The sequence below is a fragment of the Bacillus sp. AFS077874 genome, from assembly GCF_002566505.1.
In the GTDB taxonomy this organism is placed as follows: Bacteria; Bacillota; Bacilli; order Bacillales; family Bacillaceae_G; genus Gottfriedia.
Window position 1 is genome coordinate 1 of record NZ_NUYF01000060.1, and the last position, 41,053, is coordinate 41,053.

General features: G+C 31.4%; 39 protein-coding genes and 1 other annotated feature. Of the genes, 11 read left to right on the forward strand and 28 right to left on the reverse strand.

Annotated features, from left to right (window positions below):
• Positions 1–455 precede the first annotated feature (455 nt).
• The 4 genes from COJ46_RS23595 to COJ46_RS23610 form a co-directional block, all read right to left on the reverse strand.
• Positions 456–983, reverse strand: a complete 528-nt coding sequence (locus tag COJ46_RS23595; protein ID WP_097978643.1) for a hypothetical protein — start codon at positions 981–983, stop codon at positions 456–458.
• Positions 984–1,273: 290 nt separating this feature from the next.
• Positions 1,274–1,963 carry a response regulator transcription factor gene (locus COJ46_RS23600; protein WP_097978642.1) on the reverse strand — a complete coding sequence of 230 codons (690 nt, stop codon included), beginning with the start codon at positions 1,961–1,963 and terminating at the stop codon, positions 1,274–1,276.
• 11 nt (positions 1,964–1,974) lie between these two features.
• Positions 1,975–3,066 carry a sensor histidine kinase gene (locus COJ46_RS23605; RefSeq protein ID WP_176527983.1) on the reverse strand — a complete coding sequence of 364 codons (1,092 nt, stop codon included), beginning with the start codon at positions 3,064–3,066 and terminating at the stop codon, positions 1,975–1,977.
• Positions 3,067–3,283: 217 nt separating this feature from the next.
• Entirely contained in the window at positions 3,284–4,327 is a 1,044-nt protein-coding gene (locus tag COJ46_RS23610; RefSeq protein WP_097978641.1) for an ATP synthase beta subunit C-terminal domain-containing protein, read from the reverse strand.
• 375 nt (positions 4,328–4,702) lie between these two features.
• On the opposite strand from COJ46_RS23610, the gene COJ46_RS23615 reads away from it, so the two are divergent.
• A complete protein-coding gene (locus tag COJ46_RS23615; protein ID WP_097978640.1) occupies positions 4,703–5,083 on the forward strand; it encodes a transporter in 381 nt (126 codons plus the stop codon).
• A gap of 289 nt (positions 5,084–5,372) precedes the next feature.
• Here the strand turns inward: COJ46_RS23615 and COJ46_RS23620 are convergent, their stop codons facing one another.
• Positions 5,373–5,909, reverse strand: a complete 537-nt coding sequence (locus tag COJ46_RS23620; protein ID WP_097978639.1) for a GNAT family N-acetyltransferase — start codon at positions 5,907–5,909, stop codon at positions 5,373–5,375.
• A 110-nt stretch (positions 5,910–6,019) separates the two neighbouring features.
• Positions 6,020–6,910, reverse strand: a complete 891-nt coding sequence (locus tag COJ46_RS23625) for a DMT family transporter (RefSeq protein ID WP_097978638.1) — start codon at positions 6,908–6,910, stop codon at positions 6,020–6,022.
• A 154-nt stretch (positions 6,911–7,064) separates the two neighbouring features.
• Between COJ46_RS23625 and COJ46_RS23630 the strand changes: the two genes are divergently transcribed.
• Entirely contained in the window at positions 7,065–8,039 is a 975-nt protein-coding gene (locus COJ46_RS23630) for a ring-cleaving dioxygenase (protein WP_097978637.1), read from the forward strand.
• 203 nt (positions 8,040–8,242) lie between these two features.
• Positions 8,243–8,386: an IS3 family transposase gene (locus tag COJ46_RS25315; RefSeq protein WP_097978636.1), complete on the forward strand. Its 144-nt coding sequence runs from the start codon at positions 8,243–8,245 to the stop codon at positions 8,384–8,386.
• A gap of 560 nt (positions 8,387–8,946) precedes the next feature.
• Here COJ46_RS25315 and COJ46_RS23645 read toward each other — a convergent pair.
• The 4 genes from COJ46_RS23645 to tsaA form a co-directional block, all read right to left on the reverse strand.
• A complete protein-coding gene (locus tag COJ46_RS23645) occupies positions 8,947–10,050 on the reverse strand; it encodes a GerAB/ArcD/ProY family transporter (protein ID WP_097978635.1) in 1,104 nt (367 codons plus the stop codon).
• Between the two features lie 311 nt (positions 10,051–10,361).
• The gene (locus COJ46_RS23650) at positions 10,362–10,655 is read right to left on the reverse strand and encodes an antibiotic biosynthesis monooxygenase family protein (RefSeq protein ID WP_097978634.1); all 294 of its coding nucleotides are present in this window, start codon (positions 10,653–10,655) and stop codon (positions 10,362–10,364) included.
• A 554-nt stretch (positions 10,656–11,209) separates the two neighbouring features.
• On the reverse strand, positions 11,210–15,310 hold the full coding sequence (locus COJ46_RS23660) for a S8 family serine peptidase (protein WP_097978632.1): 4,101 nt from the start codon (positions 15,308–15,310) through the stop codon (positions 11,210–11,212).
• 495 nt (positions 15,311–15,805) lie between these two features.
• Positions 15,806–16,264 carry a tRNA (N6-threonylcarbamoyladenosine(37)-N6)-methyltransferase TrmO gene (gene tsaA / locus COJ46_RS23665; RefSeq protein WP_097978631.1) on the reverse strand — a complete coding sequence of 153 codons (459 nt, stop codon included), beginning with the start codon at positions 16,262–16,264 and terminating at the stop codon, positions 15,806–15,808.
• Between the two features lie 421 nt (positions 16,265–16,685).
• Here tsaA and COJ46_RS23670 point away from each other — a divergent pair, with 421 nt between their 5' ends.
• The gene (locus tag COJ46_RS23670) at positions 16,686–18,281 is read left to right on the forward strand and encodes a peptide chain release factor 3 (protein WP_097978630.1); all 1,596 of its coding nucleotides are present in this window, start codon (positions 16,686–16,688) and stop codon (positions 18,279–18,281) included.
• Between the two features lie 123 nt (positions 18,282–18,404).
• On the opposite strand, the gene COJ46_RS23675 is transcribed toward COJ46_RS23670, so the two are convergent.
• From COJ46_RS23675 to COJ46_RS23695, 6 genes are all read right to left on the reverse strand, one after another.
• Entirely contained in the window at positions 18,405–18,917 is a 513-nt protein-coding gene (locus COJ46_RS23675) for a hypothetical protein (protein WP_097978629.1), read from the reverse strand.
• A gap of 3 nt (positions 18,918–18,920) precedes the next feature.
• Positions 18,921–19,091 (reverse strand): hypothetical protein, encoded by a 171-nt coding sequence (locus COJ46_RS24735; protein ID WP_176522658.1) that lies wholly within the window; start codon positions 19,089–19,091, stop codon positions 18,921–18,923.
• A gap of 149 nt (positions 19,092–19,240) precedes the next feature.
• Positions 19,241–22,324, reverse strand: a complete 3,084-nt coding sequence (locus COJ46_RS23680; protein WP_098566403.1) for an MMPL family transporter — start codon at positions 22,322–22,324, stop codon at positions 19,241–19,243.
• Positions 22,325–22,345: 21 nt separating this feature from the next.
• Complete coding sequence (locus COJ46_RS23685) at positions 22,346–22,858, reverse strand: MarR family winged helix-turn-helix transcriptional regulator (RefSeq protein ID WP_097978627.1); 513 nt, start codon at positions 22,856–22,858, stop codon at positions 22,346–22,348.
• 214 nt (positions 22,859–23,072) lie between these two features.
• Positions 23,073–23,984, reverse strand: a complete 912-nt coding sequence (locus tag COJ46_RS23690) for a DMT family transporter (RefSeq protein WP_097978626.1) — start codon at positions 23,982–23,984, stop codon at positions 23,073–23,075.
• 14 nt (positions 23,985–23,998) lie between these two features.
• Complete coding sequence (locus tag COJ46_RS23695) at positions 23,999–24,553, reverse strand: GNAT family N-acetyltransferase (RefSeq protein WP_097978625.1); 555 nt, start codon at positions 24,551–24,553, stop codon at positions 23,999–24,001.
• Between the two features lie 332 nt (positions 24,554–24,885).
• On the opposite strand from COJ46_RS23695, the gene spxA reads away from it, so the two are divergent.
• The 3 genes from spxA to COJ46_RS23710 all read left to right on the forward strand — a co-directional run bounded on the left by spxA (position 24,886) and on the right by COJ46_RS23710 (position 26,265).
• Positions 24,886–25,281 (forward strand): transcriptional regulator SpxA, encoded by a 396-nt coding sequence (spxA, locus tag COJ46_RS23700; protein ID WP_097978624.1) that lies wholly within the window; start codon positions 24,886–24,888, stop codon positions 25,279–25,281.
• 105 nt (positions 25,282–25,386) lie between these two features.
• Positions 25,387–25,800, forward strand: a complete 414-nt coding sequence (locus tag COJ46_RS23705; protein WP_097978623.1) for an RrF2 family transcriptional regulator — start codon at positions 25,387–25,389, stop codon at positions 25,798–25,800.
• A 129-nt stretch (positions 25,801–25,929) separates the two neighbouring features.
• Positions 25,930–26,265 carry an IDEAL domain-containing protein gene (locus COJ46_RS23710; RefSeq protein WP_097978622.1) on the forward strand — a complete coding sequence of 112 codons (336 nt, stop codon included), beginning with the start codon at positions 25,930–25,932 and terminating at the stop codon, positions 26,263–26,265.
• A gap of 224 nt (positions 26,266–26,489) precedes the next feature.
• Here COJ46_RS23710 and COJ46_RS23715 read toward each other — a convergent pair whose 3' ends face one another.
• From COJ46_RS23715 to COJ46_RS23735, 5 genes are all read right to left on the reverse strand, one after another.
• Positions 26,490–27,398 (reverse strand): SH3 domain-containing protein, encoded by a 909-nt coding sequence (locus COJ46_RS23715; RefSeq protein ID WP_176522657.1) that lies wholly within the window; start codon positions 27,396–27,398, stop codon positions 26,490–26,492.
• A gap of 216 nt (positions 27,399–27,614) precedes the next feature.
• The gene (locus COJ46_RS23720; RefSeq protein ID WP_097978620.1) at positions 27,615–29,090 is read right to left on the reverse strand and encodes an MDR family MFS transporter; all 1,476 of its coding nucleotides are present in this window, start codon (positions 29,088–29,090) and stop codon (positions 27,615–27,617) included.
• A gap of 365 nt (positions 29,091–29,455) precedes the next feature.
• Positions 29,456–29,704 (reverse strand): DUF3243 domain-containing protein, encoded by a 249-nt coding sequence (locus COJ46_RS23725; protein ID WP_056466188.1) that lies wholly within the window; start codon positions 29,702–29,704, stop codon positions 29,456–29,458.
• A 155-nt stretch (positions 29,705–29,859) separates the two neighbouring features.
• Positions 29,860–30,723, reverse strand: a complete 864-nt coding sequence (locus COJ46_RS23730) for a DegV family protein (protein WP_098566404.1) — start codon at positions 30,721–30,723, stop codon at positions 29,860–29,862.
• Positions 30,724–30,900: 177 nt separating this feature from the next.
• Entirely contained in the window at positions 30,901–31,569 is a 669-nt protein-coding gene (locus COJ46_RS23735) for a DUF6944 family repetitive protein (protein WP_097978618.1), read from the reverse strand.
• 107 nt (positions 31,570–31,676) lie between these two features.
• Positions 31,677–31,940: a binding site (T-box leader), on the forward strand.
• A gap of 71 nt (positions 31,941–32,011) precedes the next feature.
• Here COJ46_RS23735 and lysS point away from each other — a divergent pair.
• Entirely contained in the window at positions 32,012–33,580 is a 1,569-nt protein-coding gene (gene lysS, locus COJ46_RS23740; protein ID WP_097978617.1) for a lysine--tRNA ligase, read from the forward strand.
• Between the two features lie 64 nt (positions 33,581–33,644).
• On the opposite strand, the gene COJ46_RS24740 is transcribed toward lysS, so the two are convergent.
• A complete protein-coding gene (locus COJ46_RS24740; RefSeq protein ID WP_165347078.1) occupies positions 33,645–33,797 on the reverse strand; it encodes a hypothetical protein in 153 nt (50 codons plus the stop codon).
• Between the two features lie 150 nt (positions 33,798–33,947).
• Here COJ46_RS24740 and COJ46_RS23745 point away from each other — a divergent pair, with 150 nt between their 5' ends.
• A complete protein-coding gene (locus COJ46_RS23745; protein WP_097978616.1) occupies positions 33,948–34,457 on the forward strand; it encodes a hypothetical protein in 510 nt (169 codons plus the stop codon).
• Between the two features lie 188 nt (positions 34,458–34,645).
• Here COJ46_RS23745 and COJ46_RS23750 read toward each other — a convergent pair whose 3' ends face one another.
• The 6 genes from COJ46_RS23750 to COJ46_RS23775 form a co-directional block, all read right to left on the reverse strand.
• A complete protein-coding gene (locus COJ46_RS23750) occupies positions 34,646–35,272 on the reverse strand; it encodes a GGDEF domain-containing protein (protein WP_176522656.1) in 627 nt (208 codons plus the stop codon).
• A gap of 202 nt (positions 35,273–35,474) precedes the next feature.
• A complete protein-coding gene (locus COJ46_RS23755) occupies positions 35,475–36,092 on the reverse strand; it encodes a rhomboid family intramembrane serine protease (protein WP_097978614.1) in 618 nt (205 codons plus the stop codon).
• Positions 36,093–36,326: 234 nt separating this feature from the next.
• Positions 36,327–37,262 carry a serine hydrolase domain-containing protein gene (locus COJ46_RS23760; RefSeq protein WP_097978613.1) on the reverse strand — a complete coding sequence of 312 codons (936 nt, stop codon included), beginning with the start codon at positions 37,260–37,262 and terminating at the stop codon, positions 36,327–36,329.
• A 151-nt stretch (positions 37,263–37,413) separates the two neighbouring features.
• On the reverse strand, positions 37,414–38,031 hold the full coding sequence (locus COJ46_RS23765) for an NUDIX hydrolase (RefSeq protein WP_097978612.1): 618 nt from the start codon (positions 38,029–38,031) through the stop codon (positions 37,414–37,416).
• Between the two features lie 185 nt (positions 38,032–38,216).
• The gene (locus COJ46_RS23770; protein WP_097978611.1) at positions 38,217–38,981 is read right to left on the reverse strand and encodes an exodeoxyribonuclease III; all 765 of its coding nucleotides are present in this window, start codon (positions 38,979–38,981) and stop codon (positions 38,217–38,219) included.
• Positions 38,978–39,598, reverse strand: a complete 621-nt coding sequence (locus COJ46_RS23775) for a 3'-5' exonuclease (RefSeq protein WP_097978610.1) — start codon at positions 39,596–39,598, stop codon at positions 38,978–38,980. The genes COJ46_RS23770 and COJ46_RS23775 overlap by 4 nt, the downstream gene beginning before the upstream one ends.
• Positions 39,599–39,759: 161 nt before the next feature.
• Between COJ46_RS23775 and COJ46_RS23780 the strand changes: the two genes are divergently transcribed.
• Both COJ46_RS23780 and COJ46_RS23785 read left to right on the forward strand, forming a co-directional pair.
• Positions 39,760–40,167 (forward strand): CidA/LrgA family protein, encoded by a 408-nt coding sequence (locus COJ46_RS23780; protein WP_176522655.1) that lies wholly within the window; start codon positions 39,760–39,762, stop codon positions 40,165–40,167.
• Complete coding sequence (locus tag COJ46_RS23785) at positions 40,154–40,843, forward strand: LrgB family protein (protein ID WP_097978608.1); 690 nt, start codon at positions 40,154–40,156, stop codon at positions 40,841–40,843. The genes COJ46_RS23780 and COJ46_RS23785 overlap by 14 nt, the downstream gene beginning before the upstream one ends.
• The last annotated feature ends 210 nt before the right edge of the window (positions 40,844–41,053 follow it).

Here is a 41,053-nt window from a genome sequence, read left to right on the forward strand (position 1 = left end):
GATTCTTTCGCCTCCTCGGCTTGCCTGCGGGGTCTCAGCCTTCCCGCTTATCCCATAGGAGTCGAGCATCCCTCCATTCCAATCAACTTATTCATCAAAAAAAGTCTACAATAAAAACCTAATCAAATAGCCTTTACTTAGCGTAATCTAACAGTTGTTTCAATTATCGTACATTTATTAAACTAAGCAGTTGAAATTGTTTTTCTAAATATTAGCACATAATCTTTTTAACTTCTGTAAAAACATTACTATTGTTATTAGAACCATAAAATAGTACAAACATAGTAACATTTAAAACCATTAATAAAACATCAAAAAATAATAATTTCATAATTAATAAGTATTCATTTAATGTCCGTTTTCCCTATTGACCATTTTATATTTCAACACTCTGAAAAAGTAATACTCAAATAGTATTACTTTTTAATCAGTTAGAACTCCATAATAAGCAATTTTTATGGTGTTGCCACTTTTTTATTTTTTTTTATTTTTCCAAAAGGTTTAAAATACGTAATGAACGTCATGAATGCTAAACAACTTAAGTTAAATATTCCAGTTATAATAATCGAAAGCCAAGTTGACTCAAATTTATTTTGATTAAGTGCACTCGCACCTAATCCTTCTGCGGTTTTTACTAAATATGCGAACCAATCATTAATCAAAAAAATGCCAATCAGAATAATTAAGACAGTTAGAATAAGTTTTATAACAACCCAATAATGCTTTACTAATCCCCACTGCGTCCATACAGAAAGTAAAATCCCAGTACCTAAAGTTGCAAGTGCAGGATATTTTAGTAATTTTTCATCAATGATATGCATACTTGATAATGTATAAATAAGCTGCTCCGAGTTTTGTGCATTTTTTAAATATAAACCTAATATTATTAAACTTAATGTACCTCCAAACCAAGCACATACTGCTAAAACATGTACACTAACTAATATATTTTTTTTCGTTAAATTTAATTTCTTTTTAGCCACTACTCTGTTCCCTCCGTTTTCATTAATTTTATACTTTTCATCATAGTGGCAAGATATAAAACAGCTATTATCAATTTCTTAAATAATTCTTAAATCATTTCTAAAACTAAATTGCTTATTAATTGACGACCAGATAAAGTTACTTCCCCGCTGTTTTAACATGAAAAAATTTGTATTTTCTTTGGTGAAGTATTGAAATTAATGTATTTTCTCATTGAATATGAAAAAGAGTCATCCTATAAGCGAGTTTACTAACTCACAGGATCACTCTTTATTTATTGTATTGAAATTTAATCTTTAAACCGATATCCCGCTCCCCATATCGTCTCAATATAATCCGGATTGGACGGGTCAACTTCTATTTTTTCACGGATTTTTCGGATATGAACAGTTACAGTAGAAATATCTCCGACCGTTTCAAATCCCCAAATTCGATCAAATAATAATTCTTTACTAAATACTTTATTTGGATTTGAAGCAAGAAAGGTAAGTAAGTTAAATTCCTTCGTTGTGAATATTTTTTCTTCTCCATTAACAAGAACTTTTCTAGAATCTTTTTGAATTGTAAGTCCCCTTACTTGAAGTTCTTCTTCATTAATATGACCTTTATTTGCTAAACGTTGATACCTTGAAAGATGAGCTTTCACTCTGGCAATTAATTCACTTGGACTAAATGGTTTCACGATAAAATCATCTGCCCCTAGACCAAATCCCCTAATTTTATCAATATCTTCTGTTTTTGCTGAAACAATTAGGATTGGGATGTCTTTACTTTCTCGGATTTTCTTACATATTTCAAATCCATTTAATTCTGGTAACATTAAGTCCAGTATGATTAAATCATATTCCTTCGATAAAGCTTTTTGAAGTCCGCTTTTCCCATTTGATTCGATTTCAACTTCAAAATCATTTATTTCTAAATAATCTCTTTGTAATAAAGCGATACTTTGATCATCTTCAATAATTAAAACCTTTTTCATTTTGTCACCTTTCATAATGATTTCTTATTTAATGAAAGAAAAATGTTTGTATATTCACCAATTTGACTTTCTGCCCACACTTCTCCACCGTGCTCTTCTATGATTCTTTTTGCAATAGCCAGCCCGAGTCCCGTCCCACCTGTTGATAGATTTCTTGATGGATCGGCTCGGTAAAAACGATCAAAAATAAACGGAAGCGCCTCTTTCGAAATCCCTTTACCATTATCATGAAATTTTATTTTTATTTTTTCTTTGTCATCTATTAATTTTATCGTAATTTGTTTTTCATCTTTATCCATGTATTTCAAACTATTTTGAATGATATTTGTCATTACACGTTTGAATTGTTCCCGGTCTATTAGTACAATACTATTTTCTCGATCCACATTCTCAAGATAAGTAATACTTACATTTAACGGTTCTAAATCAAATTTCAATTCCTCAATCCGATCGACTAAATAATCATGAATATTTACTTCTTCAAAATGGAATGGTACTCGTTTTAAATCTAACTTCGAATAAAGGAATAGTTCATTAATCAATTGATCCATATATAAGGTTTTCAGATAAATTGTTTCAATATAGCTGTCCATTTTTTCTGGGGTGTTCGCCACGCCATCTTTAATTCCTTCAATATATCCCTTTATTGATGTAATTGGCGTTTTTAGATCATGTGAAATATTGGCAATTAATTCTTTACGATTTTCTTCGTATTTTTTCTGTATTTCAGCTGACTCTTTTAGATTTCTTCTCATTAATTCAAAGCTAATGGCTAACTGACCGAGTTCATCATTGTTTATTGGTTTTACTTCAAAATTTAAATTTCCTTCACTAATTTGTTTAGCAGCATTTGTAAGATTTTTTACTGGTCTTAGTATGCTTCTTGAAACAAAAAATGATAGCACTCCATTTGTAATTGCAAAAATAGGGACAATGATTCCGAAACGAAAAAAATAAAATGAATGGGGTGGATGATCATTAAATTTAGGTACAAAAACTTTATAGTAAAACACACCGAGTAAAATCTCGATGAGGATAAAAGAAATGATTGGAATAACAATCATTGCTAAATTAGATAGGATTAACCGTTTTCGAATCGACAAAATTTATTCCAACTTTCAGGTGAGAGATGAACTTTTACTTAATTTCAGTTTTGAAACTTGTTTGTGGCATAGTATAATTCAGAAAAATTAATTGCCTATTATTAAATTCTTAAATAATTCTTAAATTTTATACTACCATTCTCCAGAAAACTAAATTTAGGTAAAATATAAAAAAAGTGTGACACATTTATAAGTGTCACACTTTTCATTAACTTTTCTACAGGCTACCAATAAAATTCATTTTATCTACTTCCATTGAATCGTAAGCACCATCGATTAGTTTTCGAACATCTTGTAAAGTATTTTGCAAATTAACAGATGCTCCTTTTGTACCTGTGAATTCTTCTGCTACGAAAAATGGTTGAGTTAAATAGGCTTCTAATAATTCACCACGTTTATATGTTAATTTTTCATTTTCTGGTAATGAATCTATTCCATGTACTGCTACTAATGATCTCAACTCACGATAACGACGTAGTAATTTCTGAGCTGCTTTTTGCACTTGGTTGTGGGTTTGATCTGGTTGATTATCTTCTAAAACTGTGGATGTTGAATGAATAGGATTAATTGCAGGATATTTATGTCTGAAAGCTAAGTCTGCATCAAACTGCCATAATGTTTCTAAAGGTCCATAAGGGAAATCTTCGTCCACCGCTTCTCCTTTTAAATCAACTAAAAAAGTAGTTACCTCTTCAATACCGATATCTGCTAATTTTTGTTGGAGACGGTTTATATCACCTGTAATGACGTTTGAACGATCCGCTCCGAACGCAAACTCTACGTTTTTTCCCGCTTTTGCAATCGCTTCATACACTTCATCAATTGAATAACATACTAAGTTTACATCAGCTAAAATATCGTCAATTTCTGGATGCTCTCCTTCTGGTTTTAATAAAATCGTAAAATATGAATCATTTCTTAATTTATATAACATTTCTGCTAATACAACTAATTGACCCATACCTGGTCTTGCAACCAACCCGACTGTACCACCTTTTACTAATGGAGCAAATAAATCAAGCGTTTTTATTCCTGTTTCAATCATCTCAATCTTCTCCCCTCTGATGATCAGTTCATCCAATGTACATTCTGCTAAAGCAGCTAATGCGACTAGTGTTCTTACTTCTGAGCGACCAATTGGAATTTTCCCAGTACATAAATTGGAAACAGTTGCTGGTCGAAGTCCAACAGATTTCGCAGAAGTAGTCAAATTCGGTACTCTACGGCGTAATAATGCGACATTCAAGCGTAAATTTTCCATTTTTCTCCTCCTTTAAGTTTAATTTATTCGAATTTACAGAATTATGCAAGTGTTTTTTACTTTAAAGAGTAATTTTTTTACCCTTAAGAGTAAAAAAGTATTATTCACTAAAAGCGCTTTATGTTTTGGAAAATAATTATTTTTTTTAATCAGTAGTCTGAGTAGTATTTCTTATCTATGAATAGTAAAAAAAGAGAAGTGGATCAGTCTTCTCTTTGATGTGTTTCTATATGAATTGATCATGCTCAGGAATCTTAATAATAATGATTTTCTACTATATTACAAACATCTATATGGCTATTTAAATATCAGCCCAAACAAAAAACATTAATTTTCATAATTTAATAAGGATAAAACTAAAAAGGAGTTGATAAAATGAACTTTTTCCCTCAATATAGAACATTTCCAGGCTTTCCAGGACAACCGGGCGGTTTTCCAGGGCAACCAGGTGGATTCCCAGGCTTTCCGGGACAACCGGGTGGTGGAGGCCATGGTCAATCTCAAGGTCAACCGACTGCACCACCACCTTCATTCACACCAACAATGTCTCAAGCTACAGCATTTGCAATAGATCCAGGTGCAATCGCTGGTTGTCGATTTAGAAATACTTATGTTTGGTTGAATAATGGAGAACAATTTTGGTACTTTCCAACCTTCGTTGGCAGGCATTCAGTTGCAGGCTGGAGATGGATTGGCTGGAGATGGGTTTTCTTTGGAATTGATACACATCGAATTAGATCGTTTACGTGCTTCTAAAAACTATAGCTACTTTAAAAAGCCTTGTGATTAACGATCACAAGGCTTTTTTAACGAAAGACATTTCCAAATTATTGTTTAATCCACCTATTTATATTGAATTCGATTAAACCCAATTAAGAAAAAAGTAACAATGAAAAATTAAGAAATAAATCTTTAATCATCTTTACAACTAATCTTTCTAATTATATAAATGCTCTTATTGAATTGTAGTTCGTCTGCTAGTAAATTTAAAGCTTTATTCATTTGAGTGTCTATAATAGAGCCTTTAAACTTTTTATATTCAGTACTATTTAATAAATAAGCCCATCATTACAGTATTACAGTACTTTCCATTTATATAAGTATCTTCTTTGATTACCCCTTCAATTTCAAATCCTAAATTTTTATACAATTGAATGGCTTTAAGATTATCTTCATTCGTAACTAATTGAATTTTTCGAGTTAGATCATTTTGTTTAGCCCAATCAATTAATGATTGCATTAATAACTTCCCTAAACTTAATCCCCAATATTCTTTTTTAACTACAATGCCTAGTGTGCCTACATGCTTAGTACGTTCCTTTTGACTGGAATTGATCGAACCGATACTTATTATTTGATCATTTATTGTGACTAATAAAATAATTGAATTTTTTTCATTGAAGGTATCATCTAAAAATGTCTCATATTCTACTTCATTTCTTTTAAACTCATTTCCTCCAAATGATAAAAAGTTCGTTTCTCCACCTACGATGTTATAAAAATCTATAATTGATTTAGCATCAGTTCCTGTTGCTTGACGAACTTTTACTATTTCTCCATTTTTTAATTTTAATTCAAACATTCTATTTTACTCCTTTTTAAATTTAAAAAAGCTGCATAGTAAATAAGCAGCCACTTTAACTTTTAATAATTATTAAACTAATATTCTAAATACAGTTTATCATATACCATTTAAAAATCCATTTTATTCTCAACAATATTTCTTTTCTCACTAGTAAGAACAACTAAAAGCGCTCCACCTAGAACAATAGTCCCACCTACGATTTGAAGTAAACTCATATTTTCATGGAAAAGAATGGTTGAAAATGAGATTGTCACTACTGGCTCAACCATACTTAATACTGCCCCTTTTGTCGGACCTATTCGTTTTACACCAGCAAAAAATGTACCCATTGATATAACACTTGATATAATTGAAATACCTAAAATTGAGATCCATCCAATAAATTTAAAATGAATGTGTATCGTGTTTGTCGATACGCCAACTAGTAAAAATGAAATTGATGCAAATAAAGAAATATATGCACTTGTTACTAATGGAGGAACTTGCATTGAAATCCTCCCACCAACAATTATGTATATTGAGTAAACGATTGCTGCTGCAAATGCTAATATGATGCCAAATGGATTTATATTTTCCGCAGGAGCTCCCAACACTAGTACTATTCCAACCAACGATAGTACAATTGATATCATTATATTTTTTGTTAATTGCTCTTTATTTACTAAAAATGATAGAATTGCTACAAAAATGGGATATAAATAGAGAATTAATGCAGCTAATGAAGCAGGGATATATTTTACTGAACTGAAATAAAAACTTGATTGAAGCATATACAATACTCCACCTAGTAAAACAAACAAGACTAATTGTTTTTTCGTAATTTTAACTAATTTTTTACTAACCACTAAGTAACTAAAGAACATAATTGTCGCAAATGTAAACCTTAAAAATAATAATGTATTTACACTTACATTTTGATCATAAGCATAAAGCGCAAAAATAGGCATTAATCCAAAGGCTATTGCAGATATTAAAATTAATATATAACCGAAATACAAAGCATTTTCCCCTTCCTATACCATTTGTCTGAATATTATAATTATTAGATAACAGTTTAACATAAAACTCTACTTCAATCTCTAGCCATTTACAATGTGTACATAAAAATTATGCAAGTCATAGGTTAAATAAAAAATTAAAGGAGTGATGAAAGTGGAATTATTGGGAATTCATCATGTTTCACTACTTACAACAAAGGCTGAAAAAAATTACGAGTTTTACACTAAGGTTTTAGGGATGAGACTTGTTAAGAAAACTGTAAATCAAGATAACACTTCTAGTTATCACTTATTTTACGGTGATGCAAAAGCAAATCCCGGGACAGAAATAACATTTTTCGATATCCCTCATCTAGGAACTACATATCCAGGTCACTCGATTGTATCTTCAACTTCATTAAGAGTGGCCACAACTGAGTCACTACATTATTGGAAGAATCGCTTTAAAGAACTTAATATTTCACATGATGAAATACTTAAAAGAGCAAATCGAGATACACTCGCATTTCAAGATTATGAAGGTACAAGATTAATTTTAGTAGCAGATAATGGTGAAAAAGGTGTTTCACCGGGTACTCCTTGGAATAAATCAGATATCCCAATCGAGCATGGAATTCTTGGCTTAGGTCCAGTGACACTTACCGTAAAAGATTCGACTCCTACAAGTAAAACTTTAACGGATGTTTTAAGCTTTAGATATGTTGGTACATACCCTTCTACAGAAGGGAATTTTGCAAGTATAGAAGTTTACGAAACCGGAGCAGGTGGTGCTGGAGCAGAAGTTCACTTGGAAGTAAGACCAGACTTACAGAGAGCTAGACCAGGACGAGGTAGTGTACATCATGTAGCTTTTAGAGTACCAAACGAAGAAGAATATAATAAATGGGCCGACAAATTAAATTCACTTGGGATTACGAATTCAGGAAAAGTAGAACGCTACTATTTTAAAGCGCTCTATTTTAGAGAACCAAATCATATTTTATTCGAATTATCAACTGATACCCCTGGATTTGATGTAGACGAAAATATTGATACTTTGGGAGAACAGTTAGCATTGCCTCCATTTTTAGAGCCTAAACGTTCTGAGATCGAAGCAAGTTTACGTCCATTAGACTTTAATCAAAATTAATTTTAGACATCGGCTTAATTATTTAATAAGAGTACTTAAATTAAGGGGTTTCAACACAATGTAATAATCCCCTTATAGTAGACAGTTAAAAGAAAGAGGCTGTTCTGTCTACTATAGGGGGAATTTTTTATGGGCAAAATTAGAAAGACATATGATAATCTGGATAATGCATGCATTGTAAGTTTCTTTAGTCATTTTAAACCGTGTGTTTTTACCGCTATCAGTTTAATGATCTGAACCAGGTTGAACATGCAGTAATGCAAAATATTTGGTACTACAACAATAAAAGATTTCAAAAAAAATTTAATAACCTTACCCCTATTGAATACAGGGCTAAGGCTGCTTAAAATACCTTTTTTATTAGTGTCTACTTGACAGGGATAAGTCTATTACAGGAAAGGTCCTTTTTACTTGGAGTTTTAATGAATCATATTCAAAAAGCACTGCAACCATACTGTACCTCACATTTTATCTTATATTTATAAATTTTTTTTAGAAATTCATCTTTAACTAAAGCAACTCTTTAGTTGCATAAGGAAATATATTTTATGCTCTTTTGTTACCACAATAGCATTTACCCAATTTGAATATTCATTTACATAATAATCTTGAATTACTTTTCCATCAGGCAATTCACAACAATCTTTTCTTAAATTTCCAAAAGGAGTTTTGAATATATATTCCGAACTAAGTGTTTTCCATTTCTGCATACTAATAGTTCCCTATTATTTAGTTGATCTATACATATTTCGATTTTTTTTAGTTTTCTCCTTTGAAATCAGTTCTCTACTCTACATGTAAATGGCGGTGTTAGTTACATTAAGAAATTGTTTTATTAATAAAAATGCACCTCCAAATGTTAAACGGTGTCTAACATTTGAGGTACACTTCAAAATCCAGGGATTTTTTATAAGGTTGGGTATTTTAGTTTCCTTTTTATTAGCACTATTATTATTAAACAAATTGGGATAATAATTTGAAGAGGTATTTGTAGTAAAAATGGGACAACATTACTTGCTTCATTACGTAATGCAACATAATTCGATGTCATCCAAATTGAACAAACTAACATTATAATGGAAGTAGGATAAACTAATTGCTTACTTTCCTTAATGCCAAATAAATCTGCTGCTCCTGACACCGCACAATAGAAATATATAGTAATCTTCACGAAAAAATTACATACCGAAACCACTATTATAAAGGTATCCAATCTTTGTACAAAATCAGCAATACTAATATAACTAACAGCTGTAAGAAGTGGATATATGGTCCTTTCTATTTCAGAAACACCCATTATGGAAGCATTTAACATTGAAAATAAAGTCAATATAAGCCCAGAAAATAGAAATGATGTTATTCCTACTTTTGCTACATTCTTTTGTTTATTTAAATATGGCAAAATCATGGTAAATGTAAATATCTCACCAAAAGGATTTGCAATTAATATAGGTGTTGCCTTTAACACTGGTTTCCATCCACTTTCTAATACAGGTCTTAAATTATTAATTTTGATTAAGCCAGAAATAATTTCTAATCCAATAATTATAAATATAAACAACATTATAAATAAAAAAATAAATTCATTTGCACGTGCAAATACTTCAATTCCTTTATAACTTGCATATATGACTACAATCATCATTAATATTCCAATTGAAATATGTGATGAAGCATTGTAAAGAGTAATAATCATTAATTCCTCAAAATTACGCAAAACTCGTGCACCTATATAAATAAAATATAGTATATAGATTAGTGCTAACATTTTCCCAACATATTTACCTAAAATATATTGTATATATTTTGTAAATGGTACATCAGGAAAAAATGAATATAACTTTATATATACAAGAAATAATAGACACCCCATAGTAAGTCCTAATAATAAACTCATCCATGCATCTTGCTTAGCTAATGCATAGATTTCAATTGGTGGCGATGTACCATTAATAAACATAAAAATCATACATAATAATTGGAAACCACTTAATTTTAATTTGCGATTCATTATAGTACCTTCATTTAATACTTACTTCCTCTATTCTCTTTTTTAAAACATGTTTATTTTTACCATTTAGAATCTAAATTATGATTTATATTACAAAAATATCCAGTATCGATAATGAATACAGAAACCTTAATATACAAAAAAAATAATGCTATATACCAATACCCAAAAAATTGTGTATCGTATATACCATGAGCAGTATAGATAAAAATGAACAAACTAATGCATTGCTTTTGCCATCTATGAATCAGGAATTCACCAAAGTGAATGGAAGTTTAAAACGTACTTCCTTAATAATTCAATAATGGTTACTAAAGTTTAACCCTTTCAAAATGCTCAACAGTCGGAAAAGGGTCATAAAAATGATGTAATTGTTTTTTCCATTCTTGATACTCGTTGGATTGTCTAAATCCAACTATATGATCTTCTAATGTTTCCCATTGAACTAAGAGTAAATATTTCCCTTTTACTTCCATACAACATTGTAATTCGTGTGAAATGTACCCTTTCATAGAAGAAATTATTTTAGATGCCCTACTAAATGCTTCCTCATAGTCCTCTTCCATACCTTTCTTAACTTGTAGCATAACTGCTTCCAATATCATATAAAATCCCCCTTTTCATGAGTAATTCATTAATACTTTTTAGATTCCATTTATTAAACAACTTTGAAAACAAAACAAATGAACACCAAAATCAAAGGAATAAAGGATGCATCCATTTTGAAATTTTCACATTAAATCTACCCAAAATTCTTGTAACTAACTTATCAAATAACTGATAGAAAATTATGATCAAAAACCAGAATACCATAAACCAAAAAGAAGAAAAGTTGTAATAAATTAATTCAATTCCAACAATAATCGATGGTACAAAACTCATCTCTAACAGTAATTCGGCTAGGTCATACCTTCTAGGATTTTTTTGAAATCCAATCGGCATACTTCTTTAATATTGACATTTCCCCAACACCTAAGATGTTACGATTAGCACCCATTTCCTACATACTAAATTTAAACCATTTTTCTTGCTAATTGAATAATTCGCTAGTTACTTTTCAATCTCCTTTACCACTCTCTTGCCATTTAGTTCAACAAGAATTTCAACAATTTAACACATCCAAAATCAAAAAACCTATCCAATCGGATAGGTTCAAAATCTAATTAATTCCCAAAGACTTCTTAATCGAATCAATTGTTTTTCCATTATACTCTTTAACACCAGTAGGAGTATCTAATACATAATCATTCTCTTTTAAATAATTAGTTTCTAGTAACTTGAAATCCAATGAGTCAACTTTTCCATCATAATTAATATCGGCATTACGATTATTCGTACCCCAATTTTGTTCGAGAAGTATTACATCGTAAATATCAATTACATTGTCTTTATTAAGATCTCCTGCATTTTCTCTTACAGTAGGATAAGAAATATTTTCACCTATAAAAATATCTCGATCTTTTCGGCCAATTTCCATAGGTGTGTATGTGGTAAAATGACCTGGAACATCTATGATGACTGTATATAATTGTTCCGTAATAGGAAGTTTCCTGAATACTATATCCCCATTCTTTTGAATTTCACCATTATAGTATTGACCTTTTGAATCTTTTGCTTTTGCTTGTGCACCTATTGTTGTGTAGTCGATCGCAAAATTAAAACTGCCATTTGCACTTAATAAACCTGCAGCGTTGATTTTTGCTGTTGCAGTTGAACTAGCCGGATAACTTGGAATTAAACCAACTTGAGTATATGGACTAACTGTTTTTCCATTAAGATCTTTATAGATCGATGAATTGATATAGAAAAATATCGTACTAGGATTAACAAATTCAGTTTCATTTGTTTCTACTTGCATATCAAATAATGGAAGATCACCACTTAAACCATCACCTGGTGCTTTAATATTAATTGTATTTGATTTACTCCCAGTTCCTGTTGAGGTTGCCGTAAACTGTGTATCATCGGATAAAGCAGCATTTTTATTAAATTCAACTGATTTAAAAAATCTTGATGTGTAATCAAATTTAAGTGTATAATCTTTTGCATTTTGCAAACCGTGAGCATAGAAAGTATAAGTTACTTTGTCACCCATCATAAAACTCTCTTTATTTGGTTTAGCATAAATAAATTGTGATCCAGGTTTCATATAGTAAATAACTTTTGCGTTGGTTGAATTACCTGCTCGATCAGCTCCAACAAATTGAAGCATGTAAACCGGGTTTGGAGAATCCACAGATATTTCTTTCGTGAATCTTCCATTCGCATCTGCAGCGATACCATAAGCTGGTGAATTAGGTCCGTACCAAACATTATTAGTCGCTTGTGTTACTTTCATACCGGAATTTTCCATTTCCTTAGCTTCATTATCTAAAACACTTCCAGATAATGTAACAGTTTTTTGGCCAGACGCTAACTCAACAAATGGAAGATCACCTTTTGGTAGTGCATTTGTATCATCTAGTGTGAAAGTTGGACGGTTATTATCAATATATACTTGGTCTGTTTTTGAGTACTGTTTGCCGTCTAAATTTGTACCAATAACTTTCATTTTGTATAATCCAGGTGTTGCTAGGACCGATGTGTAGCCAACTGGTTTCTTAGCATTACCTGTAAATGGAAAATATCGCCCAGTAAAGGCTTTTTGAATATAGAGATCCTTATCGACACCTGCACTTGAAACATTAATTGTACCGATTATCCCTAAATCTTTATTAGTTTTAGGATCTACTAAAATAAAATCTAATGTTTTCATTGGTGAATTTAATTTAAAATCTAAATCAGACGCCTTAACGCTATATGGTGCATTATCACGAGTTGTAGAGATGCTAGGTGAATGAGCTCTAAAATATTCAAAGCCTTCTTCTACTAAACGGAAGCCAAATGGAATTTGATAATTATCATCTGGATCCTTTTCATTTACAACATGAATATAGCCTTCATATGTTCCTTTACTAGCAGTTGTTGGGATCGTAAGTGTTGCAGGAATCATCTCCTGGCTATTCTTTTTCATTTTAAGGTCTTTTGGTACTGTAACACTTACCCCGTTTGCCTTAGCATCCAAAGATCCGCGTGTACCGATATTATATTCTACCGAAATATTATATTTTTGCATTTTATCAGTATGATTTGTGATTAATATATTTGTAGTTTTCGAAATAGCATTTTTATCTACAGGAATAAAACCATAGCTTAGTCCACCAGTTTGTTCATCAATATTTATTTTTTCATTTTTTTTAATAAATGGCGTTGTATCTTGAACTCCTAGTTCAATGCGTGAATAAATCGCTTCATAAGGATCTACTCTTCCTGCCCCAACTTCAAACACACTGTATTTACTTCTTAACGGATCCGCTGTATTCATCAATACGGTTTTAATGTCAGCAGGCGTATAATCAGGATGTGCTTGTAATAGTAATGCAGCTATACCAGTAACATGTGGAGTTGCCATCGACGTACCAGACATTCGCATATAAGCAGAAGAATAATCTGTTGAATCATTTTTGTTATTGATGTATGCAGGAACAGTCGATAAAACATCTACACCAGGTGCTGTTACTTCAGGTTTTATATCATAAAGCGTTCCAGATGGTCCCCTAGAGCTAAAGCTAGCTAGATCATCACCAGGAATTTCAGACTCACCAATTACCCCTAGTGTTACTGAAGGAGTTCCCTTGCTAAATAAATCATTTACAGCCAAGCCGTCTTTATTTGTCATCGAAAATACAGGGATATTATCATTGCTTTCTCCCAAATAATACGGGATCTGTCCTTCAGAAGCATTATTGTTGTAGATAATTACCCCTACAGCTCCTTTTTGCTTTGCATAGTTCATTTTATCAATAAGTGCATACGTACCACGAGCAACAAATGCAATCTTACCTTGAACATTTTTTCCTGTGTAATCAGTTGGACCACCTACTCCAACATTTACAATATCAAATGTTTTTCCAGACAAATTAGTAAAATCATCTGTCCATTTTTTCGTCATTAATCGTAGAGTACTATCCGTACCTTGACCGTTTACTAAAAATTCACTTCCGAATGTAGTAACTTTAGTAGGAACAGAACTCGCTCCAACTGTTAATGCAAGTGCCGCTGCACCTGGAGAGCCTAAAGTGTACATACTATCTCCAGCATTTCCTGCTGCAACGACAGCTGTTACTCCATTTAAAACGGCATTATCAATCGCTAAGCTAGTCGCTTCTAACGGATCGTTTATAGAGGCTCCTAGCGAAAGGTTAATTACATTCATTCCATCGGCAACCGAACGGTCAATACCTGCAATTACTGCAGAATTAGAACCTGACCCATAAGGACCCAATACACGGTATACATATAAGTCTGAATCAGGTGCTACTCCAGTTACTTTATAATCAGAATTATTTTTCCCCCGACCAGCAATCGTTCCAGAAACATGCGTCCCGTGTTCAGTATAATATGCGCTTCCATTAACAAATTCAGCTTTTTTAGAAGCTTTCCATTGATCGTATGTTGCTTCCATTGGGTCATTATCATTATCGACGAAATCATAACCACCTTTGTATGCATCTTTCAAATCGGGATGGTTATAATCAATACCCGTATCGATTACGCCAATCTTAATATTTTTACCTGTAAAACCTTCCTGATGCAATTTATCAATCTTTAAAAATGGTAAACTATCTACCTTTGTTTGATCATTCTCTTCTACTGGTTCAACAGGTGGCTTAATTTGAATTGTTGAATCACTATACACTGCTTTAACTGTATCCAAATCTAACAAATCTTTAATTTGATTTGCTGGAAGTGTCAATGAAACGCCGTTAAACGCATTCTGATATGTATATTTAATTTGAACTTCTTCATTACTAGATTTCTCTTTTTTGCCTATTTTTTCTTGTAATTCTTGTTTAAAGTGTGCATGAGACTTTGTTACATTTTCTTTCGCCTTTTCTAATGAAATAGACTCCCCTTCTGCAGCTTTCTCTAACTGTGCTACTTTAGCTGGAAGTTCTTTAAATTCAACAATTACAGATACTTCTTTATCACTCGATAAATCGATGTCATCAGATAATTGCAAGCCAGTTTTTGATTCAGCAATTTCTAATTGATTAAGAGCTTCTCTTTGTTCCGGTGTAAGAGATTGAAGAATACTTTCTACGTCATTTGAGTTCGCATAAGCTGACTTTTTAATTATCATAGTCGATCCCAAAATTGTACTACTAGCTAAAACAAGTACAGATGTGGTTTGAAAAAATTTACTACTTAACCCCTTCATTAAATAACCTCCAACTTTTTCTAAAATGAAAGATTGCTAAATAAGACAAAATAAAAGTGATTTTTCAGAAAAATCACTCAATTCAAATTATAGCGGTAGTCTTTCTTGAAAAGTATTGGGGGAATTTTCATTAAACCGGGATGTTACAAACTAAAATAAATGTCGATTTTAGTAAAATCAAGTAAAAAGAAAAGTTATTATATTTATCCAAGTGTAGATTTATGTAATTTTATGTAAAATCTCATTAAATAATTTGGGGGAATTTCACTATCTTTGCCTAATATAATTGTTCTAACTAAATTTCAAATTAAAAATTTTTAATTATTTGTAGAATATAAACTGGATCAGGCAATTGCCGAAGTAAGTGTCATCTCAACAATTGCTTTAATAAGGAAATAACCAAAATTCGATTTAGCTGTTCATAATATAAAAGCAAAAAAAGAGTTTCACAAATAAAACATTTGAGACAACTCTTTCATCATTTTTAAACCTTTATCACCAATATTTTTCCATTAAAGCCTTTGACCATTCTGCTTGTTTGATCTCACCTTTAGGAAGAAATTCTTTCATAATTGGTTTGATATCAATGATTGGCGTTCCATCGATTGCATCCAATCCTTTAACTGTAAGAATGCGGCCACTATGTTTTAAAAGTTCTACTGATGTTAGACCTAATTTATTTGGCCTGTTTTTACCTCTTTGAGCAAAAATTCCAACCTTTGGATAATGAATATTATTTCTAGGATGTCTAGCATTGTATTGAATCATTTCATCAGTCACTTTATCGAAATAAAAAATTATCTCTAGATGTGAAAAATCACTTATTCCACTTAATGCTTCTTCATTAAACTCCTTTGCTAACTCGATTTCAGAGATAATTGAACCCCAGTGATCGTCTTCAATTTCTTTTCTTGAATTTTTAACAAAAGCAATCGGATTAATTGTAAATGTCATCAATTCATCTCCTAACTTATTGTAATTTGTCTATATTATATGGAATTTTTCGCTAATTTTTTCGAAATAATTTTACCAGTAATACAATATTTAACTTCTAAATAGATTGGAGACCTGGTATTAGTGATGCAACAGACCTACTTCATACTTACAAAACCAGTTCCTATAATATTTTTGTTAAAATTTTTTTGAAAAAAGTAGAATTGTATCGGTTGTATGTTCAAAAATTAGTGAATGAATTATATAAAATTACAAAATAAACGATAAAAAAGAAAATTCTTATTTCATAACTTGGAAATCTTGGAAATACTTTGTATATAACTTAGTTACTAAATGTTTCATCAAACGCTGAATTCTAGTATAATAGATAAGATGTAAAAATTTGATTATGATCTTTGATTTAGAAAGGACTTTATAATAGATGGCAAATAAAGAATTAATTAATCAAGTTGCTAAACGCCGTATTTTTGGGATCATCTCTCACCCGGATGCTGGTAAAACAACTTTAACTGAAAAATTACTACTTCATGGTGGAGCAATTCGTGAAGCTGGTACTGTAAAAGCTCAAAAAAATTCAAAATATGCAAAATCTGACTGGATGGAAATCGAGAAGCAACGTGGTATTTCTGTTACTTCTTCTGTTATGCAGTTTGAATACGATGAAAAAATGGTATCAATTATGGATACTCCTGGTCATAATGATTTTGGTGAAGATACATATCGTGTACTAACTTCTGTTGACTCTGCAGTCATGGTAATTGATGCTGCAAAAGGTATTGAGGCACAAACTAAGAAACTTTTCCAAGTTTGTCGTTTACGCGGTATTCCTATTTTTACCTTTATGAATAAATTAGACCGTCAAGCTAAAGATCCATTAGAATTAATGGAAGAATTAGAAGAAGTTCTAGGTATGCCTTCTGTTGCAGTTACTTGGCCAATCGGTAGTGGAATGCAATTTGAAGGTGTTTATGATCGATTAGAAAATGAAGTTCATCTTTTCCGTAAAGATGAAGTGATTAAACTTGGTCAAGATGGCGTTCATGGTTCTGAATTAGAAGCACATTTAGAACCTTCCAATTTAGAAAATTTACGTGATGAAGTTGATCTTTTAGAGGGTGCAGGAAATGAATTCAATTTAGACTTAGTTCGAGCTGGGGAACTTACTCCTGTTTTCTTCGGAACAGCATTAGTCGATTTTGGGGTAACACCATTCTTAAATCATTTCTTAGATATGTCACCTGCACCAGGACCTCGTAAAACAATTAATGGTGAAGTTAATCCAACTGATGAAGTATTTAGTGGTTTTATATTTAAAATTCAAGCTAATATGAATCCTGCTCACCGTGATCGTATTGCATTTCTACGAATTTGTTCTGGCGTATTTGAACGCGGAATGAACGTTATGCTTTCTCGTACAGGAAAACAAATTAAATTAAGTCAATCAACTCAATTGATGGCTAACGACCGTGAAACAATCGACCGTGCATATGCTGGTGACGTAATTGGTATTTACGATTCAGGTACTTATCAAATCGGAGATACAATAACATCTAGCAAACAGAAATTATTCTTTGAGCCATTACCAACTTTCCCACCTGAGTTATTCTTACGAGTTAGCCCAGTTAACTCATTAAAATCTAAGCACTTCCATAAAGGTGTTGAGCAATTAGCTCAAGAAGGTGCAATTCAGGTTTATAAAAATGAATTTAATGAGGTCATTTTAGGTGCTGTAGGTCAACTTCAATTTGAAGTATTTGAATACCGCTTAAAAAATGAATATGGATCTGATATCCGTAAAGACCATGTTGATTATAATATTGCTCGTTGGGTTAAAACAGACGACGTAAAAGGACTTAAGAAATATCAAGATATGCGTAACATGCTAGTATATGACCGTTTCGAACGTCCGTTATTCTTATTTGCAAACGAATTTACTTTCAACCGTTTTAAAGAACGTCATGAGGAATTAGAATTAGTTGAAGCTCTTGATGTGAATAATGAAATACAAGTTGATTAATATAAAAGTGGATGCTTCTAGCATCCACTTTTTTTAATGGTAATTTAACTTTTTGGAGAAGTTGCTATTTTCATTCAGAATTCTCGATTTGATCGGTTTTATCGTTTCATCTTAATAATTCAATTAAAAATAATATTCAAGTAAGTAAAGTTTTTTCTCACTTGGATTTAGGATAAAAATTGCATATTGATCTTGTTTTTCTTGATCGCGTTTTACGTAGTAATAACAATTATCGTTAATAACAACAGGATATTTCAATAGGTTTTGTCTACTTTTCATTGAATGTACTGAATATTTCAAAATTGAATTATTATATTCAGTTACTCGTTGATTGAGATTTTTAATATTATTGTTTGATACTTTAGTCCAATACTTTTTCTTTTTTAGTTTTTTGATTGTTTTTTTATTGTATGTATATTGGGTATATACTGGTCCATCAACACTCAAAGGAACTGTTTCATCTAAGATTATTTTTGAATACGTAGGTTGTTCAATATCAACATGCCAGTTTAGTCGAACCCCCCCCCGTTCACTAAAAAAATGTTGATAAATTTCATACCAACCTGACAAGCCAATTAGGATAGAAAAAATGATTAAAAAAGGTAAGGAAAATTTTCTACTAATTTGTTTCCACATTAATTACACAACCTTACAACCTAAACCATCTTTAAAACATGATTTATAAATGGCTTCATAGGTAGATTCAAGTGGGCTTGAAGAATCAGGATTTAGTTTACCTTTTAAAGAGTAAAGTAGTTTTTCTTGTTTTTTTATAAATAATTTCGTAATGTCTCTTAAGATGGCATACATGTAAAAGCTCCTTAGAACAGATTCTATTTATCTATTATACATTTTTTTCCAAAAGTGAAACAATGAATACAAAAAACAGTCTAAAAAAAAGCCGAACCTACTATTATTTGGATAGCAAGTCGGCATTTTTAACTAAATCTATTATTCTTTTAAATTACATGTTTTTCTGTATTAACATTAGCTTCCTTGTTTCTTGAAAATAAATTAGCCAATGCTTCTGGCAATGCAATCATTGCTGGTAAGAAGATCGGTAATAATATAAAGCAGAGGACGACTAGACCAGTTATTACCGCAATTGCTAATTCAAACAATAAAAGGATTCCAGATGGCATAAGTGTAGCAAATGTACCTCCAAGTATGATTACTGCTGAAATAATTACTCCACCAGTATGCTTAGATGCTAATACGATTGCCTCTTTCGGTGCCAAATGAGTATATTCCTTAAATCTCATCATTAGGAAGATACTATAATCCACGCCTAAAGCTACGATAATTATGAAAGAGAAGAACGGAACAAAAGAAGATATTCCTTCGTATCCCAGCAAATCTATGAAAATATAATTAATCATAAACATAGCGCAGTAGTATGCTCCTAAAAGTGATGCAGTGATAAATACTGGTGTCCAGAATGATTTTATCACTAGGAATAACACAAGTAAAACCCCAATTATAACGATGGTTGTTGTTTTATTTAGGTCACTACTCAAAATATTGTTCATATCATTTGTTGTAGCACTTGGACCTGAAACACCTGACTTTGCATTTGAAAGTTCTGTGCCTTTAAGTCCATTTTTAACAGCTGAATTTATTTTATTGATCGTTTTTAAAGATTCTTTTGAGTATGGATCATTCTCCATAACAATTGTTAGCTTTGTTATCTTTCTATCTTTTGACATAAACATGTCTATTGATTTTTTAAAGTTCTCGTCTGCCAATGCTTCTTTTGGAATAAAGAACGTTTTATTAGAATTATACTGTGTTAAGAAATCATTTGTCTTTCCTAATCCGTCAGATATTTTCTCTAACCCACCGTTTACATCTGATAGTTTTTCCCCGAAAGTACTAAATCCATTGATGCCGGTTACTAGCTGTTGCTGACCTGATTTCATTTGATCAAGTCCATCTGATACTTTATTCATATTTGTGACAATTTTTCCGATTCCAGATGATGCATCGCTTAAGCCACTTTCAAGCTTTTTCAAGCCATCAGCCATTTGAGTTAAGCCATTACTCATACTAGAAAGATTACTATTTGCAGTAGCAAAACCTGAAGTTACAGCATTATAATTATCATTTAATGCTTTGATTCCTTCTGGAGTAATTTGATTTAATGAAGCAACTGTTTGATCAATTGTTTGCTTTATTGTTTGGTAATTTACATCATCTTTTGAATTTGCATAACTACTTCCTAGTGCTGTCACCATTGATTGCATTTGAGAAATTGCGCCTTTTAGACCAAGTAATGCTTGTGCTGATTCTTGGTAATGAGTTCCTAATTCTTTATAACCCGATTGCATTTTCTCATAATTTTTTGCTAATAATGATACACCACTACTCATTTTTCTTAGATTCGTTTCAATCGTTGCTATACCACTAGAGATCGTTTGAGAATTACTAGAACCATTACCAATTCCTGCTTGAATTTGTTTTAACCCACCACTTAATGCTGTTACACCATTTTGTAGTTGCGTTGTTCCATCTACCATTTGGTTAACCTTTGAAAAATCTGCTGATCCTAGTTTATCTTCGGCCAAACTTAATCCGTCATGTATTTCGTTAACTCCATCTTTTGTTTTTGAAATACCATCAGTCACTGTACCCATTTGGCTATCAACATAAAAACTATCAATTTGTTTACTTTCAGGTTGTGTTACTGAAGATACTTGCTTAACACCCTTTATCTTCTTTAGTCTTTCAGTAACATTATCAATTACTGCAAGTGATTGATTATTATCAAGCGCCTGGTTGTTTTCAATAACGACTGTTGCAGGCATTGCCTGACCTTTACCAAAATGATCCGAAACGATATTAAATCCTTTTGATGAAGGATATTTATTACCCAGTTCTCCAATTGTATCAAAGTTTAGCTTTTCTTGATGGGAATAGACCATCGGAGTTAAAATCAATAGTATTACGACAATTGTGATAATCGGTTTCTTTATGGCAAAAGCAGAAGAATTACCAAAAAATTTATTTTCCTTGTGTCCACCAACATTTTTAGATGGCCAGAAAAGTTTTTTTCCTAATACCTTCATAATAAATGGTGTTAACGTTAAAATTTCTAGTAATAATATGCATACACCTATTACAACTACTACACCTGATTTATAAATTGGAGACTCTGCGAATACAAGTGCTAGGAACGCAATGAACACAGTTAAAATACTATAGGCAATTGTTTTACCAGCCGTTTTATATGTGTTTACAATTGATTCATCAACTGAATGTCCAAGTGAAAGTTCCTCTTTGAAACGATTAAAAAGGAGTATGTTGTAATCAGTACCAATCCCAAAAAGAATAAGAATTAGTAGCATTTGAGTAAGACTTGTAATCGGAAATCCAGCTTTATCGATTAATTGAGCAGCTATTCCCATTGAACATAGATAAGAAAATGCAACCGCAATCAATGATACAAATGGTGTAACGATCGACCTAAACGCAATAACAAGTACGACTAAAATAAAAATAACTGTCAAAGCAGCACTTTTTTCAACTCCTGCTTGCGAAGCTTTTAAGTAATCATTATTGATAAAATCTTCACCACTTAGATAATATTCAACTGGTACCTTACTTAATTTATTATCTATTTGTTTTTTAATATCATCTATTTCTCTTCCGTTCTTATCTAGCTTATAGCTCACCATTAGTGTGGTGCCATCTTTTGAGACTAATGAACTTTTTGCATTTGGAATACTAAAAGGATCAATGATTTCCGAAATTCTTAGATCTTTACTACTATCACGTATTCCTTTAACAGCATCGCCTATTTTTTCCATTTCGTCATTCGAAATTTTATTTTTATCATAAAAAACAATCAGATTATTCGTTCCTTTTACAGTATCCATTTTTTTGAGGATATGATCTGCCATAACAGAAGGTGAATCACTATTCGCTCCTTCCTGCCCCTTATTCCGCAGAATAGCATTTATATCAGGCTGAAGAACTGTTAACAATACTGTAGCAATTAACCAAATTGAAAAAATGATCCAACGACCCTTTATGATTTTGTTCACTCGGTCCCCTCCTTCATTATTTTATTTCTCTTTTTTTCCTTTTTCCTCATCAAGAAAGTACAATACGTCAAAGAATTCATAATTATCCATTCCATCTGTCTCCATCTTTTTCTTAACAGCTGTAACTAATAATTTCATTCCTTCCTCTACAATCTCTTGTTCATCATGGTCTAGAAGACTTAATGCACTATTTAATGACTTATTTGCAATTTCAGTAATGCTACCGTGTATTTCATCTGCAATATTTTCAGGTAAAGAAATCTCCACGAAACGTTTATCTTTTGGATTTGGTGTTTTCAATAAAAGGCCTTTTGTAGTCAGACGCTCAACGATATCTGAAACAGTACTTTGCGTCATTTTTAGATTTTTAGAAAGTTGTTTAATGCTCATTGTTTTATGAGCATACACTTCGCCAATAACTCTTGCTTGTGGAATTGTAACGCCATGTTCCTCCGAATGCTTTTGAAGGCTTTTCATTAAAAAACGCTGTAAAAAATCGATTGATTCACGAATAAATTCTGGTCGTTCTACCATTTAATCCCTCCAACAAAATACTTCTAAGTAATATACATCTTATACGATGTATCGTACAAGATTTATATTATTTATCTTAACTACATTTGTCAATTTAAATAAATATAAAAGTCTGTATTCAAAAAATTCATTTCATCTAATCTTAAGATACGTATATTTAAGTAAATTAGCCAATAAAAAAAGCAGTTGAGTATACCAACTACTTTAAAATGTGTCATGCTTTTTTCGAGTTATATTGAAGTGTCGTTTTCTGCTTAGGTTCTTTAATCGATAAATACACTGCTACTACTATTAGAATACTTCCTATGAAAAAAGAAGGACTAATTTCTTCATTTAATAAAAAATAGCCAAATATCGTACCAATCAATGGTTGTAAAAAGAAAAATAATGACCCTGTGGAAGTATCAATAAATTCAAATCCTTTGTTCCAAAGATAAAAGGCACCAGCTGTTGAGATTGTACCCAAAAATATGACACCCATCCAAATCCAAGCATTAGATGGTAAGTGAGTAATGTGTTTACTTTGTTCAATAATTGTAAATGGTAATGTGAAAATTACGCCAAATACAGTCGCCCAAGTTGTTACGGTTAATGATGAATATTTACTAGTCTGAACTTTACTTAGAACTGTATATAATGCCCAAGTAATTGCTGCTCCTACTAGTATGAGATTTCCAAAATATGCACCTAAATTTGATCCACCTTTTGGTAATCCTATTACAACGATTACGCCAATTGTTGCTAAAATTAACGATACGATCTTACGACTATTAATTTTTTCTTTTAAAATAAAAAATGCAAATAATGATATTAATGCAGGTGAAGCTGAAGTAATTAATGAGCCCATTGCTGCGCCTGAAAGCTTAGTACCAACAAACTGGAAACCAATTGAACCAGTATACCCGACTAAAGCAATAACTGCGAGAGGAACCAAATCTTTTTTATTAATTTTCCAGCTTTTTTGGAAAAGACTGATTACTCCTAATGTTAATAATGCTAAAAGAAATCTCATTTCTAGTAATAACCATGGGGAAATACGATCTAATACTACTTTACTGACAACATAAGTCATACCCCAAATACTTGCGGCCAATGATAAATACAATGCTCCTTTAAAGAAGTTCATTTCATTCCCAGCTCCTACTTTTTATTCCAATCATTTTTCGATAGTCCAAACATAATTTCATTTACATATTGGCCTTTAAAATATGAATTTTCTATTATTTTTATCTGTTGAAATCCTAACTTTCTTAATAATTTAATTGAGGATGAATTTTGCTCATCAGCGATTGCGTTTATTTTTTCTTTATTTAATTCATTAAATAAATAATCAAGAATCCCTTGTAATGCTTCAAAGGCATAACCCTTATTCTGGTACATTGGCTCTAATGTAAAGCCGATTTCAATTTGATTTTTAGGAATTGATAAAGTGTGTACTCCAATATCCCCTATTAGTTGACCATCCATTTTATTTTCAATCGCAACTTGAACCCATGAATCAGGAATATTCATTTCAGCTGACTTTTGCTTTTCGATAAAATCAGTCGCTTGTTCATATGTATAATTTTCCCAGCCTTGATAAATCGCAACATCGGGATTTGAACGATATTTATAAAAGTTGCTAACATCTTCATCTTTAAACCTTCTAAGTTTTAATCGACTAGTCTCTATTTTAAAAAATTCTAGTTTGCTCATATTCCACCTCTAAAAATTCTCGTTCTATTTTAATTGTACATTCTATTATACTTAGAAATTTCAAAATAAACTAACTTTTTACACTTTACTTTTTTTAATTCATTGTATATTTCATTTTTGTATTTCGTTTCAGTATAAAACACAATCCATCATTTAAATTTTAAAAATATAGTTGACACTTTTAACTGTAAATAATAAAATTACAGTATACTCATTTAAATTGAGTAAGTAAGCCAAACAATTTGTTTTATTAGATAATATATACTGATTAGTTTTTTATCCCAACTGTAATTTTTTTTATTACATTTTAAATATTAGGAGTGTGTAAAAGAATGGTGAATCTATATGTAACATCAAGTTGTACATCTTGTCGTAAAGCAAAAGCTTGGTTAGAGGAACATGAGATTGATTATAGTGTAAAAAATATTATGAATGAATCTCTTACACTTGAGGAGATTAAATCTATTCTTCGCATGACAGAAGCTGGTACTGAAGAAATTATATCGAAAAAATCAAAAACGTTTCAGGAATTAAATATAAATATTGATTATCTCCCACTTAATGAATTATATAAATTAATCATAAATAATCCAAAAATGTTGCGCCTACCAATAATCCTTGACGAAAAAAGATTACAGGTTGGTTATAATGAAGAAGAAATTCGTAGTTTTCTTCCTCGTAAGCTAAGAACATTCTCATACATTAATTCACAAAAAGTAGCTAATTAATAACTTTTTTTAATAATTAAAGGTCCGTTTTCTAACACATTTTATTGCAGGACTAAATATAATCACGAAATATATAAAGAAATTAACGATTTTAGGAGGCAGACCATGAATAGTGATTTCACTCTTGCCATTCATAGTTTAACTTATCTTGCGCTGCAGCCGGATCGGATGTCTACAAGTGATGCAATATCAGGGAGTGCCTGTGTCCATCCAGTTCGTATTCGTAAAGTGCTTAGTTTGTTAAAAAAGCATGGATTTATAAAATCGAAGGAAGGCACTGGTGGTGGATTTATTTTTGCCATAGATTTAAATGAAGTAAATCTATGGGACATTTATATGATCACCTCTGAGGGGGCGTTGCAACCTAAGTGCCCAGAATCAAATGAAAAGTGTGTTGTTGGGGCAAATATGCAAAATGTTCTTTTTAATATTTTCTTAGGTGCAGAAAAACATCTTGGGGGTTATTTAAAGCAATACACTATTAAGGACATTGTCGATCATATTAAAAGTGAGAAGTAAGCAGCTAAAAAAGTGAAGGTTAAGCCTTCTTTCATCCGAAATGTAATAAAAAAAATTACAGTTTGTTTTAAGGGCTGTAATGATCACAAGTTTTTTAATTAATAAATCTAAATAAGTAGGTGGAATAAAATGAACATAAATAATGATTCTATTTTAAAAATAGGTGACTGGGTTAAAGGTATATCATTGCAAGGAGAATTAGTAATAGGTTATGTTGAATCATTTACTAATCTTGATGAAGTAGTAAAGGTAAATGTCATAACTTCAGATAATAATACGACTGTTGGAAAGTCTATTCAAATGCTAAATAGAAACGTAAAGAAAATACCTGATTCGAAAGTGACAAACAAAGAACAGATTCACTTTCTAATTGACTTGGCCCTCTCAACAGGAGATGAGGATTGGTTTAATGAGCTATCTTCTCAGTTAAACTCCATGAGGCAACTTGTTAATAGCGTAAAATAAAGCTTTTAAAACAGAAGTAATAAGAGTTCCTAAAGGTTGTCTATTAGACAGCCTTTTTTTAGTTCAAAATCTTAACAAAGCCTTTCTGATAAGCCCCCCTTCTTCACCTTCACTCGAACGATAAATAAGACGTTCATCTCTGAAATTAATCATCATGAATCCACAAGTTACTTAGTTTGAAATATAAAAAAACTGATCAAATCATTGACCAGTTTCAAATGATATTAATATTGAGTTAATTTATTCAATGGTGTTTGAATAATTAGTGGTTTTTTTGCAGGATCCAACCATTTTAAAATGGATACTACATTTGTTTTAGATGTAGCTGTGCAGCCTGCAGTATATCCCGAAGTTCCAGCTACGTGAAAGAAGATTGCACTACCCTTTCCTGGGGTTCTCGCAGTATTATAGTTTATTACAAATCCATAATCATATTGAGAAATATTCATCTTTTCGGCAGTTTTCCATCTACCGTTATTTTCTGATGCCAATTGCCAAGTATTATATAATTTGCTAGTTGAATCATCTACAAATACATCATTTGAAGTAATTTTACGGTATGTCATTTTTGTACCTGGATTTGAATATCGACCGAATGCTGTTGTAATTGTATATCTCCCTTCAGGTGTTTCATAATCACCCTCATACTTACTACTAATCATGCCGTTTTTACCGATCACACCTGAATATGTATGTAATTTTTTCCAGCTAGTACCGCTTTTTTCAAATGTTTCAATTAAAACATTTCTTGTACTTTCATTTTCTGCTGACACAATGATTAATTGTTTTGAAGTACCTAAAGTTTTCATTTTATTTACGGTCGTGGCAGAAACTGTAGTTGGAGCTTTTTTAATATATTTACTTGAAACCCATCCAGTTTTTGTTCCACTTTTTATTTTATACCAAGATCCACTTGTGCTTGTAATCGTAACTTTCGCACCCTTTTTAAGTGTCCCAATTACTTTATAACTAGTACTAGGACCACTTCTTATATTTAAAACTGATGCAGTTACAGTACCGCTTATCGTCGCAGCTTCCACGGTCTTAATTGAACTCGGAGTACTATTTCCATAGAATAAACCTCCAGTTAAAATTGATAGTGCCAAAGTTGTTTTGCAAATACTTTTAATCATTAAATCAGCTCCATTGTAAAGTAAATCTATATTCGAGCCTTTATTATACATAACTAACCTTACATAATAAGGACATTTTTATTACAATTCAATTAGTTTTATAACAGTTCTCTTAAAATTGTAGAAATTATTAAAATTCTTCCGATACTATTTAAATTATAATCAAAAATGACAAAAAAAGAAGCCAATTTTAAATTTTGGCTTCTTTTTTATTTCTTAATGTCCGACCATCATTGATGATTTTGATTCGTCAAGATCTGCTTTTGACGCATCTGCATCTTGCACTTTTGGTTTACGTAAAATAATTGCTAACAACGCTCCTACTAATGCAATACCTGCTGCTAGTAAGAATGTATCACCAAATGCTGAAATCATTGCATTTAATGGATTCGTTGTTTTTGCCATATAATCCTTTGTACTTGAAGTTAAAAATCCAGCCATACCTGCTACTGCAAATGATACCATTACTTGCTGAGCAGCTGCAGTTAAAGGCGTTACACGACTTACTAAATGTCTTGGTGCAGATTGTAATACGTGTGTATTAATCGGCATCATTGATAATCCCATTCCAGCACCCATCATTGCAAGTGTTAACATTATAAATGTGTTTGAAGAGTCAACTGTAATTTTAGAGAAAATGAATAGTGCAGATGTGATAATTGTTAAACCAACTAACGCCATCGGTCTAGCTCCAACTTTATCATACATTTTCCCACCAATTGGCATCATTAAAGCAGATGCTAATGCTTGAGGTAACATAATTAAACCCGTTTCAAATGCCCCATATTGTTTAACTGTTTGTAAAAATAATGGAACAATTAGGAAAGAACCGAATAAAGCAATTTGCATAATCCAAGTAATTAAAATACTTCTAACAAAATCAGACGATTTAAAAACACGTAACTCAAGTAAAGGTTGTTTTAGGCGAAGCTCAACAAAGATAAAAAGTAATAAAGCAACACCACCAACAATTAAACCTGTTAATGTTCCTTTTGAAGTCCAACTTATTGAACTTTGACTAACTCCGTAAGCTAACATTGAGAAAGCGATTGGAGCAATAATAATTCCTAATCCGTCTAAAGCAGGTACTGATTTAGATTCAAAATTAGGTAAGAATTTAGCACCAATGATCATTGCAATAATACCGATTGGTAAATTAATTAGGAAAATCCAATGCCAAGTAGAATACTCAACAAACCATCCTGAGATAACCGGACCTAATGCAGGCGCAAGTAACATCGGAATTCCAAGCATCCCCATAATTGAACCGATTTTTTCTGGAGGAGCTAATCTAAAGATAATTGCCATACCGATTGGCGCAACCATTCCTCCACCAATACCTTGTATTACTCGAAATAAAATTAACTGTTCAGGTGTTTGAGCTACAGAACAAAGAACTGATCCGATTGTAAAAAACAAAATCGTTAATAAGAAAATTTTCTTAGCTCCAAAACGATCAGACATCCAGCCTGCAAGTGGTATAACAGCCGATAATGCCAATGTATATCCTGTAATCGTCCACTGCATTTTTGTTAAATCAGATTTAAAATATTCGGTAATTCCAGGTAATGCTACGTTTACTACCGTACTATCTAAAATAACCATGATCATACCTACGATTACTGCCATCATTGGACCAATAATCGTTTTTACACTAAACGGCGTGTCAGCCGAGTTTTGCTGATTATTCATATATTATCCCCATTTCTTCTATCTATTTTTGTCAAGCAGTATTGAAATTCGTTCAAATTTTCCATTCTATTTATTAGTGCAAAAAAACATTTTATGATAAAAGCGAAATTTGAACAGAAAGTCTATCATACAAAAAAACAATTAAAATGTAAATAGTTATTGTCCTTAATCCGAAAACAGTACTCACAATAAGTACAGTATATGTTAATTATATGTCCTTTTCAAGTTTAATTTTTTAATTAGTTTTATTGTTTCTTTGTAAACCTACTTTGTTGCTTCAAACAGAAAGTTTTAATAATAAAACAAATAAAAAATAGCCCTTATGATTCTATTCACTGGGCTATTTTTTAATCACAATATTTTAATTATTTATTTTTAACATACTTCATCATTAGGTGAGCAATTGTATGTTGCTCTTGTTCATCTGCAACTTCCCAAAGGTCTTTTAAAATTTGTTCTTCTGCATTTTTTGGTTCAACTTCATTTGCTAAATAATTTCCTAAGCGATATGCCATTTCAGAAATAGCACCTTCACCAACACCTTTTTCACCTGTTGCATCTAAACGATCACCTAAAAAATCTTTCCATTGATCCCAGTTATCTAAAATTGACATCGTTTTTCACCTCATAATAATAGTTGTTGAAGATTACATAAATACTATTTGCCTTTTATGAAGTAATTATGTATGAATTATTATCCGGGTAATATTATCAGAAAATTTAAATAAAAAGAGCTAACCATTTTGCAAAATTAGCTCTTTTAGTTATTTTATTTTTTATTCTCGTTCATAAAAAATATCGCTAAAGTACCAGGCCCTGCATGAGCACCTATAGCAGAACCGATTGAATTAATGACAAATTCCTTACATCCAAATGTCTCTGCCATCGCATTTTTAATTTCAATTGCTTTTTCTAGATCGTCACCGTGAGAAATACCAATTAATTGAGTTGATAAATTTGTCCCTCTAGATTCCATAATTTCAAGAATTCTTTTTATCAATTTTTTTGAACCTCTAATTTTTTCAAGTGGAATTAACTTTCCATCTTCAACGTGTAAGATCGGTTTAATATTTAATAAATTGCCGACAAAACCAGCAACCTTACTCAAGCGACCTCCACGCACCAAATATTGAAGGTCATCCACTGTAAAGATATGTTCTATATGTTGTATGCTATGTTTAATATTATTAACAACCTCTTCTTTTGTAGCTCCGTCCATCGCAAGCTTTGCAGCATTAACAGCAATTAACCCTTGTCCGATTGATGCACTTTTTGTATCAAATATCTCTAAATCAAAATCAGGAAATTCCTCGTCAAATTCATTTTTTACCATTACTGCTGATTGATATGTACCTGAAAGTTCAGAAGAAAACGCAATATAGATACATGGTGTATTTTCTTTTGCATATTTAACGAAGGTATTATAAATATACTCATAAGACGGAAGAGACGTTTTAAATACTTTTCCATTACGCATTTCATTAAATAAAGTCTTTGAATCCAATGTTAAACCATCAAAATATTCTTTTTCATCTTCTGAATAAACTCGTAGTGGAATGACATCAATATTATATTGTTCAATGATCTCTTTTGGTAAATCAGCCGCACTATCCGTAATAATTTTTAAATTCATCTAATCATACCTCTGTTTCAAAAAATTGGTTTATTCTATTTAAACTCATAAATTCTATTCTCTCACAAAATGCTTTTACAGAAAAATAAAATGTTTTAATATAATTTTAATAATAATATTTGCTATTAACTAATATATACCTTCTTTTTTTCATATTCTTCACAAAAAATTATTAATTTACCATTCGAACTGTTTATTTGGATAATAGCCATATCGATATTCTAATTGATTTTTTTCATCTTCACTTCTTTTTTGACGCAATGCATAAATAATTAATATGGATCCGAACACTTGTACCCAGCTACCAACAAGTAATAAATCTTTACCTAATATAATCTTATCACGTAGTAACGCCGCATTAGCAATACTGTCAATTAAAGCTCCTAAACCGATTAATTGATTACCATAAGCCTCAATTTTATCTAGTTGCGTCCCCTCGATCAATGCTCCGGTTGTTTCAATTTGAGCACCAATTGATTGTATAATACCTCCTAGCGCGTTTAACCTAAAACCTTCTTTTTCCATTCCTTCAATTTCTAAATTTGTTGCAAATGTATTTGTAGCATTTCCGGCTGCTTGAATCCAAGCACCAATCATCATTGTTAATTCATATTCTTTTTCTATTTCATTTTCATTTTCTTTTTTTGCTCTCTCATATAATTTTTCTCTTCCAATTGCTTGAATGGTGTTGCCAAAAGCTTCGATCGCATTACCTTTAGCGAATAAACTTCTACCAAAGTTTTCACTTACGATTTTTGTACTTGAAATACCAACTGCAGCCGTTGATGTACCTAATAATAAAAAATACGCACCGATTAGGGGTAAATCATCAACTAAATCCCTCAATTTGGCACCTCCATTCAAACAGTATTTAAACTAGTTTATTCAACTTTAAATTTAATTGACAATTAATATTGTTTTGATTAATATAATAACAATTAATATTTCGAAATTTAAAAGCTATGAAGAGAAAAGTAGTAAAGTTAAAATTATTTACAGAGAGCTCCTGAGTGCTGAAAAAGGAGTAATAATGAACTTTATGAAAAAAGACTTGGAGCTTCGTATGGAACTAAAGTTCACTTTAGGGATGGTACGACGGGTTCTCCCGTTATAGAGATAGGGTATAAGCATTCGTGCCGTACCTAAATAAGGTTGGTATGGTAACATATCAATAAACTGGGGTGGTACCACGAAGTTAACAAACTCTCGTCCTCAAGATGATTAAATCTTGGGGGTGGGAGTTTTTTTATTTGCAATTGTTAAATAAAAATAATTTTGAGGTGAAAACATGCATTGGGCATATAAAATCGCAAATGAATTAATTGAAAAATATCCAAATAAAGAAACTTATGTATGTGCATCTGGCATAAGTCCATCCGGATCGGTTCATATTGGAAATTTTCGTGAGATCATTACAACTTATTTTGTTGTGAAAGCTTTAAATAATTTAGGTAAGAAAACAAGATTTATCTTTTCTTGGGATGATTTTGATCGTTTTAGAAAGGTCCCAAATAATATTGATCCAACTTATCATCGTTTTATAGGGAAAGCTTATTCAAATATTCCTGACCCATTTGGTTGTCACTCAACATTCGCTGAACACTTTGAAAAGGAATTTGAAAATTCCTTAACTGAACTAGGAATTGAGGTTGAGTTTATTTATCAAAGTAAAGAATACAAATCTGGTAGATACAATGAAGACATAATATATACTATTGAAAAAAGAAAAGAAATTTATGATATTTTAATGAAGTTCAAAACAAATGTTCCAACTGAACAAGAACGTAATGATTTTTACCCTATTACTCTGTACTGTGAAAATTGTGAGAAAGATGATCCTTCAATAACTCAATATAATAAGGAAAGCAAAACTTTAGATTATACATGCCGTTGTGGATTTTCAAATCAATTATCTGTAGAAGTTTCAAACAATATTAAATTAAACTGGAAAATTGATTGGGCAATGAGGTGGATGAAAGAAGATGTTGTTTTCGAACCTGGTGGAAGAGATCATTCATCTGAAACCGGGAGTTACAATGTTTCAAAAGAAATTGCTAAAGCTATATTTGACTATGATGCACCTCATTATACACCTTATGAGTTTATTGGCATAAAAGGTCAAAATCAAAAAATGTCGAGCTCCTCTGGTAATTTAATAACCCCAGCTGAGTTAATGCAAATCTATTTACCCGAAGTGATTCTCTTTATGTTTGCTAAATATAAACCAACAGCAGCATTTAAGATTGGTCTAGATGAAGACGTGATTAAAAACTATTCAGAATTTGAACGGTATCAATCAAATTATATTGATCAATCTTTACTCGATTTAGATATTTGCCAATCGGTCGAATTTGCACATAACGGCAAAATTGATAAAAAATATCCAAAGTTTAATCATGTAGCTAGCATTCTGCCTCTCGTTAATTACAATATAGATCTTTTAAAAGACATATTTGTTAATAATGGAGAAACTTACTCATCCATTGAAATACAGAAAATTAGTCAGTTCGCTGAATATTGGATTAAAAAATACAATCCACAAAAAAATATCATAATAAATGAAAAACAGGCTTTTGAATTTTATCACTCTTTAACTGAAGAACAGCAATATTGGTTGAAAAATTTATGTGACTATCTATTAAATACAGAGCTCCAAAATCAAACTGAATTAATGAAAGAATTATACTCGATTTGTTATCATGACGATAAAAAAATAATGAAAGCAAATCAAAAATCTTTTTTCACAATGATCTATCAGCTTGTTTTAAATAGAACAAGTGGGCCACCTATTCCTTTGTTGTTTCAAGCAGTCAATAAAAATCAGTTAATCCATTTGTTTAACTTCAACAAAGGTTAATATAAGGGCAAAAATAAAAATGAGACTCAGATTTATAAAATCTGAGTCCCATTTTAATCAAATTTTATTGAATACGATTTTTAAATGCTTCTTCTGTCACAATATAATCTTCTTCTCGATCTTCATGTTTACGGTCTTCAGGAGCGACTAGTGATCCTTTTGGATGAGTTGGTTCATGACCTTTTTTCTTATGATTAAAGCTTTTACCTCTTGCCATTATAAAATCCTCCTTAGTTAAATCATCATTAATAATATGAGTAATTGGACTTTAACTTATAGATGGTAGATTATTACAAGGAGGAATTTTAATAGTCTGATTTTGATGATATGATAATGAAAAAGACTTAATTAATTGTTGAGGTAGAAGATGAAAAAAGAATTTGCAATCAGTATTTCAAATCAGATTAAAAATTGGATCGTTTCAAATAATTCTTTATTTAATATTGAAGAAATACCAACAACTTTCAATACATTACAAAATTTTCAACAATGGACAAACGGTAAACCAATTGTTTCAGCCTTTCATTTAAGTAAAGTCGAGGAAGAAAGCTATTATTTACTATTAATCGACTGGCATCGTAATGACAATTTTTATTTAGTCATATATGTTGAAAATAAATCTACAACAGCTGCAGAAATAAGAGAAATTCGTGAGCAAGATGGACAATTTTCTTTAGTTTGGAAATATAATCCATTGAAACGGGACGGTAAAAACGCTGAACGAAAAGCCTATTTCAAACAAGTATTCGGTTCTCTTCAAGTAGAGATACCAATTCCGAGCACTCCTAATGAAGTTGAACGATTTTTTAATGATCTCTACAAATTATGTAGAAACCGTCAAACAGCAGACAGAATTATAGATCTATATGATATTTAAATTAAAAATGAGCACTCTACCAAAAGAAACACCTTCTATAAACTAGAAGGTGTCAGACTGCCCGAAAACGCTCGCTTTCTTCGTTGCTTCGCCTGTCTGCGGTGCTCATTACCGTCTAAGGTAACTCCGCTCCTCACCAGNNCAGGCTTCGCGCCTCGAAAGACAAACGCTTGCAATCAGTCTGAAACTCAAGTTTTTTGTACTTTGTCTACACACTGACACCTTCTATAACCAGAAGGTGTTTCACCGTTCAAATCTTCGTAACAAATAACACAATTTTTCCCGTTTTGTTTTCCTGCATACATAGCCTTATCAGCGCGATTAATACTCTCAACTACACCTTTTTGCGGATTAAATTTCGATAGTCCAAACGTCATTGTTACGTGTATGTTTTGACTTTCATAATGAAATTCATGTTCCTCAAGCGCACATCTTAGTCTATCAGCTATTTCTTTCGATTGTTGAAAAGGTGTTTTCGGTAATACGATTAGAAACTCTTCTCCACCCCATCGTCCTAAATAATCATCATTACGAATCAATTCTTTGATTAACTTAGCACTCTCACTTAATACAAAATCACCCATTGTATGACCATATTGATCATTAATTTTTTTAAAATTATCGATATCAAAAATCAAAAATGAGCAGTTTAATTTAGTTTCAGTTGTTTTTTCTAATTCAGATAGGATTAAGTCGTGGAGCCCTCTTCGATTTAAGACACCAGTTAAAGGATCCTTTAAAGAAAGATCTTCTAACTCGGTTTTTTTGCTTTCTAAATCACTTACTAATACCTTCAATTTTCTTTCAGCATCCATTCTTTTTTCTGCTATCCAAGTAATCCAGACTAAAAGAATTGTGATAAATATTATTGGTAGAATCTTCATGCCAATGATTTTTAGCATAGTTGAGGTTATCAAAATATAATAAAATGTCCAGTCCGTACCTGGAAAATCACATTTTAGCACTTTCATTCCGTTAATCGTTGTGAGTGTTAAAACATATTCTCATATATGTACTCTAAACATTAACAGAGTTTTGGAACCTTGCACCCTTTTTTAATAAAAGAGGAGTAATCATAAAACCGATGATCATACCTGCCAAGTGACCAGTTAAACTTGTTGACGGTATAATTAATGAAGATAGTAATCCAATGCCTAAAAATGTTATGACAAACTTTCGATCATCTGAAAAGAGCATCTTTTTTCTAAATACGGTAATAAATAAATACATTCCTAAAAAAGCATAGCCTACTCCGGATGCTCCTGTCTCAACTGTATTTGGCGAATAGTTAAAATTAATAATAAGTCCTGTAAGAATAACCGATATTAAATAAAATAGTAAAAACTTAACTGAACCTAACGCTCTTTCTAATGGTCTACCTAATATAATCATAAAGGTCATATTCATAAAAAAATGAGCGTAGCTTCCGTGCATAAATGCATAAGTAAACAGTCTCCATATTTCACCTTGTTTTACTAATTCGTGTTCATAACCACCTAAATTGATGATATTTTCAATCGTATACCCACCTAAAAATGTCGTAATAATCGCTAAGATAGTACATAAACCAACCATAATCGTTGTGATTGGATATTTCCTAATAAACGTTTTGAAGTCTTCTGTCACTAAAAACATCAATCTTCATCCCTTCTTGGAGCTATTATCAAGTTGTAATTATATTTTCTAATTACTTAATTCGACATTTTTTAAGTAAATTCCTATTCTCAAATAAAAAAATCATACAAAATTTAGAGGTAGGAATTGGAATTACTGGATAAAGGGTATTTTAAAGATTATATAAAAGAGTAGCCAATATCATGGATTATTAATCCTTGGTTTATGTATCCAACTTTACTTCCATTTTAAGTCCTATTCATTTGTTAATAGTAAAGGATAGTATTTTTGAATGATTTTTAATGGGGTAGAAGTATTGATATATTTTGCACTTGTAAAAACAGCTACGAATTGATTTTTTGGTGAAATAAAGATGAATTGGCCTCCATAGCCCATGGCAAAATAAATCGTTGTATCATGATCCTTTAACTCTATATTTTCTAGCACCCACCAATGATAGGCATATGAACCAACATGCGGATATGTATGGTACTTCGCTTTTGTTGATTTTTCAATCCACTCACTTGAAATAATTTGTGTATTATTCCATTTTCCTTTTTGCATCATTAATATCCCAATCTTTAGTAAATCATCTGTCGTTAAACTTAAGCCAAATCCACCAATATTAATTCCTTTTGAATCTTCATGCCAAATAAACTCGTTTATGCCTAACGGATCAAATAACATTCGTTTTGCAAAAGTAGATAGTTTTTCATTCGTTACCATCTGAATAATTGCACTTAATACTTGTGATGCTCCAGAATCATAAATCATTTTTTCACCTGGATTATTAACCATTTCTTTTTCTAGTACATATTGAATCCAGTCTTTACTATTAATCATTGGGAATGGACGCCCACCCCATTCTCCCCACTCTTGCCAATCATATCCTGGTGTCATAGTGAGCAAATGTTCGATTGTAATGTCTCGTTTTTCCGTTTCAATCATTGGAAAAAATTTAGAAATTGGTACATCAACATTTTCTATAAAGCCATTATCAATTGCAATTCCGATTAACATCGATAAAACACTTTTTGTAACGGAATTAATTTTGAATAGTTTTGTTCCGCTTTTTGAATTTTTATAAAAATTATATTTAATTTCTCCATTTTGATAAATAAGACAAGTAGAAATGCGTTCTTTTTTTAATTCATTTTCGAATTTTACATAGTTCATAGAATTTGTTTTCAAATCATTTCTCCTTTTGAGTTGATTTTGTTAGTTCTTTCTATTTTAATTTTTAAATCTAATTATGTATTATTTTCCCTTAAAACAAAATCGAGCTGCGCAAGCAACTCTAAAATGATTTATTTAACATTTTATCTATTTTTTAAAATGATCTTTAATCAAAACAAGTTTCTTTATTAGGGTTCTGATAATATTCGAACATTAATTCTAATTGAGAAGCAGTATTTCGATTAAGTGAAAGCTCTGGTAAATGCTCTTGATCAAAGAAATCAATATCACTTGTTTCTATTCCAATTGAGGGATTACCACCAACAATTTCACACTGAATAAATAATTTGTAATAGTGATATGAATGAGGTGGATGATCATGCTTTGTCATGTCTAAAACTGCTAGTAGTTTCTTCACTTCAACTTTATAGCCTGATTCTTCAAAAATTTCTTTTACTACATTTTCTGAAGCTGACAATCCAACGTCACAAAAACCACCTGGTAAAGACCACTTATTTTCTAGCTTTTCTTTTACTAATAATAGTTTTCCATTTTTAAAAACGACACCTCTAACATCAAGCTTTGGTGTGGGATACCCCCGTTCATTGCGAAACAATCCTTCGATTTCCTCAATTTGTAATTCTGAATAATGATTTAAAATATCAGCACTTATATGTCTAAGTTCTTCATATCTTTCCTTATCAAAAGCATCTTTCGTAAAGGTCAATCCTGCTTGAGAAATTGCTTGGATTCTCTGTGCCCATTCTAGCCATTTTATACTCATAGGAATCCACATCCTTTCCTACTTTTAGGTAGTTTTATAAACAATTTTTATACTTTGTCCTACCTTTAGTTTACGCATAGTTGCTTCTCGTTGACTTACTAAATGCCTATATAAAAAAAGAAAGCTCTAAAACCTTAGAGCGTTTGTCAACAGTCTGAAAATTAAATTTTTGTACTTTGTCTATATTAAATGATCGAATCTTCCATCGTTAAAACAACGGGACAGTGGTCACTCCCCATAATATGGGAGTGAATTTCTGAATTTATTAGCTTATTTTGAAGCCTATTCGAAATAATAAAATAATCAATACGCCATCCTATATTTCGTTCTCTGACTTTTGCCATATAAGACCACCAACTATATGATCCTTCTTTAGTTGGATTTAAAAATCGAAAGCTGTCAGTAAAGCCACTTTCTAATAATGCTGTCATTTTACCACGTTCTTCTTCCGTAAAGCCAGAATTCGTACGATTTGATTTTGGATTTGCTAAATCAATTTCATTATGTGCGACATTTAAATCCCCACATAAGATGACAGGTTTATGTTCATCGAGCTTTTTTAAATAGTTTTTAAAATCATCTTCCCATTTTAATCTTATTGGTAATCTAGCTAAATCTCGCTGAGAATTAGGCGTATACACATTTACCATATAAAATTTCTCGAATTCTAAGGTTAATACCCTTCCTTCTTGATCTTCTTCTTTACCGTTAAATCCAAAACTTACATTTAATGGTTTATGTTTCGTAAAAATTGCAGTACCTGAATAACCCTTCCTTACTGCAGAATGCCAAAATTGATAATAACCGTCTAATTCCAACGTTATTTGATCTTCTTGGCACTTCGTTTCTTGTATACAAAATAGATCTGCTTTTTGTTCATTAAAATAATCTAAAAATCCCTTTTGTACACATGCTCTTATTCCGTTTACATTCCAAGATATTAATTTCATACTTTTTTCTCCAATTTACGTTTAGGCTTCGGTTTTACTAATGATGAACGATAATCAAACTGATGAATTTGCCCATGGTAAATCGAAGTTTTCTCATATAACTCATCAAATGATGAGATTTCATATTCCTTTGTTAAATGAAGAAATATTTTCGCGCAAGCCTCTGCATCCGCTAATGCATGGTGATGATGCTCTAATAAAATACTGAATTGACTTGATAAAGTATCTAATGAATAACGAGATTGTTTTGGCAATACCTTCTTAGCAAGCTGCAGTGAACATAGTAAATTATTTAAAGCTGAAGGTATACCGTATCTTGATAAATTATCTTTTAATGCATAACCATCAAATGCTAGATTATGTGCTACTAATGTTTTCCCCTCAATTTTATCTTTAATCGTTTCATAAAATTCTGGGAAAAGAGGTGCATCTTGTACATCTCTTGGCCTAATTCCGTGCACAGAAATATTCATCGAATAAAATTCTTCTTCAGGATTAATCAGAGAGTAAACTTGGTCAACAATTACTCCTTCTTCAACAAATACAAAACCGGCAGCACAAATGCTATGTCGATTGTAATTTGCCGTTTCAAAATCGAACGCTACAAATGATTTCATTTTATATAACTTCCTCTATTTATATGATAAAACTATTATAATCTTTTTTATAAAAAGATGCATTTTTATAATAACGAAAAAAGTTCACATTTTCGCCATAATTTATTGTACAATAATAAGATTAATAGTCTATTAGTTAGTAGAATCAAAGGATGTTGAAAATGAATTTTGTAAAATTGATTGTTCAAATAAGCTTTCTTTACTTATTATTTTTTATTGGAAATTTAATTCAGCAACAATTTCATCTAATTATTCCAGGAAGTATTATTGGTATGTTGTTATTATTTTGTTTACTATTTATACCATTCTTTAAGGAAAAATGGATTCGAAATGGGAGTAATTTTTTAAGTAAGCACTTAACGCTCTTGTTTATTCCAGCTACTGTAGGAATAATGAATTATTCTTCTATTTTAAATTTTCACGGTTTAATTTCTATTATAATCGTATTAATTAGTACAGCAGTTGTATTTACAATTACCGCAAGCATTAGTTCGTATCTTACTTCGAGAGCCCATAAAAAACAAACAACTGATTTATTAATTGGGAGGGATACGAATGAAGGACTTTAAAAGTTTACTATTTATCCTCTTAACCATTTTATGTTATATTCTTGCTAAAAAAATGTACGCTAAATTCACATACTCACTATTGATTCCAATTGTTACCTCTACTACAGTTATGATCATCATTCTTGTAAATCTTCATATTACTTATGAATCGTATATGCTTGGTGGAAAATGGATTAATTTACTTTTAGGTCCAGCTGTTGTTTCTTTTGCCTATCCATTATACGAGCATCGCGCAACATTAAAGAAACATTGTATGTCGATATTAGTTAGTGTAATGGCTGGAACAATTGTCGGTCTACTTTCAGGTGTATACTTATCACTATGGCTCGGATTAAAAAAAATCATCCTGCTTTCTTTAGCAGCAAAATCAGTTACAACTCCTTTAGCAATGGGCATCACTTCAATGATTGGTGGTATTCCGTCTTTAACAGTTGTATATGTAATGATTGCCGGTATTTCAGGATCAATGTTTGGTCCCGCAATTCTAGCAAAACTTAAAATAGAGCACCCAGTAGCGATTGGGACTTCGTATGGAATCTCATCTCACGGAGTAGGTACAGCAAAAGCAGCAGAATATGGGAAAATTGAACAAGCAATTAGTTCAATTGCCATGACGCTTAGTGCGATATTTGCCTCTATTCTCATTCCATTTTTAATAAGATTAATTCTAAAATAAAACTTCCCACAAGGTACATATTTTCCTTGTGGGATATTTTTTGATTTTCACAGATCATTCTAATTAAATACAAAAAAAGTGTCTCAAAAGTACGATAACTTATGAGACACCTAATTCAATATTTTTTTAATTTACCAAGGTCTTCCACAACATCCGCCATGCCATCCCCATGGTCGATAATAACCCCACGGTCTTCCCCATCCCCAAGGA

Coding starts and splice junctions, on each gene's coding strand:
- COJ46_RS23705 (WP_097978623.1), top strand. CDS start 25,387: ATGAATAGTGATTTCACTCTTGCCATTCATAGTTTAACTTATCTTGCG.
- spxA (WP_097978624.1), top strand. CDS start 24,886: ATGGTGAATCTATATGTAACATCAAGTTGTACATCTTGTCGTAAAGCA.
- COJ46_RS23770 (WP_097978611.1), bottom strand. CDS start 38,981: ATGAAATTAATATCTTGGAATGTAAACGGAATAAGAGCATGTGTACAA.
- COJ46_RS23780 (WP_176522655.1), top strand. CDS start 39,760: ATGAATTTTGTAAAATTGATTGTTCAAATAAGCTTTCTTTACTTATTA.
- lysS (WP_097978617.1), top strand. CDS start 32,012: ATGCATTGGGCATATAAAATCGCAAATGAATTAATTGAAAAATATCCA.
- COJ46_RS23675 (WP_097978629.1), bottom strand. CDS start 18,917: ATGTGGAAACAAATTAGTAGAAAATTTTCCTTACCTTTTTTAATCATT.
- COJ46_RS23775 (WP_097978610.1), bottom strand. CDS start 39,598: ATGAAATCATTTGTAGCGTTCGATTTTGAAACGGCAAATTACAATCGA.
- COJ46_RS23690 (WP_097978626.1), bottom strand. CDS start 23,984: ATGAACTTCTTTAAAGGAGCATTGTATTTATCATTGGCCGCAAGTATT.
- COJ46_RS23620 (WP_097978639.1), bottom strand. CDS start 5,909: ATGTTTGAATTAAAATTAAAAAATGGAGAAATAGTAAAAGTTCGTCAA.
- COJ46_RS23750 (WP_176522656.1), bottom strand. CDS start 35,272: ATGGATGCTGAAAGAAAATTGAAGGTATTAGTAAGTGATTTAGAAAGC.
- COJ46_RS23650 (WP_097978634.1), bottom strand. CDS start 10,655: ATGATATTGGAAGCAGTTATGCTACAAGTTAAGAAAGGTATGGAAGAG.
- COJ46_RS23765 (WP_097978612.1), bottom strand. CDS start 38,031: ATGAGTATAAAATGGCTAGAATGGGCACAGAGAATCCAAGCAATTTCT.
- COJ46_RS23685 (WP_097978627.1), bottom strand. CDS start 22,858: ATGGTAGAACGACCAGAATTTATTCGTGAATCAATCGATTTTTTACAG.
- COJ46_RS24740 (WP_165347078.1), bottom strand. CDS start 33,797: ATGGCAAGAGGTAAAAGCTTTAATCATAAGAAAAAAGGTCATGAACCA.
- COJ46_RS23600 (WP_097978642.1), bottom strand. CDS start 1,963: ATGAAAAAGGTTTTAATTATTGAAGATGATCAAAGTATCGCTTTATTA.
- COJ46_RS23720 (WP_097978620.1), bottom strand. CDS start 29,090: ATGAATAATCAGCAAAACTCGGCTGACACGCCGTTTAGTGTAAAAACG.
- COJ46_RS23660 (WP_097978632.1), bottom strand. CDS start 15,310: ATGAAGGGGTTAAGTAGTAAATTTTTTCAAACCACATCTGTACTTGTT.
- COJ46_RS24735 (WP_176522658.1), bottom strand. CDS start 19,091: ATGTATGCCATCTTAAGAGACATTACGAAATTATTTATAAAAAAACAA.
- COJ46_RS23745 (WP_097978616.1), top strand. CDS start 33,948: ATGAAAAAAGAATTTGCAATCAGTATTTCAAATCAGATTAAAAATTGG.
- COJ46_RS23785 (WP_097978608.1), top strand. CDS start 40,154: ATGAAGGACTTTAAAAGTTTACTATTTATCCTCTTAACCATTTTATGT.
- COJ46_RS23645 (WP_097978635.1), bottom strand. CDS start 10,050: ATGAATCGCAAATTAAAATTAAGTGGTTTCCAATTATTATGTATGATT.
- COJ46_RS23755 (WP_097978614.1), bottom strand. CDS start 36,092: ATGTTTTTAGTGACAGAAGACTTCAAAACGTTTATTAGGAAATATCCA.
- COJ46_RS23730 (WP_098566404.1), bottom strand. CDS start 30,723: ATGAATTTAAAAATTATTACGGATAGTGCGGCTGATTTACCAAAAGAG.
- COJ46_RS23725 (WP_056466188.1), bottom strand. CDS start 29,704: ATGTCAATTTTAGATAACTGGGATCAATGGAAAGATTTTTTAGGTGAT.
- COJ46_RS23715 (WP_176522657.1), bottom strand. CDS start 27,398: ATGATTAAAAGTATTTGCAAAACAACTTTGGCACTATCAATTTTAACT.
- COJ46_RS23695 (WP_097978625.1), bottom strand. CDS start 24,553: ATGAGCAAACTAGAATTTTTTAAAATAGAGACTAGTCGATTAAAACTT.
- COJ46_RS23615 (WP_097978640.1), top strand. CDS start 4,703: ATGAACTTTTTCCCTCAATATAGAACATTTCCAGGCTTTCCAGGACAA.
- COJ46_RS23710 (WP_097978622.1), top strand. CDS start 25,930: ATGAACATAAATAATGATTCTATTTTAAAAATAGGTGACTGGGTTAAA.
- tsaA (WP_097978631.1), bottom strand. CDS start 16,264: ATGACATTTACAATTAATCCGATTGCTTTTGTTAAAAATTCAAGAAAA.
- COJ46_RS23670 (WP_097978630.1), top strand. CDS start 16,686: ATGGCAAATAAAGAATTAATTAATCAAGTTGCTAAACGCCGTATTTTT.
- COJ46_RS23610 (WP_097978641.1), bottom strand. CDS start 4,327: ATGGAAAATTTACGCTTGAATGTCGCATTATTACGCCGTAGAGTACCG.